47 protein-coding genes and 10 pseudogenes are annotated in these 53,514 nt (G+C 57.6%); 27 read left to right on the forward strand and 30 right to left on the reverse strand.

Annotation, left to right across the window (positions count from 1 at the left end; all coding sequences use genetic code 11):
- Positions 1-73: 73 nt before the first annotated feature.
- Positions 74-946 (forward strand): DNA-binding protein, encoded by an 873-nt coding sequence (locus tag ACRESJ_RS17865; protein WP_431759067.1) that lies wholly within the window; start codon positions 74-76, stop codon positions 944-946.
- Positions 947-984: 38 nt separating this feature from the next.
- Positions 985-1,086: pseudogene (locus ACRESJ_RS17870) on the forward strand (hypothetical protein); the annotation flags it as partial.
- A gap of 157 nt (positions 1,087-1,243) precedes the next feature.
- On the opposite strand, the gene ACRESJ_RS17875 reads toward ACRESJ_RS17870, so the two are convergent.
- The 3 genes and pseudogenes from ACRESJ_RS17875 to ACRESJ_RS17885 form a co-directional block, all read right to left on the reverse strand.
- On the reverse strand, positions 1,244-3,976 hold the full coding sequence (locus ACRESJ_RS17875) for an EAL domain-containing protein (protein ID WP_431759068.1): 2,733 nt from the start codon (positions 3,974-3,976) through the stop codon (positions 1,244-1,246).
- A 24-nt stretch (positions 3,977-4,000) separates the two neighbouring features.
- A complete protein-coding gene (locus ACRESJ_RS17880) occupies positions 4,001-5,077 on the reverse strand; it encodes a methyl-accepting chemotaxis protein (protein WP_431759113.1) in 1,077 nt (358 codons plus the stop codon).
- Positions 5,078-5,284: 207 nt separating this feature from the next.
- Positions 5,285-5,614 (reverse strand): annotated as a pseudogene (locus tag ACRESJ_RS17885) (PAS domain-containing protein); the annotation flags it as partial.
- Between the two features lie 539 nt (positions 5,615-6,153).
- Between ACRESJ_RS17885 and ACRESJ_RS17890 the strand changes: the two are divergent.
- A complete protein-coding gene (locus tag ACRESJ_RS17890; protein ID WP_431759069.1) occupies positions 6,154-7,710 on the forward strand; it encodes a methyl-accepting chemotaxis protein in 1,557 nt (518 codons plus the stop codon).
- A 180-nt stretch (positions 7,711-7,890) separates the two neighbouring features.
- On the opposite strand, the gene ACRESJ_RS17895 is transcribed toward ACRESJ_RS17890, so the two are convergent.
- The 4 genes from ACRESJ_RS17895 to ACRESJ_RS17910 all read right to left on the reverse strand — a co-directional run bounded on the left by ACRESJ_RS17895 (position 7,891) and on the right by ACRESJ_RS17910 (position 11,056).
- On the reverse strand, positions 7,891-8,994 hold the full coding sequence (locus tag ACRESJ_RS17895) for a GlxA family transcriptional regulator (RefSeq protein WP_431759070.1): 1,104 nt from the start codon (positions 8,992-8,994) through the stop codon (positions 7,891-7,893).
- A gap of 574 nt (positions 8,995-9,568) precedes the next feature.
- The gene (locus tag ACRESJ_RS17900; RefSeq protein WP_431759071.1) at positions 9,569-9,763 is read right to left on the reverse strand and encodes a hypothetical protein; all 195 of its coding nucleotides are present in this window, start codon (positions 9,761-9,763) and stop codon (positions 9,569-9,571) included.
- 246 nt (positions 9,764-10,009) lie between these two features.
- The gene (locus ACRESJ_RS17905) at positions 10,010-10,630 is read right to left on the reverse strand and encodes a histidine phosphatase family protein (RefSeq protein WP_431759072.1); all 621 of its coding nucleotides are present in this window, start codon (positions 10,628-10,630) and stop codon (positions 10,010-10,012) included.
- A gap of 144 nt (positions 10,631-10,774) precedes the next feature.
- Positions 10,775-11,056 carry a hypothetical protein gene (locus ACRESJ_RS17910; RefSeq protein WP_431759073.1) on the reverse strand — a complete coding sequence of 94 codons (282 nt, stop codon included), beginning with the start codon at positions 11,054-11,056 and terminating at the stop codon, positions 10,775-10,777.
- A 145-nt stretch (positions 11,057-11,201) separates the two neighbouring features.
- Between ACRESJ_RS17910 and ACRESJ_RS17915 the strand changes: the two genes are divergently transcribed.
- Positions 11,202-12,098 (forward strand): DNA-binding protein, encoded by an 897-nt coding sequence (locus ACRESJ_RS17915; protein ID WP_431759074.1) that lies wholly within the window; start codon positions 11,202-11,204, stop codon positions 12,096-12,098.
- 128 nt (positions 12,099-12,226) lie between these two features.
- Here ACRESJ_RS17915 and ACRESJ_RS17920 read toward each other — a convergent pair whose 3' ends face one another.
- The 3 genes from ACRESJ_RS17920 to tauA are packed head-to-tail and all read right to left on the reverse strand — an operon-like array spanning position 12,227 to position 14,995.
- Positions 12,227-13,096: an ABC transporter permease subunit gene (locus tag ACRESJ_RS17920; RefSeq protein WP_431759075.1), complete on the reverse strand. Its 870-nt coding sequence runs from the start codon at positions 13,094-13,096 to the stop codon at positions 12,227-12,229.
- Positions 13,093-13,932: a taurine ABC transporter ATP-binding protein gene (locus tag ACRESJ_RS17925; protein ID WP_431759076.1), complete on the reverse strand. Its 840-nt coding sequence runs from the start codon at positions 13,930-13,932 to the stop codon at positions 13,093-13,095. The genes ACRESJ_RS17920 and ACRESJ_RS17925 overlap by 4 nt, the downstream gene beginning before the upstream one ends.
- 46 nt (positions 13,933-13,978) lie before the next feature.
- Entirely contained in the window at positions 13,979-14,995 is a 1,017-nt protein-coding gene (gene tauA / locus ACRESJ_RS17930; protein WP_431759077.1) for a taurine ABC transporter substrate-binding protein, read from the reverse strand.
- A gap of 183 nt (positions 14,996-15,178) precedes the next feature.
- On the opposite strand from tauA, the gene ACRESJ_RS17935 reads away from it, so the two are divergent.
- Positions 15,179-16,672, forward strand: a complete 1,494-nt coding sequence (locus tag ACRESJ_RS17935) for a PLP-dependent aminotransferase family protein (RefSeq protein ID WP_431759078.1) — start codon at positions 15,179-15,181, stop codon at positions 16,670-16,672.
- Here the strand turns inward: ACRESJ_RS17935 and ACRESJ_RS17940 are convergent.
- Positions 16,669-17,979, reverse strand: a complete 1,311-nt coding sequence (locus tag ACRESJ_RS17940) for an aminotransferase class III-fold pyridoxal phosphate-dependent enzyme (protein WP_431759079.1) — start codon at positions 17,977-17,979, stop codon at positions 16,669-16,671. The genes ACRESJ_RS17935 and ACRESJ_RS17940 overlap by 4 nt on opposite strands.
- Before the next feature lie 208 nt (positions 17,980-18,187).
- Between ACRESJ_RS17940 and ACRESJ_RS17945 the strand changes: the two genes are divergently transcribed.
- Both ACRESJ_RS17945 and ACRESJ_RS17950 read left to right on the forward strand, forming a co-directional pair.
- Entirely contained in the window at positions 18,188-18,913 is a 726-nt protein-coding gene (locus ACRESJ_RS17945) for a sulfite exporter TauE/SafE family protein (protein ID WP_431759080.1), read from the forward strand.
- Between the two features lie 16 nt (positions 18,914-18,929).
- The gene (locus tag ACRESJ_RS17950) at positions 18,930-19,703 is read left to right on the forward strand and encodes an SDR family oxidoreductase (RefSeq protein ID WP_431759081.1); all 774 of its coding nucleotides are present in this window, start codon (positions 18,930-18,932) and stop codon (positions 19,701-19,703) included.
- 92 nt (positions 19,704-19,795) lie between these two features.
- Here ACRESJ_RS17950 and ACRESJ_RS17955 read toward each other — a convergent pair.
- Both ACRESJ_RS17955 and ACRESJ_RS17960 read right to left on the reverse strand, forming a co-directional pair.
- Positions 19,796-20,686 (reverse strand): annotated as a pseudogene (locus ACRESJ_RS17955) (polysaccharide deacetylase family protein); the annotation flags it as partial.
- Positions 20,686-21,556: pseudogene (locus tag ACRESJ_RS17960) on the reverse strand (GNAT family N-acetyltransferase). The pseudogenes ACRESJ_RS17960 and ACRESJ_RS17955, both read right to left, overlap by 1 nt.
- 431 nt (positions 21,557-21,987) lie before the next feature.
- On the opposite strand from ACRESJ_RS17960, the gene ACRESJ_RS17965 reads away from it, so the two are divergent.
- Positions 21,988-22,218, forward strand: a complete 231-nt coding sequence (locus tag ACRESJ_RS17965; protein WP_431759082.1) for a hypothetical protein — start codon at positions 21,988-21,990, stop codon at positions 22,216-22,218.
- 55 nt (positions 22,219-22,273) lie between these two features.
- Here ACRESJ_RS17965 and ACRESJ_RS17970 read toward each other — a convergent pair.
- Together ACRESJ_RS17970 and ACRESJ_RS17975 are read right to left on the reverse strand one after the other, a co-directional pair.
- Positions 22,274-23,152: pseudogene (locus tag ACRESJ_RS17970) on the reverse strand (transporter substrate-binding domain-containing protein).
- 49 nt (positions 23,153-23,201) lie between these two features.
- Entirely contained in the window at positions 23,202-24,122 is a 921-nt protein-coding gene (locus ACRESJ_RS17975) for a universal stress protein (protein WP_431759083.1), read from the reverse strand.
- Between the two features lie 261 nt (positions 24,123-24,383).
- Between ACRESJ_RS17975 and ACRESJ_RS17980 the strand changes: the two genes are divergently transcribed.
- The 3 genes from ACRESJ_RS17980 to ACRESJ_RS17990 all read left to right on the forward strand — a co-directional run bounded on the left by ACRESJ_RS17980 (position 24,384) and on the right by ACRESJ_RS17990 (position 26,791).
- Positions 24,384-25,457, forward strand: a complete 1,074-nt coding sequence (locus tag ACRESJ_RS17980; RefSeq protein WP_431759084.1) for an NAD(P)-dependent alcohol dehydrogenase — start codon at positions 24,384-24,386, stop codon at positions 25,455-25,457.
- Positions 25,458-25,497: 40 nt separating this feature from the next.
- Entirely contained in the window at positions 25,498-25,740 is a 243-nt protein-coding gene (locus ACRESJ_RS17985) for a hypothetical protein (protein WP_431759085.1), read from the forward strand.
- Between the two features lie 124 nt (positions 25,741-25,864).
- Positions 25,865-26,791, forward strand: coding sequence for a universal stress protein (locus tag ACRESJ_RS17990; protein WP_431759086.1), 927 nt, complete (start codon positions 25,865-25,867; stop codon positions 26,789-26,791).
- A 53-nt stretch (positions 26,792-26,844) separates the two neighbouring features.
- Here ACRESJ_RS17990 and ACRESJ_RS17995 read toward each other — a convergent pair.
- The 3 genes and pseudogenes from ACRESJ_RS17995 to ftsH form a co-directional block, all read right to left on the reverse strand.
- A pseudogene (locus tag ACRESJ_RS17995) lies at positions 26,845-27,369 on the reverse strand (N-acetyltransferase family protein).
- A gap of 27 nt (positions 27,370-27,396) precedes the next feature.
- Positions 27,397-27,822: a potassium channel family protein gene (locus ACRESJ_RS18000; protein WP_431759087.1), complete on the reverse strand. Its 426-nt coding sequence runs from the start codon at positions 27,820-27,822 to the stop codon at positions 27,397-27,399.
- Between the two features lie 27 nt (positions 27,823-27,849).
- Positions 27,850-29,670: an ATP-dependent zinc metalloprotease FtsH gene (gene ftsH / locus ACRESJ_RS18005; protein WP_431759088.1), complete on the reverse strand. Its 1,821-nt coding sequence runs from the start codon at positions 29,668-29,670 to the stop codon at positions 27,850-27,852.
- A 344-nt stretch (positions 29,671-30,014) separates the two neighbouring features.
- Here ftsH and ACRESJ_RS18010 point away from each other — a divergent pair.
- The 6 genes and pseudogenes from ACRESJ_RS18010 to ACRESJ_RS18035 all read left to right on the forward strand — a co-directional run.
- A pseudogene (locus tag ACRESJ_RS18010) lies at positions 30,015-30,158 on the forward strand (alanine-zipper protein); the annotation flags it as partial.
- A gap of 79 nt (positions 30,159-30,237) precedes the next feature.
- On the forward strand, positions 30,238-31,158 hold the full coding sequence (locus ACRESJ_RS18015; protein WP_431759089.1) for a universal stress protein: 921 nt from the start codon (positions 30,238-30,240) through the stop codon (positions 31,156-31,158).
- A gap of 78 nt (positions 31,159-31,236) precedes the next feature.
- Positions 31,237-32,643: an MBL fold metallo-hydrolase RNA specificity domain-containing protein gene (locus tag ACRESJ_RS18020; protein WP_431759090.1), complete on the forward strand. Its 1,407-nt coding sequence runs from the start codon at positions 31,237-31,239 to the stop codon at positions 32,641-32,643.
- Between the two features lie 283 nt (positions 32,644-32,926).
- Positions 32,927-33,814 (forward strand): universal stress protein, encoded by an 888-nt coding sequence (locus ACRESJ_RS18025; protein ID WP_431759091.1) that lies wholly within the window; start codon positions 32,927-32,929, stop codon positions 33,812-33,814.
- Between the two features lie 216 nt (positions 33,815-34,030).
- Complete coding sequence (locus tag ACRESJ_RS18030; protein WP_431759092.1) at positions 34,031-34,921, forward strand: universal stress protein; 891 nt, start codon at positions 34,031-34,033, stop codon at positions 34,919-34,921.
- 25 nt (positions 34,922-34,946) lie between these two features.
- Positions 34,947-35,078: pseudogene (locus ACRESJ_RS18035) on the forward strand (alpha/beta hydrolase); the annotation flags it as partial.
- Here the strand turns inward: ACRESJ_RS18035 and ACRESJ_RS18040 are convergent.
- Positions 35,060-36,424: an erythromycin esterase family protein gene (locus ACRESJ_RS18040; RefSeq protein WP_431759093.1), complete on the reverse strand. Its 1,365-nt coding sequence runs from the start codon at positions 36,422-36,424 to the stop codon at positions 35,060-35,062. The pseudogene ACRESJ_RS18035 and the gene ACRESJ_RS18040 overlap by 19 nt on opposite strands.
- 374 nt (positions 36,425-36,798) lie before the next feature.
- Between ACRESJ_RS18040 and ACRESJ_RS18045 the strand changes: the two genes are divergently transcribed.
- A complete protein-coding gene (locus ACRESJ_RS18045) occupies positions 36,799-37,227 on the forward strand; it encodes a c-type cytochrome (RefSeq protein WP_431759094.1) in 429 nt (142 codons plus the stop codon).
- 106 nt (positions 37,228-37,333) lie between these two features.
- On the opposite strand, the gene ACRESJ_RS18050 is transcribed toward ACRESJ_RS18045, so the two are convergent.
- The 3 genes from ACRESJ_RS18050 to ACRESJ_RS18060 all read right to left on the reverse strand — a co-directional run bounded on the left by ACRESJ_RS18050 (position 37,334) and on the right by ACRESJ_RS18060 (position 39,199).
- Complete coding sequence (locus ACRESJ_RS18050; protein WP_431759095.1) at positions 37,334-37,852, reverse strand: N-acetyltransferase family protein; 519 nt, start codon at positions 37,850-37,852, stop codon at positions 37,334-37,336.
- Between the two features lie 54 nt (positions 37,853-37,906).
- Entirely contained in the window at positions 37,907-38,554 is a 648-nt protein-coding gene (locus tag ACRESJ_RS18055; RefSeq protein ID WP_431759096.1) for a BON domain-containing protein, read from the reverse strand.
- Between the two features lie 102 nt (positions 38,555-38,656).
- Positions 38,657-39,199, reverse strand: coding sequence for an Hsp20/alpha crystallin family protein (locus ACRESJ_RS18060; protein WP_431759097.1), 543 nt, complete (start codon positions 39,197-39,199; stop codon positions 38,657-38,659).
- Between the two features lie 329 nt (positions 39,200-39,528).
- Here ACRESJ_RS18060 and ACRESJ_RS18065 point away from each other — a divergent pair, with 329 nt between their 5' ends.
- From ACRESJ_RS18065 to groL, 5 genes and pseudogenes are all read left to right on the forward strand, one after another.
- Positions 39,529-41,811, forward strand: coding sequence for a heavy metal translocating P-type ATPase (locus ACRESJ_RS18065; RefSeq protein WP_431759098.1), 2,283 nt, complete (start codon positions 39,529-39,531; stop codon positions 41,809-41,811).
- A 239-nt stretch (positions 41,812-42,050) separates the two neighbouring features.
- Complete coding sequence (locus tag ACRESJ_RS18070) at positions 42,051-42,512, forward strand: hypothetical protein (protein WP_431759099.1); 462 nt, start codon at positions 42,051-42,053, stop codon at positions 42,510-42,512.
- A 153-nt stretch (positions 42,513-42,665) separates the two neighbouring features.
- Entirely contained in the window at positions 42,666-43,124 is a 459-nt protein-coding gene (locus ACRESJ_RS18075; protein ID WP_431759100.1) for a hemerythrin domain-containing protein, read from the forward strand.
- A gap of 157 nt (positions 43,125-43,281) precedes the next feature.
- A pseudogene (locus ACRESJ_RS18080) lies at positions 43,282-43,486 on the forward strand (IS5/IS1182 family transposase); the annotation flags it as partial.
- An 84-nt stretch (positions 43,487-43,570) separates the two neighbouring features.
- Complete coding sequence (gene groL / locus ACRESJ_RS18085) at positions 43,571-45,187, forward strand: chaperonin GroEL (protein ID WP_431759101.1); 1,617 nt, start codon at positions 43,571-43,573, stop codon at positions 45,185-45,187.
- Positions 45,188-45,208: 21 nt separating this feature from the next.
- Here the strand turns inward: groL and ACRESJ_RS18090 are convergent, their stop codons facing one another.
- From ACRESJ_RS18090 to ACRESJ_RS18100, 3 genes are all read right to left on the reverse strand, one after another.
- The gene (locus tag ACRESJ_RS18090; RefSeq protein ID WP_431759102.1) at positions 45,209-46,261 is read right to left on the reverse strand and encodes a phosphotransferase; all 1,053 of its coding nucleotides are present in this window, start codon (positions 46,259-46,261) and stop codon (positions 45,209-45,211) included.
- 73 nt (positions 46,262-46,334) lie between these two features.
- Complete coding sequence (locus ACRESJ_RS18095; protein ID WP_431759103.1) at positions 46,335-47,315, reverse strand: ribose-phosphate diphosphokinase; 981 nt, start codon at positions 47,313-47,315, stop codon at positions 46,335-46,337.
- 116 nt (positions 47,316-47,431) lie between these two features.
- Positions 47,432-47,998 (reverse strand): phosphoribosyltransferase family protein, encoded by a 567-nt coding sequence (locus ACRESJ_RS18100; protein ID WP_431759104.1) that lies wholly within the window; start codon positions 47,996-47,998, stop codon positions 47,432-47,434.
- A 320-nt stretch (positions 47,999-48,318) separates the two neighbouring features.
- On the opposite strand from ACRESJ_RS18100, the gene ACRESJ_RS18105 reads away from it, so the two are divergent.
- Positions 48,319-49,212: a universal stress protein gene (locus ACRESJ_RS18105; RefSeq protein WP_431759105.1), complete on the forward strand. Its 894-nt coding sequence runs from the start codon at positions 48,319-48,321 to the stop codon at positions 49,210-49,212.
- 61 nt (positions 49,213-49,273) lie between these two features.
- On the forward strand, positions 49,274-49,978 hold the full coding sequence (locus ACRESJ_RS18110) for a phosphoribosyltransferase (protein WP_431759106.1): 705 nt from the start codon (positions 49,274-49,276) through the stop codon (positions 49,976-49,978).
- Positions 49,979-50,086: 108 nt separating this feature from the next.
- On the opposite strand, the gene ACRESJ_RS18115 is transcribed toward ACRESJ_RS18110, so the two are convergent.
- From ACRESJ_RS18115 to ACRESJ_RS18125, 3 genes and pseudogenes are all read right to left on the reverse strand, one after another.
- Complete coding sequence (locus tag ACRESJ_RS18115; RefSeq protein ID WP_431759107.1) at positions 50,087-50,506, reverse strand: DUF6691 family protein; 420 nt, start codon at positions 50,504-50,506, stop codon at positions 50,087-50,089.
- Position 50,507: 1 nt separating this feature from the next.
- Positions 50,508-50,942: a YeeE/YedE family protein gene (locus ACRESJ_RS18120; RefSeq protein ID WP_431759108.1), complete on the reverse strand. Its 435-nt coding sequence runs from the start codon at positions 50,940-50,942 to the stop codon at positions 50,508-50,510.
- Positions 50,943-51,101: 159 nt separating this feature from the next.
- Positions 51,102-51,269 (reverse strand): annotated as a pseudogene (locus tag ACRESJ_RS18125) (alcohol dehydrogenase); the annotation flags it as partial.
- Between ACRESJ_RS18125 and ACRESJ_RS18130 the strand changes: the two are divergent.
- Both ACRESJ_RS18130 and ACRESJ_RS18135 read left to right on the forward strand, forming a co-directional pair.
- Complete coding sequence (locus ACRESJ_RS18130) at positions 51,260-51,673, forward strand: enoyl-CoA hydratase-related protein (RefSeq protein ID WP_431759109.1); 414 nt, start codon at positions 51,260-51,262, stop codon at positions 51,671-51,673. The pseudogene ACRESJ_RS18125 and the gene ACRESJ_RS18130 overlap by 10 nt on opposite strands.
- Positions 51,674-51,822: 149 nt before the next feature.
- Positions 51,823-52,005, forward strand: coding sequence for a DUF1654 domain-containing protein (locus ACRESJ_RS18135; protein WP_431759110.1), 183 nt, complete (start codon positions 51,823-51,825; stop codon positions 52,003-52,005).
- Between the two features lie 592 nt (positions 52,006-52,597).
- Here ACRESJ_RS18135 and ACRESJ_RS18140 read toward each other — a convergent pair.
- Both ACRESJ_RS18140 and ACRESJ_RS18145 read right to left on the reverse strand, forming a co-directional pair.
- Positions 52,598-52,834 (reverse strand): hypothetical protein, encoded by a 237-nt coding sequence (locus tag ACRESJ_RS18140; RefSeq protein ID WP_431759111.1) that lies wholly within the window; start codon positions 52,832-52,834, stop codon positions 52,598-52,600.
- 261 nt (positions 52,835-53,095) lie between these two features.
- Positions 53,096-53,341, reverse strand: a complete 246-nt coding sequence (locus tag ACRESJ_RS18145; protein WP_431759112.1) for a hypothetical protein — start codon at positions 53,339-53,341, stop codon at positions 53,096-53,098.
- Positions 53,342-53,514: the final 173 nt, after the last annotated feature.

Below are 53,514 nucleotides of genomic sequence, written 5' to 3' on the forward strand. Positions count from 1 at the left end.
GATAATTCCATTATTTAGAAAATAACGTCGGATAATCTTTCCTTATCAGACCTAATATAGCGGAGGGCTGGGCATGGCGGTAGGCGTACCAGAAAATGAAGTGTTCGCCGCGGCAGATGCCGTATTGGCGCGCGGTGAACGACCGACGGTGGAACGCGTGCGCCTAGAGCTTGGTCGCGGTAGTCCGGCACGGGTGGGTGGGCTTCTGGATCAATGGTGGGCAAGACTGACTGAGCGGCTGAATGGCGAGACCCGCCTGCCGGCACTGCCGGGTGAGGTGGCGCAGGCGTTTACGGCGGTGTGGCAGCAGGCTATTCACTTGGCCCAAGGAGTGACCGAACAGGCATTGGATGAGCAACGGCTGGTTCTGGATGCCGAGCGTGAACGCATCGCTGAGGTCGAGGACCAGGCACGTCTGGATGCGGCACAGTTTCGCCAGCAGGCGGCGGAGGCGGTGGCCGGGCGTCAGTCGGTTGAATTACGCCTGGCCGATCTGGAGCTGCTGCTGGAGCAGCGTCAGCAACAGATCGAGGACCTGCAGCAACAGCGCGAAAGTCTTCTCCACCAGCACGGTGAAATCCAACAGCACAATCTGGCGTTACGGCAAGACTTACAGGCGACAAGACTCAAGGCCGAACAGGAGCGTGTGGCGTTGGAGGTGTATGTCCGCGGGGTGGAGGATCGCGCACACCGTGAGGTCGATCATGCGCGGGAGGAGGGCAAAGCCGCGATGGCCCAGCTCAAGGCAGCAAAACGGCAAAGTGACCAGATACAACGACGGTTGGAGTCCATTCAGACTGAGCTGAGTCAAACTCAGCAACGAGCGGCGGCGCAGCAGGGTCGAGCTGAAACTCTGGAACAGCAACTTACGCAGATTCGTCAGAGTCCTGCTCCTAAACGGAAAGCTCGTACACGAAAACCCGCGGTACCTAGTAACGCATCCTAAGTACGGTTGAGTCGGCATGAGTATTTCACTGGAGGTGCTACATCGGTGTCGATCTCTTCGAGGCCGGGGACAGTCTGGAATCTCTTCTTACTCGTGCCGATGATGCCCTTTATCAAGCCAAGCGCAGTGAACGCAACTAAGTGCATCAGTAATACGACCAATCCCAGAGGACTGATTAGCTCGCCAAAAAAGGTGAGCGTCGATGAAAAGATGGGAAGGCCGGACAGAGAAGGGGCCTTTGCCCAGAGAAAACACTGCGCTCCGCACCAGGCGGGCACGGATAACGATGGAACTGCCTTAATCTGCGAATCCGTTTTGACACTCACTTGTAATCGATGTGTTTGCTATTTCCTCGACTGCAATCATTACGCTTGGCTTGGTTAAAAACACAGAGCCTTCACTCTCGACTTTCACAGTATCGGTCGGTATTCGGTGCTTGAACTCTATCAGTGGCATTGGTCGGCCAAACAGGTATCCCTGGAAACTCCGGCAGCCGAGCTCCAGCAGAGCGCTGTATTGCTCATGAGTCTCCACCCCTTCGGCAATCACCTCTAGCTGCAGGCTATTGGCCAATGCGCAGATAGCTCTGATGATTGCAAGGCTGTTTGTATCGCCTGGCAGCTCGCGAACAAAGGACTGGTCGATCTTCAATTGATCTAGCGATAATTGCTGCAAGTAGGCTAGAGACGAGTAACCGGTGCCAAAGTCGTCGATTGAGAAACGAATGCCATGGGCTTTGAGTTCGCATATGCGAGCAACGGCACATGGCAAGTCGTCAAGGAGAAGCGTTTCGGTAAGCTCAAGTTTCAGCCTGTGTGGATCTGCGCCACTTTGCTCCAAAATCTGAAGTACTCGCTCGACAAAGTTTGGCTGATAGAGGAGCCGTGCACTTAGATTGACGGATAAACTGAGCGATGCCGTGGCCGATTGGTGGTGCCACAACGCTAGTTGATGGCAAGCCTTTCGCAGCATTTGCAAATCCAGCGTCTCAATCAAGCCGGCGAGCTCCGCCACTTCAACAAAGGCCGCTGGACTGAGCAGACCACGCTGAGGGTGTTGCCAGCGTGCCAATACTTCAGCGCCAACCAGGCAACCGTTGTCATCAAGCTGCGGTTGCAGGTAGGGGATGAACTCTTCAGACATCAGCCCCCGACGGATATCCTGTTCCAGATTTAGACGCTCGCTAATGGCCTCTTGCATGCGTGGATCGAAGAACCGTGCCGTATGCTTGCCCGCCGCTTTAGCCTCATACATCGACAAGTCCGCACGTTGCATGAGCTCATCTATTGAACAAGAACTGTCGTTGAACAGGGTCACGCCGATACTCGCACTGCTGCGCAGTTCCAGTCCGTCAATTTTGTAAGGTTCGGCCAGTGTCGCTAGCAGTAATGTGGTGACATGCTCGACCTGGATGGCGGCCTGTTCGGGTTGCTTGTTGAGATGCTCAAGGAGAACCACGAACTCATCGCCGCCAAGGCGTGCCACGGTGTCACTCACCCGCACTGCGCCGTTGAGTCGTGCAGCTGCCAGACACAAGACTTTGTCACCAATATGATGCCCGTGCAGATCGTTGATGTTCTTAAATCCGTCGAGGTCGAGAAACATCAGCGCTGCGCATTCGCCGCTACGCACGCAACCATCCAGCACGTGCTGCAAGCGATCGAGGAGAAGGCTCCGATTGGGCAGGTCGGTTAGTCCATCAAAAAAGGCAAGGCGCTGGATACGCTCCTCGGCTGCCTTGCGCTCGGAGGTATCGTCAATCGATGCGACGTAATTGATAACCTGGCCGTGGGTGTTTCTTACCGCGCTGATCGACAGCCATTCGGGGAAAATTTCTCCATTTTTACGCCGATTCCAAATTTCGCCTTGCCAGCGATCTCCCGCCTTTAGCTGTTGCCACATGTTTTGATAAAACGCCAGACTCTGGCGTCCAGAACTGAGCAGGCTGGTTCGTTGTCCAACAGCTTCCTCGCTGCTGTATCCGGTGATGGTGCTGAATGCCTGATTCACTCGCAGGATGCGGTTGAACTCGTCGGTGATAATCATGCCTTGCTGTGTTTCAAACGCGGCGGCTGCGATGCGCAATTCATGTTCGTCATCGACCCGCTGGGTTACATCGCGGGCGAGTACCACCACCGCCTGCTTGCCATTGAGTTGAATATCCAGACGCTGGGCATGACCCTCAAGTATCTTTATGCCATCTGCGCTCTGCCGAGTGTATTCGATGAGTTGCGGTCTATCGCTGGCCAAGGTCTGCCGTATGAACTCCATAAAACGCTCGGCTTCGCTTTGAGGCAATACATCGTGCACGCTTTGCCCAATACGTGCCGTCATGGCACCACTGTGCTTCTCTTTCTTGGAAGGGGTCACCTCAAGATAGAGTCCATCTTCATCCAGCACCAATAGAGTGTCAGGGATCGCCTCGGTGATTGCGCGCAGGCGCGACTCTCTAAGTTGCAGGGCGAGCTCTGTTCGTTTGCGTTGCTCGATCTCTTTGAGCATCAAACCCAGTACAACTGTCGCAACCGGCATGACCAGCAGCAAGGGAAAAGCTGTCTTTTCTAGGGTGGATGCTGCTTGTGCTGCGGGCAACAACAGCATATCCAAAACCTGCATTAACAGGCCTAAAAACCAAAGCTGCCAAGGGCCGATAGCGAGCTTGCCGTTTAAGGAGCAATGCCGGTAAAACAGGCCAAACAGTATGGATAGGCCGATCTCCGCCAGACCAAACGCCATACCGCTGCCACCCATCCATATTCGGTAGATACCCGCGATCAGACCGGCAACGCCAGCTACGAGTGGCCCGTTAAATAGTGCGGCCATACTCAGAACTACGCTGCGGCCATCGAAGAATATTCCGGGCTCTGGCGAGATGGGATTCAGCATGCCAATCACGCAAATAGCGCCGAATAGCAGCCCCAAAACCAATTGTATGGCTGTGCTGTGCTTGTCCCAGCGGCGCGTAATGAACGCGTGCAGCCAGCACAAAGCCAAAAGCAATGTTGCTCCATTGATTAGGCTGATAATCAAGACGACCCTCTCCCTTAGGTTTGGTTACCTGTTGAAACGTTCAACCAGGGCTCGCAAACCACGGGAAGTAGTTTCAAGCTCACTCCCACGAGCGACTGCTGCGTTAGCATTTTTAGCTGTTCTATCAACTGTTCCTGCAACGTTGTTGATCTGCCGAGCAATATCTTCGGCAACATGCGCCTGTTCTTCCGACGCGGCGGCCATTTGTTGACTCATGCCACTGATGCGTTCAACCGCCTCGCGAATACCTTGAAGGGCACCTTGCGCTTCTATGACCTGTTGCACGCCGTGATCTGCCTCGCGGATACCGAGTCTGGCAATGCTTACCGCCTCATCGGCACCCTTTTTAAGGGTTTCAATAACACTTTGAATTTGTTGGGTGGACACGCGGGTTTTACTGGCCAAAGCCCGAACTTCATCAGCGACTACAGCAAAACCTCGGCCCTGTTCACCAGCCCTGGCCGCTTCAATTGCCGCATTAAGGGCCAGCAAGTTGGTTTGATCCGCAATAGATTGGATCACACCAGCAGCAGTCATGATTTGCTGCGTTTCATTAGCGAGGTTGTCCACCGCAGTGCTGATGTTCGTTACCGTGCTAGCCAGAAGCTGAATCGCCTCTCTGGTGGTGCTGGCGACTTTGTCGCCTTGTTCGGCAAGTTCATTCGCCGTTTGCGCTTCAGTTGCGGTTTGGTGAACATGCCCGGCCACCTCACTGATGGACGCCGCCATTTCAGTCATGGCCGCTGCAGTCATGTCCGTTTCGGCCCGCTGCTCCAGTAAGGCATGCTCGGTTTGGTTAGAGAGCAAGGAGGAATGTGCAGCGGCTTCAGTCACCTGGTTGGCCAGATCGCTCAGCCGAGTTAAGGCTGTTTTAAGGCGCGCATCTTCGCTGATCAGTACCATTTCCAGTTGCGCTGAAGGGCCGTATGTATCGCTGTAGGTGAGGGCGCTGATCGGGTCGCTGAACGCATCGGGAGCGCTTTTTATAATTCGATTGAGTTGCTTAACCTCGCGCGTATAAGTCCACAATCCAATGGCCACAAAGAGCACAGCAATTATTGTTTGCGCCAGCAGATTCGGCAGCGTGTTAACCACTCCGATAGCGGTCAGTGCCGCAATTACCGGGAAAATCAGTCGGCCCATAAAAGCGGCATAGTGGCGCCTTTTCGGTACGGCCTTTTTGCCGGCACGAAGCCGCGGATACAGTGTTTGAGCACGCTCAATCTGTTCGCGAGTCGGCTTGACCCTTACGGACTCGTAGCCTATCAGATGGCCATTTTCGAGAATGGGAGTGACGTACGCGTTGACCCAATAATAGTCGCCGTTCTTACAACGATTTTTTACGACGCCCATCCAGCTTTTACCAGCCTTCAGGTAGCTCCACATCATCCCGAAAACGGCAGGTGGCATGTCAGGGTGGCGTACCAAATTGTGCGGACTACCGACCAGTTCCTCACGGGAGTAGCCGCTAATTTTCGTGAACTCATCATTACAGTAGGTGATTTTACCGCTGGAATCAGTAGCTGATATCAAGCGCTGCTGGGCAGGAAAAATTTGCTCAACAGTCGTAATCGTTTGGGGTGCACGCAAGGTTAACGCTCTACAAAAAGGCATACGATATGGCCATTGTGCCATCATTTTTGCTATTGTCGTATTTTTTGTGCGGTTATTGAACTGAATTGAACATTGCCGTGTTCAATTGCGTGGTTTCGACGGTATTAATCTGGAATGCACATCTACTGCAGCTTGCATGAGGGTTGGGGTATTTGGCATGGCAGGGAAATCGAGGAGGGGTAATGGGCCTCAATAAACCAGAGCGAGATCTAAGGCTAGACTTCTGGGTGTCGCCTCAGTGGCTCTATAGGCGAGTGTACACATTATCGCGATAAGCCTTGCTAGCTCAGGGACTGTAGTAGGCAAAATTGTTGAGGTTTAGCGGATAGCTGCGATTCTCCCGATCACTTTTGCCCGGCATGGTAGATCACCGCAGCCGGCAGCAACTGACCTATTTCTATCGTTCGGGGTGTGGGCATGCAATTGGGGTGTACGGCTCTGTCTATTAGTTAACCGTCAAAGTGTAGTCAAAGTGGCGTAGGTTTGGGGTGTAGGCATATCCCATCAAATGGGCATGTGATTTTCTGCCCGCTAGTAAACATCATTAATTGCTTGGAGCATGTATGTTCGATTGGATCAGCAATATCCGTGTAGGCACGAAACTCGGTTTTGGCTTCGGCCTAGTATTGGCGCTAACTTCTCTGCTCGCTCTCACTGGCTGGATAGCGATCAATAGCCTTGATGAGAGGGGCCTCAAAATAGAGAGCATTGCTCGCGTCGCCGAGATGACCAAAGACTTGCGAGTTCATCGTTTGCAGATGGAGCTCAACCCCAAGGGCGATGGCGCCCAGTTGATCCTCCAGACGCTTGAGAAATTAACTAAGCATTTGAGCATTGCGCGTGCCCATCTGACCGCGCCCAGCGATTTGGCTTTGATTGACCAGCAAATAGCTGCGGTCAAGGTATACCGCGATGCCCTTGGCGCCTTAAGCCAGGCGGGAGCCGATCAGGCTTCGGTGTTCGCCCGAATGGGCGCGCAAGGTGACATCCTGCTGAATACCACCCAGCAGTTGATAGCGTCGCAATCCGCCAAGCGAGATGCCGATTCGTCTTTTGCCAAAACCCTGCTTGCTAGTATCGCCGCGCTGGCATTGCTGCTCGGCGCCGTTGCGGCCTGGATCATTACCCGGCAAATCGTCGCACCGTTGCAGCATGTCCTTAAGGACGTTGATCGTATTGCCTCTGGCGATTTGAGCCAGGATTTGGAAATCAATCGCCGCGATGAGCTGGGGAGTTTGCAGAGAAGCCTGCAACAAATGACCACCAGCTTGCGCGGACTCATCGGCGGGATTGGCGCTAGCGTTATCCAGATTGCTAGCGCTGCCGAAGAGTTGTCAGCCGTCACCGAGCAGACCAGTGCTGGTGTGAACAGCCAAAAAGTTGAAACCGATCAAGTTGCTACAGCCATGAACGAAATGACCGCCACCGTGCAAGAGGTGGCGCGTAATGCTGAAGAGGCCTCGGACGCTGCGGCTGCAGCAGATCAGCAAGCTCGGGAGGGGGACAAAGTTGTAGGCGAGGCGGTGGCTCAAATCGAACGCCTAGCCATCGAAGTGAGCAACTCCACCGTGGCCATGAGTAATCTCAGAGAGGAAAGCAACAAAATCGGCGGCGTACTCGATGTTATTAAGTCGGTCGCACAACAAACTAACCTGCTAGCTCTCAATGCCGCCATTGAGGCAGCACGAGCGGGTGAAGCTGGAAGGGGGTTTGCGGTAGTTGCCGATGAAGTTCGCAGCCTGGCGCAGCGTACGCAGCAATCTACGGAGGAAATTGAAAAGCTGATCTCCAGCTTGCAAGGCGGCACTCAAGAAGTATCCGACGTTATGGAGGTCAGTCGTATATTGACTGATAGCAGTGTCGAATTAACTCGTCGCGCCGGAACATCTCTGGAAAATATTACCCGCACGGTGTCTACGATCCAGTTGATGAATCAGCAGATTGCCTCGGCCGCTGAGCAGCAGAGCGCAGTGGCTGAAGAGATCAACCGCAGCGTGCTGAACGTGCGCGATATCTCAGAACAAACCGCTGGCGCTAGTGATGAGACAGCCGCCTCAAGTATCGAGTTGGCGCGCTTAGGTCATGAACTTGATGGTTTGGTTAACCGCTTTCGACTATAGGGTTTGGCGTCGCGACCGTCCGCTGTGGATCGGTCGCTGCCCATGGCGAGCGTCGGCAATTGGCTGTCTCTGGCCAAGTTGATTTCGGAAGTGAGGTTGACCGAGTTAGCAGGCAAAGGCCATGCACTGCAGATGGAGAGTGGTGGCTAGCTTCAACTGGAGATCAGCGTGATAGAAATCCTAAAGACGAACGCTGGCAAAGGTTGATTCATCGCGTGCCTCGTTGAGCGTTGTTAACGCTCTGGACAACGGTGACAGCGCCAGGGATTGTGGCAACGGAATCATTGCCACGTGTTTCGCGGTGTTGGAGCTAAGGCGCTCGTCACGTGGCGGAATGCCGTAGTATTCGCGGTAGCACTTGGAAAAGTGTGGCGTGGATATGAAGCCACAGATAGATGCTACTTCGATGATCGACATCGGCGTTTGTTTGAGCATTTGCCGTGCGCGAACCAGGCGCAGTTTCAAGTAGTAGCGCGATGGCGAGCAGTGCAGATGTTTCTGGAATAGCCGCTCCAGCTGGCGACGCGAAACCGAGACATACACCGCCAATTCATCCAGGTCGATCGGTTCCTCGAGGTTGGCTTCCATCAACGTGACAATTTCCTGCAGCTTCGGCTGGTTGGTACCGAGCATGTGCTTGAGTGGCACTCGCTGATGATCTTGTTCGTTGCGGATTCGCTCGTAGACGAACATTTCCGAGATCGCCGCTGACAGTTCACGGCCATGATCGCGACTGATCAGGTGCAGCATCATATCCATCGGCGCGGTGCCGCCGGAGCTAGTGAAACGGTTGCGGTCGAGGGTGAACAGCCGGGTGCTCAAGTTCACTCGCGGGAAGGCTTCCTGCATCGCGGTCAGACATTCCCAGTGCACGCTGCAATCGAAACCGTCGAGCAAGCCGGCGATAGCCAATGCCCAACTGCCAGTGCACACCGCACCGAGGCGCTTGGATTGGCGGGCCTGGATCTGTAGCCAAGACACGTGTTCGCGGGTGACGGTGTGCTGAATGCCAATACCACCACAGACAATCACGGTGTCCAGGGGCGGAGCTTTGTGCATGGCCGCATCCGGGGTGATCTGCAGACCATCGCTAGCCCAGACATGACCGCCGTCAACACTTAAGATACTCCAGCGATATAGCTCACGGCCGGACAGCTGATTGGCCATGCGTAGCGGTTCGACCGCCGAGGCCAGGGAAATCAGTGTGAATTTATCTAACAGCAGAAAACCGATGGATTGTGCCGTGTGATGCTGGGATTGGCCCTCGGAGCCGTACGACATCATTGCTGTATCTCCTCACACAAAGCAGGTGTCGGCCTCAGGCGCAGGCTCTTTTTTATTTCTTGTCTGGCATATGGAGCGAGAGTGTTAATGATTTGTCAAAATTCCAAGTTTAATGGACTTCCTATGAGTTCAAAAAACTGAGCCAAGGACGTTTATTATAGGTAGTCACGGGGGTGGATACTCACAAACGCCAGGACGTGACTTAGCTCTTTTGTTCATAAACAGCGATTAATTCAGACTGATAGCGTTCCTGGATAGCCAAGCGTGCGCCAGGGCCGTGGTGCAGTAAGCTGATCTTCAACATCAGACCATGCGCAAGGAAGGACGATGGGTCAGTGTTTTATTTGGATGGGAATGATACTGATTGCTGCTTTGAGGGCAAGTGGTGGGTTCTGATTGATCATGAAAAGTAGGGAAGGGAGCAGGTCTGCGTTCGACATAGTGGTACTTTCTAGCGAAGCCCGGATTGAGATTTTCACTCGCGTATCAACAATGGATATCTTCGCTTTCAAGATGAAACTCCTGGGCTAAAAGGTAAATGACAGTAGATCAGCCTCCATAGATCGGATCTGTGTCAAACATCCAAATGCAGTGCTAGGCAGTTCACTAAGTCTAGTGGGGTTTGGCTGTCGATCACCTTGTAGATCAGGTCACGCTTAGAGCGAGGTAATTTCTTGACCACGCTCTTTGCCGAAGCCCTAATGGCTTCGTCTGTTCCATGAATTCGTGCTGCGAGGAGCAGTACTAGCGTGGCATCAGTCAGATTCATAACAAAACCCTAGCAGACATACCCGCAGTGTACCGGTTCTTTGCTTTAAGCAGCTCTAATTGATACGGTCTTGGCCGCATTCGCCAACATAAAGGGATGGAGGCGAAAATAGAAGCCCTGGAGCCGCGAACCTCCGGGGCTTTGTTTTTCTACCAGGTAACGACGCAGATGATCAGTAAGGCGGCTACCCCTGAAGTTATCTTGTGCAGAAATCGTCGACAAATCTCTCTTTGCCAGCTGGGTTGATCAGGCCGTCAACTGTCCATCTGCCGTCGTTGTACTGTTGTACTTGAGCTGATAACACCAGCAATTTCTAAACGGTTCCCGCACGTCAGTGGCACGATACTCACGCATCAAGTCGGGTGAAGCAGACTGTTCCCGATGCTTGATAAGCCATGCGGTAGCCCTGATGAATTGCCCATGACTGAAGACCAGTATTTCTTGGGCATCATGATCAGCAAGCTTGGCCAGCATCGCATCTGCGCGCTCAAGCAGATGACTGAACGACTCAGCACCTGGGCCATCCGTAATCGCCGCCTCACCATTTTTCCAGTAACTTTCTGCATAGGGTTTTCGGTCGGCTTGCGTAGTGCCCGCGAAGCGATTTGGGCTCAAGTACGTAAACTCTTCGACCGCCCAATGTTGGTACGAAACGTGAGGAAAGCGCTCTGCTGTTGGCAGTGCCGTTGCAATGGCGCGTTCGAATGAAGAGGAGATGATTAAGTCGGGGGCAGACGCAATGGAGTCAGCCACAGCCCGAGCTTGACGATGACCTTCCTCAGTCAGTGGTATGGAGTCTGGAGCTGTAGTGGCGAGTCCCACATTTGCGGCGCTTTCAGCGTGCCGAATCAACCTGACGTGTTTCATCGTGGGAGAATCGACTTCATAGAGAGCCCGTCGCCGACATTCAACGTCAACTGATCAAGGAGCTCATCAACGATTCGAATGGCGCTGTCCCCATCCCAATGTTTAATAGTTACTTTCACAGATTCCCCCTCTGACATTGGTTCTTCACAGGTCTGGATAGTCGTCGAGCTTCAAGCTGGGTTTGCCCCCTGTCGTCTGGTCGTGCATCGGTTTGTGCATCACGCCTGCAGCAGCATCTGCGCGCATTTGATCAAGCTCTTTTTCAAAAGCCTTGTCCTGTACCGTCGGCTTGCTTGTGTAGGGTTTACGCTCCGGCTCGTGCTGTGCGGCATAGGTCGTTACCGCTTCTGGGTCGACTCGAAGCTTTTCTTGTACTTGGGACTCGAGCATCGCTCGAAGCGCGTCCTTGTCCGGTCTGTTTAGCATTGTTGATTCCTTTAGAAGACGAGGCACCTGGCATCAACTGAGCGAGGCCGGGTAATGGAAATAAAATCGGCGTGTTTGAAATATGGGCTGAAGTGCGGTCACTGAGATGCAGGACTCGCGGAGCGCATAATCAATTTCTTCCAACATGGAGAAAGTGTCAAATCGAGCGCATGCCATAACTGAATATTCAGACTGCAGGTTTGCCGCGGCGGACGCGGTGTTGGCGCGCGGCGAGCGCCCAACGGTGGAGCGCGTGCGCCTGGAGCTTGGTCACGGCAGTCCGGCGCGAGTGGGTGGGCTGCTGGATAAATGGTGGGCAAGGCTAACTGAGCGGCTGAACGGCGAGACCCGCCTGCCTGCATTGCCAGGTGAGGTGGCGCAGGCGTTTGTCGCGGTGTGGCAGCAGGCGATTCACCTGGCGCAGGGCGTCGCTGAACAAGGGTTGGTGGAACAACGCAAAATATTGATCGCAGAACGCGAGCGGGTCGCCGAAATCGAGGATCAGGCGCGTCAGGACGCGGCGCAGTACCGTCAGCAGGCGGCAGAGGCCCTAGCCGGGCGCCAGGCAGCGGAGTTGCGTCTGGCAGACCTGGAGCTGCTGCTGTCCCAGCGCCAGACCCAGATCGAGGACCTGCAGCAGCAGCGTGAGAGCCTGGTGCACGAGCGCCGCGAAGCCCATCTGCAGAACCAGGCACTGCAGCAGGAGCTACACGCGTTGCGGCTTAAGGCCGAGCAGGAGCGCGTCGCGCAGGAGAGCTACGTGCGCGGGGTCGAGGATCGCGCGCACCGTGAGGTCGACCGCGCGCGGGAGGAGGGCAAGGCGATGACGATCCAACTCAAGGCGGCCGGCCGGCAAGTGGAGCAGTTGCAACGCAGAATCGAGTCGGTCCAGACCGAGTCCAATCAAATCCAGCAACGCGTCGCGGCGCAGCAGGCCCGTGCCGATACCCTGGAGCAGCAACTGATCCAGATGCGCGAAGCACCACCCGCCAAGCGCAAGGCGCGTGTACGCAAAACGCCCGCAGCGCAGGGCTCAAGCTGAGCGTTGCCGTACCGTTTGCACCCTTGTCGAAAGACGCCATGGGATTTGAGCACACTTGCACCTGACGTCCACCGAGCACATGGCGGCCTGTATCTGGGCCCACCATGCGCCCGAACTGATCGCGGGTCTCAGGCCTTGCCTTTCCACGGCACCAGGCGCCGTTCCAGCCAGCGCATGCCCAGGTCGAACAGCAGGGCCATGGCGCCGATCACCAGGATGCCCATGATCACCACATCGGTGGCCATGAACTTGGAGGCGGTCAGCACCATGAAGCCCAGGCCCGCGGTGGCCGCGACCATTTCGGCCGCCACCAGTGTGGTCCAGCCGAAACCGATGGCGATGCGCATGCCGGTCAGTACCTCCGGCAACGCCGCCGGCATGATCACGTGACGCAGCACCTGGCCGCGACTGGCGCCCATGGAGTAGGCGGCATGGATCTGCTCGATGGCCACCGACTTGACCCCGGCGCGGGCGCTGAGGGCCAACGGGGCGAACATCGCCAGGTAGATCAGCAGCACCTTGGAACCTTCGCCGATGCCCATCCAGATCACCACCAATGGCAGATACGCCAGGGGTGGCAAAGGCCGGTAGAACTCCACCAACGGGTCGAATATCCCTCGGGCCACACGGTTCACGCCCATCATGATCCCCACCGGGATCGCCGTGAGTACCGCCAGGACGAACGCGCCGAAGACACGCAGCGCACTCCATGCGACGTGATTGAGCAAGGTCGCGTCGGCGAAACCCTCTTGGGCCACGTCCAGCAATTGCGCCCATACGGCCTGGGGCGAAGGCAGGAACAGCGGCTTGACCCAACCGGAATTGGTCGCGATGTACCAGAGGGCAAACGCCAGCGTCACAGTGACCAGGCTCAAGACCAGGCTCGAACCATTGCCCGGTGCACCATACTGTTCGCCCGGTCGCGCCGGGGCGGCACGCCGCAGTTCGTTGAGAGCACGCAGCACGGCGTTGCGTTGTTTCTCGTCCAACAGGCTCATGCGGCCTCCTCATCACCGTGGATAATGCTCAGCACCTGCTCGCGCAGGGCAATGAAATCGGCACTGGACTTCACCGTCCGCGCGTCCTGGCCGGCGAGAAAGCGCCGGCCGAAATCGATCGGGAACTGGTGAGTGATGCGACCCGGGCGCGGCGACATGATGATCAGCCGCGTGGCCATGAACAGGGCTTCCTCGACGTCATGGGTGATGAAGAACATCATCTTCTGGGTCCGTTGCCAGATCTGCAGGATCAACTCCTGCAAGCGTTCGCGGGTCAGTGCATCCAGTGCGCCGAGCGGTTCATCCAGCAACAGCATCTGCGGATCATTGGTCAGTGCCCGAGCGATCCCTACCCGTTGTTGCATGCCGCCGGACAGCTGATACACCGCGTGGCCGGCGAAATCTTCCAGTCCCGTGAGCTGCAGGAAGTGCCCTGCGCGCTCTTCACGTTCAGCCCTGGCCACGCCGCGCAGCTTCAGGCCAAAGGCGACGTTGTCGAGCACATTCAACCAGGGCAGCAACGCATGTTTCTGGAACACCACGCCGCGTTCGGGCCCAGGCCCCGTGACCTGGTCGCGCAGTTGTGCCACCGCTGAGGTCTGTTGTGGCACCTGGCCGTGGAAATCGCCCAGGGTAATCAGCCCGCTACTGGGCTGGATGAAACCGGCCATCAGGTTGAGCAGGGTGGTCTTGCCGCAACCCGATGCTCCCAGGGCGACAACGAAATCGCCGCTGGCGATGTCCAGGTTGACCCCGGCCAGGGCTGTCACGCGCTGGCCCTTTTGCTGACCGGGGTAGTGCACCGACACGTCATGGATTTTCAGGCTCAGGCCCATGGCTTTTTCCTCGTGGTTGGGTGACTGGCGCCGCCCGTTGCTGGGGTTACTGGGCAGCCTGGACGAAGCCCGGGTTGATGGCGACGCTGTAATCGGGCAGCAACGCCGGGATTTTCTTCTGCTCTTTCAAGAAGGCAGCGGTGGCCGCCAACGCCTTGGCCGCGCCACCCTCTTTGCCGGCGCCGAGCCAGTTGGCGCTGGCCTGTTCGTTGGCCAGCGGGAACTGGTAGAGGGCCAGCACCGGGGGCACTTCGTCCGGCTTGGCACCGGACTGACGCGCCACGTTGATCACTTGCGGCGAATCGGCGGTCCAGCTGCCGGGGGCCTTCACGTAGTCGGCGGTGCTGGCCTGCAACACTTTGGTCAAGGCGAGCATGCCGGCGCTGTGTTCGGCGGCGAACTTGCGGTCGACCACGATGCCGTCGAAGGTGGCCTTGCCCCATTGGGTCAATTGCCCGGACGTCAGCAACACCTGGCCGCTTTGCTTGAGGCGACCCAATGCCGGATCCCAGATGAACGCCGCATCGATGTCGCCGCGCTCCCAGGCGGCCGGGATGTCCGAAGGCTGCAGGTTGATGACCTTGACCTTGCCGCTGAGGCCGAATTGTTCCAAGGCGAACAGGGCATGAAAGTGCGTGGTGGAAACGAATGGCACGGCCAGGGTTTTACCCGCCAGGTCCTGGGGCGCGACGATGCCGCTGCCATTGCGCACCACCAGGGCTTCGGCGTCATTGATGTTGTCGAGGATCCAGAACAACTGGGCATCCACGCCACGGCTCACGGCGGCGGCAATCGGACTGCTGCCGGCCACGCCAATCTGCACATCGCCGGAGGCCATGGCCAGCATCACGTCGCCACCGCTGTCGAAATTACGCCATTGGATATCCCAGCCAGTGGCCTTCTCGAACTGCTGCTGGGCAATGGCGTTTTTCCACGGCGCGAACATGCTTTGCACACCGATCGTCACCGTCTGCGCCTGGGCCGTGGTGGCAAGGCTCAGGGTCAGCGCGGCGGCGGGCAACAGCAGGGAGCGTCGGATCCATCGGTACAAGGGCTTGAGCATGGTGTGGCTCCTAAGGGGAAAGGCATTGTTTTTGGCACGCCTCGATCTTAGGGCCGGCCCGTTGCTTGCTTTAGATCCAGTTGCGCCGGGCTTTGGTGCCAGCCATCCCGCCAGGCCCTGATGGGCAAGGCGTGCAGTGCATCGGGTGCGCCATCGGGGTGCGTCATGAAGGGAGTGGGAACCATGTTGGAGCGTTATTTTCGTCCGTTCGAATCCGGGCGCGGGTTGCAGGAACAACTGCGCGAGAGCTTGCTCAATGCCATTCTCGATGGCGCGTTGGCGCCCAGTGACGCCATGCCGTCATCGCGCAAGCTGTGCCAGTTGCTCAAGGTGTCGCGCAACACGGTGGTACTGGTCTACGAACAACTGGTGCAGGACGGCTACCTCACACCCTCGGACCGGCGCGGCTATTTCATCAATGAAAAATTCCTGCGCCAGCAGCTAAACGTCAGCCTGCGCCCCAAATCCCCGGCACTTTTCGAACGGCCCGATCATGCGCCGGACTGGGAGCATCGGTTGCAAACCCGATCGGCGCAGATGCGTGCCATCGTCAAGCCGCGCAACTGGCGCGAGTACCGTTATCCGTTCATCTACGGGCAGATCGAGGACGATGAGCAGACCACTGCGCGCTGGCGCGATTGCGCACGGATCGCCGCCAGCGGCGCGCACATGCGCAGTTGGGTCGACGACCAGGTGATGCTCGACGATCCCTTGCTGGTGGAGCAGATCATCCAGCGGGTATTGCCCAAGCGTGGCATTCAGGCGCGACCGGAACAGCTGCTGGTGACCATAGGCACACAGAATTCGCTGTACATGATCGCGCGCCTGCTGGGTCGCCCAGGTCTTGCGATGGGGCTGGAAGAGCCCGGTTATGTCGATGCGCGGAACATTTTCAGCCTCAGCGGGTGCACGCTGCGCCCCTTGCGCATCGATCGCCAGGGGCTGGTGGTGGATGAGCAACTGCGCGGTTGCGAAATGCTCTTTTGCACGCCCAGCCACCAGTCGCCGACCGGGGTGACCATGCCGCTGTACCGACGCTTGGAACTGTTGGCCAGTGCCCGCGAGCATGACTTCCTGATCATTGAAGACGACTACGAAAGCGAGCAGAACTTCCTGGGCAGCAACCATCCGGCGCTCAAGAGCTATGACGACAGTGGCCGGGTGATTTACCTGGGCAGCCTGACCAAGAGCCTGTTGCCGGGGGTGCGTCTGGGCTTCATTGCCGCCGATGCCGAGCTGATCCACGAGTTGCGCGCCCTGCGACGCTACATGTACCGCCATCCACCGTCGAACAACCAGCGCATTCTGGCGCTGTTCCTGGCCATGGGGCATTACGACGCCCACGCCCGCCGCCTGCGTGACCGGCTGGCGCGCAAATGGCGGGTGATCAGCCGCGCACTGGCCGAACATTTACCCGAGTGTCACGCCAGTGGCATGGCCGGTGGTTCATCGATCTGGGTCAGCGGGCCACCCGCGGTGGACGCCTGGGCGTTGCAGCGCAGGGTTGCCCGCCACGGCGTGTTGATCGAGCCTGGGGATATTCATTTTCTTGGGGAGGGGCGCACGGGCTGTTACTTCCGCCTGGGTTTCGGCGCGATCGCCGAGGCGTTGATCGAGCCCGGTATCGCAGCGCTGGGCAAGGCCTGGCGCGAGTTGCGCCAGGCCGAACCGGCCTAGAGGTTTTCCTGGGCGAGGGTGCCCTTGAGCACGTCGAACATCGCGTCCACGTCGCTGCGACTGGCCACCAGCGCCGGGGCGAAGATGATTGCGTCGCCCGTGGTTTTCACGTGCAGGCCGGCGTCGTACAGCGCCCGTTGTACCTGCGCGCCCTTGACGCCGGGCGCGGCTCCCGGGGTCAGCTGGATGCCGCTGAGCAGGCCGTAGCCGCGCAAGTCACTGACCTGGGGCAGCCCACGCAGTCCGCTCAGTGATTCCATGAAATAGGGCGCCAATTGTCGACCGCGACCGAACAGGTCTTCATCACGGTAGATGTCCAGTGATGCCAGGGCGGCGGCGCACGCGGCCGGGTGGCCGGAGTAGGTGTAGCCGTGGAACAGCTCCGGCCCCTGGCCCTGGCTGGCACCGACCACGGTGTCGTAGATCGACTCGTCGACGGCCACTGCGCCCATGGGGATGGCGCCGTTGGTCAAGGCCTTGGCCATGGTGATGATGTCCGGCTTGACCGAAAAACTCTGCGCGGCAAAGGCCTCGCCGGTACGACCGAAGCCGGTGATTACTTCGTCGAACACCAGCAGGATGCCGTGGCGGTCGCAGATGTCGCGCAGGCGCTTGAGGTAGCCCGCCGGCGGCACATAGACACCGATGGAACCGGCGATGGGCTCGACAAAGCATGCCGCGATGCTGTCCGCACCGTGGGTGGCGATGATGCGCTCGAGGTCGCTGGCCAGGTCCGCGCCCTGGGTCGGTTCGCCCAATTGATAGCGTTGTTCTTCCTGCCAGGTGTGGCGCATGTGACTGACGTGGGGCAGGCCGCCGGTGGCGAACGCCTGGCGGTTGCGCATCATGCCCGACAGGGCCACACCACCGAAATTGACCCCGTGGTAGGCCCATTCACGCGACACGAAACGGGTGCGCTGGGCTTGGCCACGGGCGCGGTGGTAGGCCAGGGCGATCTTCATGGCGCTGTCGACCGACTCGGAACCCGAGTTGGTGAAGAACAGCTTGTTCAAGCCTGCCGGCAGCAGTTCGCTAAGGCGCCCGGCCAGCTCGAAGGACAAGGGGGAGGCGCGCTGGAAATGCGGGGTGAAATCCAGGGTCAGCAGTTGCTTGCACACCGCCTCGGCGATTTCGGTGCGGCCATGCCCGGCCGCGCAGCAGAACAGCCCCGAGCTGCCGTCGAGCAGTTCGCGACCTTCGGCTGTCCAGTAGCGCACACCCTCGGCGCGGACGAACAGTTGCGGGGCACGCTGGAACTCCCGGTTGTCGGTGAAGGGCATCCATTGATGGTTGAGGTTCGTTGCCATGGGGTTACTCCTGAGGGCGGGCACGGATCGGCCAGTTGCCCCGCAGCCTAGCCATGCAGTCGTGGCCTGCTTAGATCCAGTTGGGCATTTCGATGGAGCCAGAACCCCAGGCACTGGACCCATAGAAAAGCCCATCTGGCTCTAAAGCGTGGACCGCTGCCTGACTAGAGTGGCGCCACTGTCAAAGGAGCGCGCCATGAGCCCGGAATTGAATTGGACCTTGAGTGCCCTGTGCGTGCTGGTCGCTGCCGTTGTGCGCGGCCTCACCGGATTCGGCTTCGCGGCCATCGCGGTCGTCGGCCTGGCGATGCTCGGCTCCTTGCGCGATGCCGTGCCCCTGGTGTTGTGCCTGGAGGTGGCGTCCAGCCTGATGCTGCTGCGCGACGCCTGGGCCCAGGCCGATTACCCGTTACTCAGGCGGATCCTGGTCGCGGCGGCGGTTGGCGTGCCCTGCGGCATCTGGCTGCTGACCGGGCTCGACAGCGATTGGTTGAGTCTGGGGGTGTATGGGCTGGTGGCCACGCTGGCATTGCTGGGCCTGGCGCGGGTGGCGCCGCCCATGGGCCGCGGGCCTTGGGCGGCCTGGCTGGTGGGCGGCAGCAGCGGGGCGTTAATCGCCGCGTTTTCCATCGGCGGGCCACTGGTGGTCGCCTGGCTCAGCCACTGCGGGCTGCGCGCCCGGACGCTGCGAGCCACCTTGATCATGTTCTTTTTTGCCGTGGACCTGGCGGCCCTGGCCGGGCTGGTTATGGCCCACGCCATCGGCCGCCGGGTCCCGTACCAGGCCCTGACCCTGCTTTTGCCCCTGATGTGCGGGCTCTGGATGGGACAACGGTTGTTCCTGCACATTCGCGCCGAACACGCGGCGCGACTCACCCAATGGCTGTTGCTGGCGTTGGCGGGCTCCGGCCTGCTGGGTCGGTCGTGGTCCTGACCCCTGGAGTTTGATCATGCAACCTACTGTGTTTATCACCGGCGCCACCTCAGGTTTCGGCGAAGCCTGCGCCCGGCGTTTCGCCCAGGCCGGCTGGTCGATGGTGCTCACCGGCCGGCGCGAAGACCGCCTGTTGCGCCTGGCCGAAGAGTTGGGCAATCAGAGCGACGTGTTGCCCCTGGTCCTGGACGTGCGCGACCGCGAGGCCATGCAAACGGCGATCGACCAGTTGCCGGAGCGCTTTACGACCTTGCGCGGCCTGATCAACAACGCAGGTCTCGCCCTGAGCACCGAAGCCGCCCAGGCCTGCTCGCTGGATGACTGGGATACCATGGTCGACACCAACATCAAGGGCCTCCTTTACAGCACCCGGCTGTTGCTGCCGCGATTGATCGCGCAGGGTGCCGGGGCAAGCATCGTCAACCTCGGGTCCATCGCCGGTAACTGGCCATACCCCGGCAGCCACGTCTATGGCGCGACCAAGGCCTTCGTGCGGCAGTTTTCGTTGAACCTGCGCTGCGACCTGCAAGGCACAGGCGTGCGGGTCACCAACCTGGAACCGGGCTTGTGCGAAAGCGAATTTTCCCTGGTGCGTTTTGCCGGCGACACCGACAAGTACAACGCGGTGTACGCCAACGCCCAGCCGCTGCAACCTGCGGACATCGCCGAGACGATCTTCTGGCTGATGAACCAGCCGGCACATATCAACATCAACAGCCTGGAGGTGATGCCCGTGACCCAGGCCTGGAACAACTTTGCGATTGAGCGTGGGGCGATGCCCCGCCTGTAAGGGCAATGCTCGCTCGCGATCCGCTGTGGGGCCAGCCTGCTGGCGATGGGCGTCAACGATAACGCTGGGCACCTGACACCGGCCCCCCCCCAAGCGGGGAATTGAGCCATCCAGTGCCTGGCAATCTCCTCGCGCCGGCAAATCCACACCGCGTCATGGCCTTGCACGTAATCGAGAAAGCGCGCCAGCGCCAACGCACGAGCAGGATGACCACTGATCCGCCCATGCGGGCCGACGCTCATCAGCTTCGGGTGTTGCGCGCCTTCTTGCCACAGCAGGTCGAAAGCATCCTTGAGCAGCTGGAAAAAATCTTCGCCGCAGGCGAAACCGTTGGGCAGCAGATAGCGGGCGTCATTGTTGACCAGTGTGTAAGGGATCACCAGGTGCGCGGGCGAGCCTGGGAGCCAATAGGGCAGATCGTCGTTGTAGGCGTCCGAGCTATAGAGAAACCCGCCTTCCTCACGCAACAGGCGGCGGGTGTTCTGGCTGACCCTGCCTGTGTACCAACCCACGGGGCGTTTACCGCAGACCTGCTCGATCACCTCGACGGTGAGACGGATATGGTGCCACTCCTGGTCTTCAGGCATGTCGCGATAGTCCAGCCAGCGATGGCCATGCCCGGCAATTTCATGCCCGGCAGCGCAAAGCGCATGGCCAATCGCCGGGGTGAGTTCCAGTGCGCGGCCGACGGCGAAAGCGGTCAGCGGCAGATTGCGGGCGCTGAACAGCTGCAGAATGCGCCACACACCCGCGCGCGATCCGTATTCGTACATGCCCTCGACGCTCAAGTCCGCTTCCCCCACACGCGGCACACGGCCTGGTAGCTCGTGAAGCCAGGCCTCCGACTGGGCATCGCCATTGAGAATGCAGGACTCCGCGCCTTCTTCGATGTTGAGGACGAACTGGACCGCGACACGTGCCTCACCGGGCCATCGCGGGTGAGGTGGGCGGCCACCGTAACCGGTGAGGTCTCGAGCGGACATCAGCCCAGCTCGAAGGTCGTGACGCCGAACACACGTTCGTGCGCGATCGCGGGAGGAGGGCCGAGTTACATGCGTGCGCAGCCGAAAACCTCGACCATGCCCTGTTGGTGCACCAGCGCCATCGCGCCAGGGTTATTCTCCGGGGCATCGAGAAACAACGGAGCACCCTGGGCAAAATCCGCCAAGCGTGCGTATAGAGCATTGGCTGCCAGGGCATCATCGGCGAACAAGGGGCCGATCTTGTAGCCTTCAAGGCAGCGCCTTGCTACGCCATAGCCGCTTAGCCTGCCATCGCGTCGGCACCCCACCGCAAGTGCGTCGGCTTGGGCTATCCACCCCCTCAGAAAGGTGGCGCGCGGGGCGGGAAACAGGTGCGGTCGTAATCGACAACCTGATCGAACGGGAAGGTGGCCAACGGGACGACGTCCTGGTCGTCTGCCTGCGAGATCGCCGGCCGTTTGGCGCTATCGGCACGAAATCGCATGTTGCGATGGGAGAAGACGAAACCACCCTTGGCTTAGTAGTCCTGCATCGCGAAGACACCGTCCATGCCGATGCTCGCGCCCGGGCGCAGGCGGGCGAGGAGTCGCTCGCGGCGTGCGTGCCAGAGGGTGTTGCCCAGACCTTGACCGCGATACTCAGGCCGCACGATGAAAAACCCCATGAAACCGAATTCGCCATGGTAGGAGGTGAAGGCACCGCCGCCGATCAATTCGCCACCCAGGGACGCTGCGATGAAGGCAGCAGGGTCCCCGCCCAGAACAGCTCGGCATCGTGAATGCCGGGATTCCAACCCTCATGGGCCGCCCAATCGACAAGCTCGTCCAGTTCGGGACGGGTCATGTTGCGTATGACCAGCTGGTTCGACACCGGGAATTTCTCCTCAGTCGTTAATCGAGCGTGTGGTACAGCTCCACTTTTAACCCTTTCGGTATAGCTTCAACCCGAGTATTGATCCAGGTTGTCACAACTCCCGCCAGTCAATCACTGCCGCTCGGAAGTCCGTCCAACCACCTCTCAAATTATTCCCCAGCACTCTATTGATTGTCAGAAAACGTACTAGCAAATGGCCTTGATTGTCGTCGGGCAGCTACTAGCCTCGACATCAGATTCGTTGCCGCGGCAAATGGAGTTCAAGCGGTTGCAACAAGTACGCGGACGTGGACTGCCCCATCGATGTGACCGAAGCCATCAACGGTGGAACGGTCGGACAGGACGATCGCAAGGATCGGATGAAGGAGACGCAAAAAGTCTGAATCTGAACAACCTGCGCACAACCCCATGAGGACGGGAGGGCGCAAATGAGTAGCCGAAGCATTGCTGAGATGTTGCGATTTGATCCGGCGTTTGCGTCGTTGCGCGACGGCCTTTCGGTCGCTCAGCAGATTGGCAACACACTTTGGGTGGCTAACGACGAAATCACGAACCTGGAACGCCTGGCAATCCAGGACACTGCGCCTGGCAACGTGGTGATGTGCGATGAGTACGAATCGCGTGAACGGTACGAATATTCCCCAGGCGGCTGCCCGTGAGCGAAAGAGCAGTGTGTCGTACATGCCTCGTCGGCTCGGTCACGCGTGCCAAAGATCACTGTAAGGATGCTGCCGGGGGCACAGTGTAGAGCTTGAACAGCATTCGGGAAGTATCGCTAACGCTGCCTAAATGTTTGTTGTATGCCTGTTCAATCTCACCCGTGCGATACATTTCGCTTAGCGCGCTATCGACCAGCAGTCGGAAGTTTTCATCGTCTCGATCGACCATCATTGAAGTCGTTGAATACTCAAAAATACGGTCGAGTAGTACAAGATTCCCGGTGGCATATTTGTCGGCGAGTTCATGTTTAAGCTTCGTGCGTTCGGCGAAAAAAAACATCCGCCTTGCCATCGGCAATACGCTTGAGGCCCGCCGCCGTGTCTTGCACTGTGACGAGTGTGGCGACCCCTCCCAGGGATCGCATTTGCTGATTAATCCATTGCTCGGTAACGCCGCCAGCGATTGTGACGTAAGTCAAATTGGACAGTGCGCGATTGACCTCTGTGCGCCAGGTCGGGCCGGTTTTGGCGACGTCACCTTTCAGCACCCTGAGCAGTGCGTTGGGTGCATTCTTGGCAACCACGGCTGCCAGGCCAGTGTTGCCGGCGTTAGAGTGCAGAGAATGTCGACTTTTCCAGTACTGACGGCGCTGACTTCGTCACCCAACTGAACAGACGGATAACGAACTTGCAAGGAGGGCACATTCAACTCTGTTTTTATTGTGTTGAAGATTTTCTCGCAAAGATCGATCGCATATCCGCTGGCCTTGTCACCCGCCTGGGTACTAAACGGAGCAAAGTCAGGTACATACCCCAGAACCACAGAATGACTGTTGCGCACCCGTTCAAGAGTATCGGCTCCTACGACCGCGGGTAACAGGGAACGCAGGCAGGCAAGAAGCAGGTTGGCGGCTTGGGTCGGTTGAACGCTCATATTTCATTCTCCCGTCATGTATTTCTTTTGGCAGGCAATTATCCATCGTTCAAATGACTTCTGGTGAAACCACCCACACGCTGCATGACATCTTGTACAGCAGGTGCTCCACGGTGCTACCGACCAACCGTGACAAGGCGCCGTGACCTACACGGCCCATGACAATGACATCTGTGTCATAAGCCCCTGCATAGCTGCAAAGCACCCTGGCCGGGTTACCCATGATCATATGCTGGCGCTCCGATGGGATTCCATTACGTTCGCAAAGCACACGGAACGCGTCAGCTTGAGCGTCGAACAGGGTCTTGGCTTTGCTGGAAGAAAAAAAAGCCGACCCGTTACTGAAGCCAAATTCATCGGCACTGATGGATGAGAGGTCATGGGCGTAGATCACGTCGAGCTCGGCGTTGCAGGTGGCGGCCAGTTTTGACGCCTCACGTAGAATCCTGTCGTTAAAACCCTCATATTGGTCACCACGATGAAAAGGGTCGACGGCAGCGACGATTTTTCGCGGCAATGCGTGGTGCATATGACTGACAAAATGCAGCGGCACCGGACATTCGCGCAGCAAATGGATATCCAGAGTGGTAAACATCAGACGTGACAGCAGCGATTCGTGTTCCAGCGCCTTGATCAATACCGCCATCGGCTGTTCTTTGAGATGAATGAGGATTTCCTGCAACGGGCGCTCCACCCATACCACTTCCGTGGTGACGTGAACCCCGATCTTGCGCATCGGTCTGGCCTGGTCTTCAAGCCATTGACGATGGCGCTCGATATAACCCAGTCGCATCTGTTCCAGCGCTTGTTCGTTGACCATTCCAGCGGTCGCCAGCCCTTCGAGATAATCGAACGCCACGATGTGCAGTGCCGCATCCGAGGCCTTGGCCAGTGCAGCAGCCCGGTCGAAGGCTGGGCTGTTTTCCATCAACGGCGAGACGACCAGCATGAAACGTGATTGATCAGACATGACAAATCTCCGGAAGGTAATCGCGCAATGGCTTACCCAAATGGCTTCAGTGGTGGGCAGCGAAGCCTGGTGCTTATCCTGCTGAAGACCAGAGCGACAGGTTTGATCTTTGTCAAATGGAGTGGGGAAGGACGATGTCGCCCGATGTGTGGTCGCCCCAGTCTCGTCCGGTGACCGATTTGTTGACCATTATCAATCTTTCCTCGCTCGCCCCGGCGCAGTCTTTGGGTTCGTACGGGAGACGGTAGAGGAGGGAACACCATGGCAACCATGAAGGCGGCTGTTTTCGTTGAACGGAACCGGATCGTGCTGGAAGAAAAACCCATCCCTGAAGTCGGGCCGCAGGATGCATTGATCCGTATCACCACCACGACCATTTGCGGAACCGATGTGCACATCTTGCGCGGTGAATACCCAGTGGCCAAGGGCCTGACCGTAGGCCACGAGCCGGTGGGCATCATTGAGCGCCTAGGTTCCCAAGTGCGCGGCTTTGTCGAAGGACAGCGGGTGATCGCCGGTGCCATCACGCCCAGCGGGCAAAGTTATGCCTGTTTGTGTGGTTGCGCGTCGCAGGATGGACCAGACTCGCGCCATGGTTTTCGCGCTATTGGGGGCTGGAAGTTCGGCAACATCATCGACGGCTGCCAGGCCGAGTACGTGCTGGTACCGGATGCCATTGCCAATTTGTGCCCGATTCCCGACGGGCTCTGTGACGAGCAGGTGTTGATGTGCCCTGACATCATGTCCACCGGCTTTTCCGGGGCGGAACGGGGCGAAGTGACCATCGGCGATACGGTTGCCGTGTTTGCCCTTGGGCCAATAGGCCTCTGTGCGGTGGCGGGTGCACGCCTTAAAGGCGCGACGACAATCATTGGCGTCGATGCCGTGGCTGAGCGGATGGACGTCGCGCGACGGCTGGGCGCGACCCATATCGTCAACTTCAAGGACGGTAACGTGGTTGAGCAGATCATGGCCCTGACCGATGGTCGGGGAGTCGATGTGTCCATCGAGGCACTGGGGACCCAAGGGACTTTCGAGTCCGCGCTGCGTGTGCTGCGTCCGGGCGGTCGACTGTCCAGCCTTGGCGTTTACTCCAGCGATCTGCGTATTCCACTCGATGCCTTTGCGGCAGGATTGGGAGACTACAGCATCGTCACCACCCTGTGCCCCGGCGGCAAGGAGCGCATGCGCCGCCTGATGGCGGTGGTGCACAGCGGTGGCGTGGACCTGTCACCACTGGTGACACATCGTTTCAAACTCGATGATATCGAGGCGGCCTATGAGTTGTTTGCCCACCAACGGGACGGTGTGATGAAGGTCGCAATTACGCCGTGAGGGTGTCCGGCTTTATTATCGAAGTAGTACGGAGGTATCTATGATCATTGATATCACGGAGAAACCGGCAAGCCATTGCTGGGTCGTGTGCATGGATGCCTTGGAGGTGAACTTCAATAGTCTGGACGGAGCGCGGGCTTTCGTTGACCAACTCAAGGCGCGTATCGAAGCACCGCATGCCTGGCCGATTTCCCCTTCCCCGGCAGCCACTACCAGTCTGATGCCTGACCGTCGAGCGGCCTGTCCCAAGGGCGAACAGGCTCGGGCCGATCTCGTCGAATAACCCTTTGGTGGCGTGGGTCAGTGGTGGGCGACGGTTCGCCGCTTACGTGATTCCGGGCCAGACAGAGATCAATCAATCTATGGCCTGACTGCTGGATTTAAATCGCCGTGTGCCGAGGTGTTCCATGTCGCAGACTCAACGTTTACTCTTGATCGCTCCCCCTGTCATGACCCGTACTCCGGCATTCGACCGGGCCGCGGCGCTGGCGCTGGCGATGCATTTGCCGTTGCATATCGTAGCGTTCGATTATTCACAGGCCTTGGCGGTAGTTGGGTTGATCGCACCTGAACAATTCAGTCTGGCCCGGGATGGCTATCTACGAACCCATCAGCAATGGCTCGTCGATCAGGCCGGATTGATGAGCAAGCATGGCGTGGAGGTTACAAGCGAGGTGGTGTGGGTACAGGATCCTTATGAAGAGATCCTGCACTTTATCAACGAGATGCCGCTGGCCCTGATCATTAAGGACGCCCAGGAAGAGTCAGCGCTCAAGCGCGTGTTTTATACGCCGTTGGATTGGCAGCTGCTGCGTGATTGTCCGGTGCCGGTGCATCTGGTGACCACCACCCTATATCCCCGCCCCCGTAACGTACTGGCCATTATTGATGTGTTGCGCGACGAGGAACACGGCCGGATGCTCAACGACCAGATTATCGACGCAGCAGCGAAATTGGCCGCTGTCTGCGATGCCTGTCTTGAACTGCTGCATGTGTATGACTGGACGGCTGTATACGTTCAGGACATGGGTTTTGGCGCATTGCCGTTGGCCACCTCAATACATGAAATGTCGGGAACGACTCAGCATGAGGCGTTTGACGCCATTGCTGAACGCCACGGCGTGCCGGCAGAGCGTCGTCACTTTATCGAGGGTGCACCCGTGCCGTGTATTTGTAAGTTTGTCTCGGACCACAGCACCGATGTCATTGTCATGGGCACGGCACAGCACAAAGGCTTGAGCAAACTTCTAGGCACCACGGCCGAGCAACTCTTGCAGCGGGCGCCGTGCAGTGTGCTGGCGGTCAAGCTGGTGCCAATGCCGCAATCCTCCTGAGGGCGGGATCGCCCCGTAATGGTCCGTTAGCCGAAACATCGCGGGGCGATTATTTACAGGTAAAGACGATGGATGACCTGATGGATGTCGTCGGGATCATTGTACGTCTCGAAACCCAACACCTTGGCCAAGTCACGCATTGGCGCATTGCTGGCGGCGTCCACCGAATACATCTGGCGAAAGCCGTTTCGTCGGGCGGTTTTGATCAAATGTTTCATCAGCAATGTGCCCAGGCCCAGGTGCGTCCATTCATCGGCGACCGTGACGGCACATTCACATTGATGTTCGGTGGCCGCGTAGCGGCCGATACCGATCTCGACCAGTTGACCGTTGTCGTGGGCCAGGGCGACAAAGGCGACGCGCTGTTCGTTGTCGGTGTCCATCAACTGGTCGAGCATCGCAGCGCCGGGTTCGTTGATCTGCGAGAGAAAGCGCATGTGTCGGGATTCGGGAGACAGGCGCTTGATAAAGGCATATTCACGATCGCGATCCTTTTGCGCCAACGGCCTGATCAGCACGTGGCGGCCATCCTTGAGCGCTTCGATTCAGTATTGGCCGTGGACTGAGGCGGCGACCATTGAGTGCTATATGTAGCGGAAAAAGGATTACTTGCGCTTCCAGTACTTCTGCATTTCAAGAAACAGAAAGGATGCGGTCCACGTGATGAGCACCAACCCGGTCAGGGCCTGCAAACCGGTCAAATATTTGAGGTTGCCCACCGGTGAAATATCGCCGAAGCCGATCGTCGTGTAGGTTGTGAAGGAAAAGTAAACGCAGTCCATCAGCGAACCGTCGAAGTTGCCCGCCAGGCCGCCCCATTTGCCGGAGTGCAGCATCAGATAATAAACTAGTGCAAAGAACCAGACCTCTATCGCGTGGGCCAGCAAGGCGCCAAATACCCCGACGACAATTCTGAAGCGGCTCCACAGCTTGAGCTGGGGCAGCCAATCGTTCAAGCGCAACAGACATTCGTAATGGATCACTACGACGATGATGACCACCAGCGTATTAATCAGTGCGACTGCCAGCATGGCCAGACTCCATTTTTTACGGGGTGTTCAAGAAGAATCGGGGGCACGCTGTATAGGTATGAGCGCTGGAAAGTCTTCGGGTGACAAGGTTTCCTTTTCAAGCAACAGATGTGCACCGGCGTCCAGATCGGCTCGACGTCTTTCAAGCAAAGCCTTGGCTCGTCCATAGGCTTCATCGAGCAGGGCACGAATACCCAGGTCGACTTCCCTGGCAGTCTGTTGCGAATAGTCTTTCTCACCCAGTGCCGGCATGCGTTCCCCCAGGTACGTCGTGCTTTGTCGCTCCAGTACGGACTGACCGAGTTCGGCGCTCATGCCAAACCGGGTGATCAATTGCCGGGCGATATCCGTTGCGTGGGCCAAGTCATCAGCGGCTCCAGTGGAAATCTGCCCATAGGCGAGGAATTCGGCAGCGCGCCCGGCCATCAGGACGACAATCCGGTCCTTGAGCATCTGGTAACTGATCAGGAAGTGATCTTCGGTTGGACGTTGCAGGGTATAGCCCAGCGAGCCAATGGCCCGGGGCACGATAGACACTTTGTGCACCGGATCCATGCCCGGAAGACTGCTGGCAGCCAGGGCATGCCCCATCTCATGATACGCCACCACCTGGCGCTCCTTAGGGCGCAGCACACTGCTCTTGCGTTCAATCCCGGCAACGATGCGCTCTACAGCGATCGTGAAATCGTCGAGGTTGACCGCTTCCGCTCCACGACGGGTGGCGACGATGGCGGCCTCGTTGACCAGGTTGGCCAGGTCAGCACCGGTAAAGCCTGTGGTGAGGTCGGCGATATGCTCGGCATTGATGGCGGGGTCCACAGTGATTTTTTGCAGATGGACCTTGAGGATCGCCTGGCGCCCTTTTCGGTCAGGGCGGTCGATCAGCACTTGCCGATCAATCCGGCCGGCACGAAGAAGCGCCGGATCGAGAATCTCTGGCCGGTTGGTCGCGGCAAGCAGTACAACACCCTCACGGGGATCGAATCCGTCCAGCTCCGACAGTAACTGATTGAGGGTCTGCTCTTTTTCGTCATTGCCGCCAAACGCACCGACGCCGCGCATTTTGCCCAGTGCATCCAGTTCGTCGATGAAAATGATGCAAGGTGCCGCTTGCCGCGCCTGTTCAAACAGATCATGCACGCGGGCGGCTCCTACCCCCACGAACATTTCAACGAACTCGGATCCGGATATCGAGAAAAAAGGCACGCCGGCCTCACCGGCGATGGCTTTAGCCACTAGAGTCTTGCCGGTTCCCGGTGGACCGACCAACAACGTGCCTTTGGGAATGTGCGCCCCCAAGCGTGAGTATTTGGCTTTGTCCTTGAGAAAATAGACGATCTCCACCAGCTCGGCTTTGGCCTCATCGATGCCCGCCACATCGGCAAAGGTCACTCCAGTCTCGCGCGGTACAAATACCTTGGCCCGGGACTTACCGATGCTCATCAACCCTGCGGCACCTTGTTTTTCCGCCAGCCCGCGAAACAGGAAATGCCAGATCACCACGATCAGGACAAAAGGGAGCAGCAAGCCCAGCAGGCCATTAAGCAGCGTGTTTTCGTTGACCCCGGAGAATCCGACACCTGAGCGACCAAGATCCGCCGCCAGCACCGGATCCACTCGAACCGTGGAAAACTGGTTGTGCCCATTGATGGGCTCTTGCAGTTTGCCGCTGATCTGATCTTTCTCGACCCGTAAATCGCTGACCTTCTGTTCATTGAGCAATTGCACAAATTGACTGTACGGAATGCTTTGCACGACATTACGTTCGAAAAACAGTATTTGAACCACGGACAGTATGGCAAACGCGATCGCGAAGTAAGACAGGTTCCATTGGTGATTTGTTTTCATGGACGTGGCTCTGAGTCGTGGCACCGACCACGGGCAAACGATGATTGTCGGTCAGTATTTTTCTACGCCTGAGCGCAGGAAAGTCGTTGAGGTAAATCAATAATGTCCCGATGAGCGCACAAGGGTCGTATTGCCACCGTTTTCGTTGATAAAAATCAGTGTTCCTGCCGTATAGCCCCTGATACTTGAACGACTGCATTTCCAGTTACCATCGCGCCGAGGGGAAGATCATGAACAGGAGCTTGTCCGTTGCATTGCTGGGCATTTTGCTGGCGCTGACTGCCGGTTGCAGTCATAAACACGCCCAGGAAATCGACGCACGACTGTAGTCTGCCGAAAATAATGTCGCCACGGCACGGCTCAGGGCCGATGAGGCGTTCATAAAAGCAGAGCTGGCAGCGGCAGCGGCCGCCGCACAGGCGCAAAGCACAGCCGCTGAAGCAAATGAACGCGTCAGGCGGATGCTTGAGAAGGCAAATCGCAAATGACAAGCGATGGCCTGAAGTGCCCCGACAGTTAACAAAATTTTGCAGTCAGAAACGTAACCGTTTCAGGGAGAGGCACGTGATGCTCAAACTCAAACGCATTCTTTTGATAGCCCCTAACGAAATGACTCTTACCCCGGCATTTGAGCGCGCGTATGCACTGGCTTTTGCAACCGGTGCGTATCTGCATATTGTCGCGTTCGATTATGTTCCGGCACTGGCGGTGGCGGGTCTGCTTGACCATGATGCGATGGCCCAGGCGCGGGAAGGGTATCTGCAAGTACATCGGCAGTGGCTGGAGCAGCAAGCCCGCTTCAAACGGTACATCGGCATGCAGGTGACCACTGAAGTGGTTTGGGCCAGATCAAGCCTGACGCACGTGCTTGAGTGCGTGAACGACTTTCGTCCAGATCTGGTGATCAAGGATACTCATTATGTGCCGGCACTCGACCGGGCCTTTCATCGACCTTTGGACTGGCACTTGCTGCGCGAGTGTCCAGCGCACTTGCACCTGGTAACCACTGCCGCACACCCCAAACCATTAAAAATTCTTGCGGCGATTGACCTGTCCCATCTGGAAGAACTGACTCACGGATTGAATGATCGAATACTCGATCTGGCCTCTACGCTGGCGGCTAGCTTCGGTGCAGCTCTGCACGTGCTCAATGTCAGTCGTTGGTCAGTGATGAATGATGCGTCGATAAGTGTGCCGACAGGTAGTCTGGATGACAGTTTGAGGGACGCGATTCAGGATGCCCAGCAGGAGGCCTTTGAGGTGCTGGCCGAGCGCTATTGCATCAAGAATACTCGTCGACATTCACTGACAGGCACCCCCCACAAGGTGATCGGTCTTTTTGCTCAACAGAATGCTTTTGACATGGTGGTGTTGGGTACGATTTATCCTCATGGGAATAATTGGTTTATCGGTAGCACCGTCGAGAGTGTATTGAACCGGGCACCGTGCAGCCTGATGATCGTCAAGCCATTGTCCCCACCCGATTAAAAGGGAACTGTCGAGCTTGCAGTTGATAAAAGTCAACTGGCCATGAACCAAAAGGAGCGATCAATAGCGCTCCCCTGAATGTTCAAGGAAACAGCCATGCGAATCACATTTCTGGGTGCCGCGGGTACGGTCACGGGCAGCAAGTACCTGCTGGAACATCGTAACCAACATGTGCTGATCGACTGCGGTCTGTTCCAGGGCTACAAACAACTGCGATTACACAACCGGGACCCGTTCCAGCTCCCGGTTTGCGACCTGGCTGCGATTGTGTTGACCCATGCCCACCTCGATCACAGCGGTTATCTGCCCGTACTGGTGCGCAATGGTTATCGCGGCCCGGTTTACGCCACGCCCGCGACCTGTGAGCTGGTTAAAATTCTGCTGTTGGACAGCGGCCGCTTGCAGGAAGAGGAGGCTGAGTTCGCCAATCGGCATGGTTTTTCAAAACATAGCCCGGCGCTACCGCTTTACACTGAGCAAGATGCCGAGCAGGCACTAAAACTGTTGCGGCCGGTGGAGTTGCACCACAAGGTTCAAATTGTCGCGGACATGACCATCGAGCTTCGATGTGCCGGGCATATCCTGGGGGCGGCAACGGTGCAAGTGAGCGTCAATGGCATAAGCTTGGTGTTTTCCGGGGATTTGGGGCGTCCTGACGATCCTTTGATGTTCGCTCCGCAAGCCGTCGAGCAGGCGGACTACCTGCTGGTGGAGTCGACTTACGGCGACCGTATCCATCCAGTCGAGTCGCCGCAGGAGCAATTGGCCGATGTCATCAATCGTACCGCTTTGCGCCGAGGCATTACGCTGGTGCCATCATTCGCGGTAGGACGTGCCCAATTGCTGATGTATCACCTCTATCAGTTGAAACGCCAAAGAGCGATTCCTGATATTCCAATCTACCTCAACAGCCCGATGGCCACCGACGTCACGGGTCTATATCAGCGATTTCGCAGCGAACACAGATTATCCTTGGAGGACTGCGAGGGTATGTGCCATGTGGCGCAATTTATCCGCTCTGTCCAGGAATCGAGAGAGCTTGATCAACAACGCACCCCTGCGGTGATTATCGCCGCCAGCGGCATGGCGACCGGAGGGCGGGTTGTCCATCACCTCAAGGCGCTGGCCCCCAATCCGGTTAATACGCTGTTGATGCCGGGGTTTCAGGCCGGTGGCACGCGAGGAGCACAAATTGTTGCGGGCTCTCGATCCGTTCGTATCCATGGCAAGGATGTGCCGATAAATGCCGAGGTAGTGCCGATGCAATCCCTTTCGGCGCACGCTGACGCCGATGAAATCATGCAGTGGTTGCGTGGATTCAAGCGACCACCCAAGCACACATTTGTGGTGCATGGCGAGCCAAACGCATCGGATGCGCTGCGCCGTCGTATCAGCCTGGAACTTGGGTGGTCGGTTTCGGTGCCGGAGTATCGCGATAGCGTCGACCTCACCCCAATCGGTTTCCCTGAAAGGTCACTGCGCTGACAAAAAGTAAGATCATGTATCGTTCAGCCGCCCGTGAGAAAGCACTCAGTGGCGCCACACAGCTGGCGGACGCCGTGCGCGTGACTAGTCGATGGCATCTTGGCGCAGTGCGCCGTTGGCCAGTGAAAAACAGCGCGTAGCTGCACGCAGAAAAAGGCCATGTGAAGAAGGGCAGTCCCGCCCCATTTGATATTTATCAACGCCAGCAATATTGCGATGGAGCAATCTGAACCCACTCGGGTGCTGAATCCGACATTCAACCCTCCCTGTCTGGAGCCCAGTCATGAGCCAGTATCGACGGTTATTGCTCATCATCCATCTGGGCTTGAGCCATTCTCCGGCAATCAACCATGCGGCGGCGTTGGCCCGGGCCAGCGGTGCGCGGTTGCATATCGCCGCACTGGTTCCATCGTTGAAACTGTTGTCGCTGCTCGAAACTGGAGACCGTGAAAATATACGGGGGCGTTACCTGCAGGACCATCACGATTGGCTGAAGGATCAGGAAAAACTACTGCGCCGCAGTGGGGGCGACGTGACCACAGAGGTGGCCTGGGCTGATGCCATGGGGCAAGACATTCTGGATTACGTCGCACAACTGCAGCCCGACCTGTTGATCAAGGAAATTCAACATGAATCGGCGTTCAAGCGCGCGCTTTTTACCCCGCTGGATTGGCGCTTGCTGCGTCAGTGTCAGGTACCGGTTTATCTGATGGGCGGGTCCGGTAACGCCTTGCCCCGCAAGGTGGTGGCGGCCGTTGACGCGTCTGCTGGCGAGTCGGAACACAGCGAACTCAATGATCGCATCATCCAACAGGCCTCCAGCCTGGCCATACAGTGTGACGCCGAGTTGCACCTGCTCTATGCCCACGACATTTCAGAGGACTATCTGGAAGAGTTGAGCGATAGCTTGAAACTGTCAGTGCTGAGCAAAGGGGTGCGCAAAGAGTTGGAAAAGTCGTTTCTGGCAATTGCCAGCCAATACGGTGTTCCCGCCGACCGCCGTCATTTCGTTTTGGGTCACCCCGTCACGGCACTCAGTGAATTTGCCAGCGAACATCATGTGGATGTGATTGTGATGGGTAGAGCCCAGTACCACGGCTTGGAGCACCCTTTGGGCAGTACGACCGAACATATCCTGTATCAGGTGCCCTGCAGTGTACTGGCGGTCTAGAGCGGTCCACTCATGTTCGCCTGTGCAGGACTTGCTCCAGGGGCCGGTAGATGCAGGGGCATGAGCGGTGTTGCGCGCTCACTTGATATAAATCAACGCCAGGGCGGCATCAACGGGGGAGCCTGAACTGGAACCGCGGGTGTCTGCTTACGAGAACACACCAACCGTTCCCGTAGCGGGTAACTGTAGGCGCAAAGCCCTATCTGGAGTCAGATCATGAGCCAATATCGACGGTTATTACTGATCATCAACCCGGCCCTGCGCTATTCACAGGCCATCAACCACGCGGCGGCCTTGGCCAAGGCCAGTGGGGCGAGTTTGCATATTGCTGCCTTAATCGCGTCGTGGAAACTGTTGTCGCTGCTCGAAGAGGGCGACCGGGAAAAGGCTCGCGAGTGCTTCTTGCAGGACCATCGCGATTGGTTGAAGGACCAGGCGAAAAACCTGTGTGGCAGGGGAATCGACGTAACGACGGAGGTGGCCTGGGCCGATGACATACAGCGAGACATTCTTGATCACGTGGTGGAAATGCAGCCTGACTTGTTAGTCAAACAAGTGCAGCATGAATCAGCGCTCAAGCGTGCGTTCTTCACTCCACTGGACTGGCGCTTGCTGCGCCATTGCCCGATCCCGGTTTATCTGGTCGGTGAGGGCGGGCTTGCCTTGCCGCGCAAGGTGGTGGCAGCCGTTGACGCTTCGAACACGCAGCCAAAGGGGAGCGAGCTCAATGAGCGGATCATCAAGCAGGCGTCTGATCTGGCCTTGCAGTGCCAGGCCGAATTGCATTTGCTGTTCGCCTGCGACATTTCGACCGCCTACTTGGGCGACATGGGGGGCGGTGGCTTGACGCTTGCGGACCTTGGCAGTCAGTTGCGCGAGGAACTGGAAAAATCGTTCCTCGACCTGGCTGATCAATATGGTGTGCCCGCTGACCGCTGGCATTTCATTGAGGGGCACCCAGTTTCGGTGCTGAGTGAGTTCGCCCATGCGCACAGTGTGGATGTGATCGTGATGGGACGAATCCAGTCTCATGGTCTGGACAAGCTTCTGGGCAGCACGACCGAACACATCCTGTATCAGGTGCCTTGCAGTATTTTGGCGGTCTAAAACAAACGGGCCCTGGTATACAAGCGCCACGCACCTCTTCGAAGAACCCGGAACCCTCGAGGAAGTCGCCAGGCTCGCTGGCGACTGGTACGAAAAGTACCTGCATGTCCGCAACTTTGACGGGGTATGCACTGATCTTCACACGCCAAACGGATAGGTTTCGTCTTCCGGCTCCAATGCCTGACTTTTTGGCAAGGGCAACGCGCTGACGGGTTTCGTTTGCTCAATCCAGATCATGGCGTCGAATTGTTCCGCCAGCATCGCTTCGAAGTAGTGACTGCGTCGCTCGCTTTCGGGGTGGTAAATCACACCGATAGCCCTTTCCAGCAAAGAGGTGGACAGGGCCCCACGCAACTCTTTTCGTTGAGGGTTTCGCCAGTCGATCAGGGCCGCGGGGACGCCGGCCTTGAGAAATTGATGTTCCCAGCTGTCCGGATGGGAAGGCGGGATGTCCTTGATAAGCATGTCGCCGTCCCAGTCATCCGCCGCAGTCACCTGACCACGGTCGGTGCTCATTCCGATCAGTACGACATCGCGCCCAAAGGCACTGCGGCACAGTTGGCCGATATTGAATTGACCCTTCCAGCCCATTTCCGTGGCGGATGCATTGCCGATGTGGGAGTTATGTGCCCAGACCACGGCTTTGGCTTGTGGTCCCCGGTGTTCAAGCAGTGCGCGTAATGTATCGAACATGTGCCGGTCACGCAGGTTCCATGACGTCATCGACCCTCGATAAATCGCCCGGTAGTACTGTTCCGCCGCCATCACTACCCGAGCGTTCTGCGTTGCATTGAAGAACGCTTCGTCAACGCGGATAAGCCCGCCCAATTGTTCAGCCAGCATGGCATTGAGCTGCTCGATCACAGGCTGTTCACAGGGCATGACACCTCCACGCTCGACGAAGTGGCCGTACAGCGCCGGATCATCCTGCCATGGTGTCAAACAGCCGTAGCGCCTTCGGGCTTCCTGGGCCAGATGCGGGTCGACCCGGTCCAGATAAGCCAACACTTCATGAATGGAGTTACGCAAACTGTAGACATCCAGGCCGCGGAACTCGATGCGCCGGTCAGGCGCCTGTAGGTGGTTGTGCTGGTGCAGCCAGTGGGCGAATGCCTTCACCTCACTGTTGCGCCACATCCAGGTCGGGAAACGACTGAAGATGTGTCGCTTCCACGCGGTGTGCGCAATCCCACGGACGTACTGGTCGACATGACCGGCGTCCGGCCAGTCTGCTTCGACTGCCACGATATTGAACCCGTGTCGCTCGATCAGTCGTTGGGTGATGGCTGTCCGAATTCGATAGAAGTCCCGGGTTCCATGGCTCGCCTCTCCTATCATCACGACACGCGCATCTGCGTAGCGATCGAACATTTCGACAAATGCGGGGTGGTCCGGTTCCGGCAGTGGCTCAGCGTATTGACGTAGCAGGGGGGCTATGTCAACCGAGGGAGTATGACGATGATGCCCGTAGAGTTTTTCCAGCAATTTGTGCGTTGAGTTCATGAGCGTCATTCTCCCCGGGTAGGTTGCTGCCTGTTTGACCATTCCTACACCGCGATGCCGCCGATTGATTGAGGTTTATCAATAAAGCGGTAATCCCCCCGAGGGAAGATAGTTATCAGATGGGCCCCGGGGCAAAGGTCATGAACGTATTGGGCGTACAGAGTACTGACAGCCGATCATCTATTGTACTTGGCATGTGCATTGCCACGATCATAGGTTGTACACGTACAAGCGAGGAGGCAGCGCACACTACGTCCCCCCTGGCTGCTATTGAAATGGCGGACAGCGTTTGCTCGCTGTGCCATGGGCTGACGGGGGAGTCTGTCTCACCGGTTTTTCCAAAGTAGGCCGGTCAGCAAAAAGAGTACTTGAAGTTGCAGTTGAACGACTTCAAGAAGCACGCGCGCAGTGATGAAATCGGAACGCGGTACATGTGGGGATTTACCCATTTGACACAGACCCAGATCACCGAACTGGCCGATTATTTTTCCAGTCAGAGCGCCATGAAGGCCGAGGCTGATCAACCTGATTTGCGCGGTGAATTGATCTTTCGCGAAGGCTTGCCGCAGGCAGGCGTCCCTCAATGCAGCGCGTGCCACGGTGCAGATGGCCGGGGCAATGGACAGATACCAAAAGTGGCGGGGCAGCACGCACGCTACATGGTCCATCAGATCAAGGTTCTCCAGCAGACCGAGCAACGCCCCCGCAACGCCCCGATGAAACAACTACCCAGGCATTCTCTGTCTGATGCAGATGCCGAATCTGTCTCTCGTTACATGGCGACACTCGGGGCAAAGGAGTAAACGCTTCTGCAGTATTCATGATCAGGCGGATGGGCCGTCGTGGCGACAGGTTTCCAGGCACCGCTCTAATCTATATCAAGGACAAACTGTCGTTTACCGGGCATTTTTACAAATATAGGCAGTGAATGACCTGATGGGGATCGAACGGATCTTCATGCGCTTCAAAACCCAGGGATCTGGCCAGATCGCGCACGGATGCATTGCTGGAGGGGGCGACAGAATACATCAGGTGAACATTGTTTTTACGGGCAGCGTCGATCAAGTGCTCCATCAATAGCGTTCCTACGCCCAGATGTTTCCAATGATCGGCGACGGCTAACATGCATTCGAATTTATGTTCACCGGTGGCCACATAACGACTGACGCCGATCTCGACCAATTGGCCATTGTCGTGAACCATTGCAATATAGGCGATGCCCTTGCCGGGTTCGCGGTACTGTGTAAGGAAGCGCATGTACCGGGACTTTGGAGCCAAATGCCGGATGAAGGTGTATTCGCGCTCACGATCCTTTTGCGCCAGGTGCCGGATCAACACAGGCCGGCCATTCCTGAGTGTGTCTATCCAATAGTGCCCATCAGCGTTTGAACAGGCCTCCCGTCCACCGGGCTTCTTTACAGTGAGCATCAGGGGGTTCCTCCATCCGGCTGGTCATCGAGACATCACCGAGCAATGACTCACTCAGGCAATCAACAAGTGATCCTCCACCTTGGACACGCGCGGCACCGACCAGGCGGCACGCTCCGCGATCTGACGCTCGCGCCAAAAATGCACTTTGCCTTCAAGCTTCACAACACCGCCTGCAACCTTGATACGTATCCCTTTCGCGTCGACTTCGGCATTGCGTTTGAGGGCTTCTTCGATGCGATGCTGGATATCGGTGACGTCTATGCGAGGGCGGAGGGTGAGGCGATTGTTTACGCCGACTACGCCGGACAATTTGCGTACAGCTCGCTCGGCGATTTCTTTCTGATATTGCCAGTCCACTTGGCCTTCCAGGGTGATCCATCCATTTTGCACAATGATTTTGATATCGCCTTCGGGCGTATCAGAACTCCAGGAGAGGATATTCAAGGCGCGGTTGGCGATGGTGTCGTCCGCCGTGCCCGCGCCCTTTTCCAGTCTTACCTGGATTTCTTCGGCCACGGCGCGCACGCCTTTGATGGCTTTGACTGCACGTTCGGCGCTGACTTTCTGACCGTAATTTTTAACATGACCGGTAAGTGTGACGACGCCGTTTTCCACGCTCACGCCGATGTGGGCGGCGTCAATGTCGGGCTGAAATTCAAGCTCTTCCAAAATGGCTTTACGTAAGTTCAAGTCGCTCATGATTGCATCCCGGGTTTGAAGTACTGTAGTACAAGGGCCGAGGTTAAAAGACCAAATAAGACCCCCGGCCGGTTTCCCGGCAGGGGGCAGGTACGCCAACGGTCAATCCGCCTTGATCGGCACGACTTTGTCCGCCTTCATGGCTTCGGGCTTTTTCGGCAGAGAAATGTTCAGCACGCCTTTGCTGAAGCTCGCTTCGATCTTCTCGACATCGACGCCTTTGGGCAGGTTGAACACCCGTTCAAAGGAACCATAGTGACGCTCGCTAAGGTAATAGCCCTTTCTTTTTTCTTCCTTGTCCTCTTTCTTTTCTCCCTTGATGATCAGATTGCCGTTGGACAGTTTGAGCTCGATGTTCTTTTGATCCATGCCGGGGAGTTCGGCGGTGATTTCGAAGCTCTTGTCTTTTTCGGTGATGTCCACGGCAGGCAAGCCATGGCCGATGAGTTCGCGCCGCCAGAAGGGTTCGACATCAAATAGCCCACGGCTGAAGGGCGATAACCCTGAACCGCGATTGAACTCGTCGAACAGGTGATCGACCTGTTGCCGCAGTTTTTCCAGGGGCCGCCAAAGGTCTGAGGTGGTTGGATGCCGGCTTGATTTGTCTTCGGTCTGGATCGGCATTTTTTTCACGGAATTGCTCATTTTTCACGACTCCTCTTGGGTATAGGGCAGGCTGCAAACATCCCGTGCACGAGTCCACCCTGAAAAAAACAGCCAGGCGCTGACCTTTTCAAAGCCAGCTTCAGTTATCCAATGCGATGGTGCGAACGCTGACCCTTATTTCTACGGCAATACCCAACGGTCGCTTGATTTAAATCAGAAAGAGGGCAAACACCCTTATTGCCCAGCCGTCACCTCGGTGCTGGTCAAAAACGGACACGATAGACGATCGAGTCCTAAGCTTTGACTCAATGGGCGACGGGTGTTTTCGCTACGAGAAACGTGACACGTCCTTTGAGGAACTCACCGCCATGTACAGTAAATGGCAGGACCCCGCGCTGCTCCTGCTCAGCGCCCTGACGCTACTGGCGGGGGGCGTTGCGTACTTTGCGCAAAGACCGGAATGGGCGTCGATGTGCTGGGCCGCAGGAAGTATGGTCATGGCCTTGGTTCTGCTGGTCGAGATCGTCAGGCGTCTGGCCCGGCGCGAGGCAGGTGTAGACATGATCGCGTTGCTGTCGATCACCGCCGCCCTGGCTTTTACGCAGACACTGGTGGCAGCGGTGATTGCCTTGATGCTCGCAAGCGGACGTACCCTGGAGTTTTATACCAGCCAACGCGCCGAGCGTGAGCTTCGTGCCCTTATCGATCGGGCGCCACGTTTTGCCTGGTTGCAGGAAGAGGGTGGGTTGCGCGAGATCCCCGTGGAACAGATCCAGCCAAATCAAACATTGCTGGTGCGCCTGGGGGAGGTTGTACCGGTCGACGGGCGCCTACTGAGTCCCACCGCCGAACTGGATGAATCGGCACTCAGCGGCGAATCGTTGCCCGTCACCCGTCGAGAAGGAGAGCAACTGCTCAGCGGCGTCTCCAATGTCGGTGCAGTCCTTCTGCTGACCGCCACGCGAACGGCTGCGCAAAGCACCTATGCCGGGATCGTTCGGCTGGCCGAGGAGGCGCGACGTTCACGCGCGCCTTTCGTACGTTTGGCCGACCGTTATGCATTGTTCTTCATCCCGTTAACCTTGCTGATCGCCGCGGCGGCCTGGAAGCTCAGTGGTGATCCTTTGCGAGCGCTGGCAGTACTGGTGGTGGCCACGCCGTGCCCATTGATTCTGGCGGTGCCGATTTCCATCATGTCAGGCATTTCGAGGGCGGCGCGGCGCGGGATACTGATCAAGGATGGCGCGACGCTGGAGGCGTTGGCCGGCATCAAGCAGGTGTTTCTTGACAAGACCGGAACGCTGACCAGCGGCCATGCACGTCTACAGTCAATTGAGGTCAATGGACTGGCCGACCCCCAGCGGTTGCTCTGCCTGGCCGCTTCGCTGGCCCAGGCCTCGACGCACCCCATCTCCCGGGCCATAGTCGAGGCGGCGAATCAGCGCCAGTTGCTCCTCAGCGTTCCCCAGCAGGTAGAAGAGACACCGGGTGCTGGCCTGTGTGGGGTGGTCGATGGCAGGCAGGTGCGTTTAGGTACGTTGTCTTTTGCTCAGGCAAGCGCACCTGCGTCGCAGTGGGCCGCAGCCATGTTGCGCCACATGGATTACCTGGCGTGCAGTGGCAGCTTTATTGAAGTGGATCGAGCGCTTGCTGGCTTGTTGGTGTTCTCGGACAACGTGCGTCGCGAAACACCACAAACGCTGCGCAGACTACGGAACAGGGGCATAGAGAGGATCGTCATGCTTACTGGGGACCGCTTGGAGACCGCCGAGATGGTTGCGCTGTCCGCCGGGATTGACGAGCTGCGTGCAGGATTGATCCCCGAGGATAAAGTTCGAGCGGTGCAGGAAGGCTGTTTGCGCGCAAGTACCTTGATGGTCGGCGATGGCATCAATGATGCTCCCGCGTTAGCGGCGGCCAACGTCGGCGTGGCAATGGGGGCTAGCGGTGCCACGGCGTCAGCGCAAGCGGCGGGCGTTGTGCTGCTGGTGGATCGTCTTGATCGTCTGGTGGAGGCGCTGGACATTGCCCGAGGAACCCGCCACATCGCGCGCCAGGGTGTGCTGGTCGGCATGGGTATGTCGTTGCTGGCCATGGTGGTGGCGGCCCTCGGTTACCTGCCACCCCTCATCGGCGCCATCGTGCAAGAGGGCATCGATGTGGTGATCATCATTAACGCCTTGCGTGCATTGGGGCCGCTGCGGGAGGTGAGCCAACAAAGGCTTGCTGCGCAACAGATTGATCACCTGCAGGATGAGCACAAGCAACTCTCTTCAGTGCTCAGCGATCTGCACCAAATGGCCAATGATTTTTCCCTGCGTCCAATGGCGCAAGCACAGACTGATTTACAGAAACTGGTCATCAAGCTGCAATCATCGCTGGCACGCCATGAACGTGAAGATGAAAACACACTCTATCCGCAGCTGACGCGAAGCCTGTCAGGCGAGGACCCCATGTCGGCCATGAGCCATGCTCACCGGGAGATTTTTCGCCTCATCCATCTGCTGGCGCGCATGAGCAGTGACTTCAGTGTCGCTCCTGAAACGGCTTCAGCGGATGAGATACAGCATCAGTTGATACGGCTCGATATCCTCGTGCGACTGCACTTTGATCAGGAAGAGGAGCTGTTTCGGTATCTGGATTGGCGCTAAACGGGTGCGTTCAGCACGACGCTAGCGCTTCTGGCAACCACCGGGGTCAGTGGAACGAAATAGCCACTGATTGCACCGCCGGGTGCAAGGCTGCCCGTTGGTGCACGTTTGCCAAGCGAGCCATTTCATTCTGGTGACGTACGAGGAGCACACTTGTTGCAAACTGGTTGATTTAAGTCAAACCGCATCCTGTTATTGGCTCCATGCTTCTATTACACAGGGGGGGGCGGGTGCTTGTCATGAACATCAACAAGCTGGTTGGGGTTAACGTGGTGCGAGGTTGGTGGCGGGGTAGAGGTGCAACAGTTGGAAACCTGCGTCTGTCGGGCAAAAAAACCTGGAAACGTGAAGCAATCTTCTTCTTGTTGATCTCGCTGACGTTGACGGTGTGTTATTTCACGGCATATTACTTTGCCTCTCATGCGTTGAAGGAGTTGGTAAATGCGTGCTCCACGCGCTTCGAGGTCGAGCTTGAGAATGCCGACATAGAACCTCCCATAAAAGCCTTGCCCCGCTCCCTATGCGAATGTATGGCACATGCGCTCCTCGACAAAAACGGAACTGTGCGACTTGCGTTGGTCGACATCCGTATGTTGGAACCGCAGGATCTTCAGCCTGTTACGGACGAGGACGGGGAAGTCTGTATCAACGTTCTCTGGGAGCCTAACGCCGAGTTGGCCAAGCGCCTGACTCTTGAGTAACAGAAGTAAATCTGTAACTAAAAATGTAAATGCACGGAAAGATTTTTTGGCTGGATTAAAGGGCTGGAGTTTATATGTCAGGCTGTTGTCAAAAAGCGGTGATTGATTATCACCCCCCCCTATGATGGTTCGGTGAATGAGTGAGGGTGTCAAATGAACGTCTTGTTAAATGAGCTTCATGCCTATCATCATGAGGTGGCTGGAAAAATTAATCGCATCAAAGCATTGCTGAAGAAGCTAAAGTATGAAAGTGCAAGCGGCGATGACTGCAAGCTCTTGTTTAAGATGCTGGAGTCCTTGCATGGTGAAACCGAGCAACACCACCATGAAAATGAAGAGCTTATCCGGCGGGCGTTGCTAACAACTGAGGCGCCGATCCATCCACGGGTAAAGGATATCGAGCGCGATCATGAGGCATTTGGGCGCATTGCAGGACAACTCAAGATGTTGGAGGACTCAACTCAGGAAACGAGCGCAATCGTTGCCGCCGTCGATAACTTCATCATGAAGTACTACAATCATATGGAGGCAGAGGAGAATATTTTCTTCCCGATGGCAGATAAGTGGCTTTCAGACATCCAATGGAACGAAATAAAGTGTCACTGGCATTAATCGGAGCCATTACTTTCTACCTTCAAAAATGGTGCTGCTGTATAGCGGTCTAACTCACACAGTAACGATGTGGAGTTGAATTCCAGCAAGGGACGGTCGTTGATCATATAAATCTAGGCTCTGTACGAATTCCCGAGCAACCCAATCGCCACCCAAGGGGGCATTCGATCGGATGCTCTAACGCTTGCACCTGAACTTGAATGAGCAAGGCTTGATCCATTTGCAAACCTGGAGAACGACTCAACCGCTGTACGTGCAACCCGGGCCTCATCTGGCGCCGGAAAAAAGGGGCTGACGAGCCTGCCGATCACACTCCAGGCCGCAGTTGCGGTGGCCCGACAATCAAAGACGCTAACTTTTGTTGATAAATCTCAACATGGCAAGGACGACTCCATATAAGCATTCCTCAATGCGTTTGTTATACAAATGGGGAGGAGTACACTCAGATGGCCCACAGTAAAATTGACTTTCGTGCTGCCGCCCGCGAGAAAATCCTCAGTGGCGCCACGCAGTTGGCGGACGCTGTGCGTGTGACGCTGGGCCCGAAATCAAAATCGGTGTTGATCCAGAATAAATGGGGCAATCCCACGGTCTGCAACGACGGCGTGACGATTGCCAAGCGCGTTGACCTGCAAGATCCTGAGGAAAACCTGGGCGCGCAAATGCTGCGCCAGGCCGCCGAACGTACTGGCGACGCGGTAGGGGATGGCACCAGTACCTCGACGGTGCTGGCCCACGCCATCCTCGCCGATGGCATTCGCAATGTCGTCGCGGGTGCGAGCGCGATCGACATCAAGCGTGGCCTGGATCGCGGGTTGTCGTTGGTGGTGGAATCACTCGTCGCTCAGGCGCGACCCGTCAGTACGCCCAAGGAAAAAGCCCAGGTCGCCACGCTGTCGGCGCATAACGATGCCGTCATCGGGCAGTTGGTGGCGGACGCGTTGGAAAAGGTCGGCGTTGAAGGCGTCGTCAGCGTCGAGGAGTCCAAGACCACTGAAACGGTGGTTGAGGTGATGGAAGGGATGCGCTTTGACCGCGGTTATGTCTCGCCGTACTTCGTCACCGACCCCGAGAAAATGCAGGTCGAACTCGATGACGCCTACTTGCTGCTCTGTGACCACAAGATTGGCGCACTCAAGGACCTGCTGCCCTTGCTCGAGCTTGTTGCCAAGAATGGTCAACCCCTGGTCTTGATCGCAGATGACATCGAAGGCGAGGCGTTGACCACACTGGTGGTCAACCAGATTCGCGGCGTCCTGCGAGCGGTGGCCATCAAGGCGCCGGGCTTTGGTGATCGGCGCAAGGAAATGCTTCAGGACATGGCGGTGCTGACAGGGGCAACGGTGGTTTCCAACGATTTGGGCATCACTCTGGAACAGGTGGAACTGGGCCAGTTGGGGCGGGCGCACCGCGTCGTGGTGCAAAAGGACAGCACGGCGTTGATTGGTGGAGCAGGTACGCGGGAGGCGATTGAGGCGCGGTTGCAACAGATTCGCACGCAGATGGAGCACACCAGCAACGAATACGACCGGGAAAAACTCCAGGAACGACTGGCCAGGCTGTCTGGTGGGGTAGCGGTGATCCGCGTCGGCGCGCCTTCCGAAGCGGAAATGAAGGCACGCAAGGATGCGCTAGATGACGCCATCTCGGCGACTCGCGCGGCCATTGCCGAAGGCACTGTGCCTGGTGGCGGGCTTGCCTTGCTCAAGGCGGCCCCCCTTATCGCGGCCGAAGAAGCACGTTGCGAGGGCGACTTCAGAACCGGTCTGCAAGTGCTTCGCCGGGCCCTGGAAGCCCCGGCCAGGCTCATCGCGGAAAACTCGGCGGTGGACGCCGGCGTGGTGGTTGCGCGCATGCTCACAGAACCCGGCAATGTCGGTTTCGATGCGTCCGCCAACTGTTACGTGGACATGTACGAAGCGGGCATCATCGATCCGACCAAGGTGGTGCGCATTGCCCTCGAAAATGCCGTATCGGTGGCCAGCATTCTGTTGCTGACCGAGGCGACCATCACTGATATCCCGGAGAAGGAATCACCCGCCCAGCCGCCTTTTCCTGAATGAGGAGGCCGCCTAGCGGCGCACTCAGGTTGAGGCGGCTATATCGGTCAACTCCAGGTGATGGAGGATCGGATTTTCACCGTGCAGGTAGCCGAGCGCCTGCTGCATCAGCAAGTTGGCTTTTTGTCTTTTCTCATGGCGCATGGCCGGGTCGGCATGACGTTGCGCTGCACCGGCGAAGGAGAAACAGCGGGTGGCAGCGCGCAGGGAAAGGAAAAACGCCAAGGGTTCGCAGTCTTCCTTCCAGGTACAGTGCTTGATGTAAGTGGTCAGTAGACATGCACCGAGCCTGTTGAGGCCGTGGTGTTGCAGGTCCATCAGCACGAATGCCAGATCGTACAGCACGTCAATGCAGGTGAGCCGTTCGCTGAACTCGATGCCGTCGAACAGTGTCGGCTGCTCGTCGAGCAGACAGATATTGGCCAGGCGCATATCGCCATGGCAGCGGCGTACGCGGCCCTGACGGCGTCGCTCTTCCAGGCAGGCAGTCAAGGACACCAGCAGCTTCCTGGAGGCGTGGGCAATCGAGGTGACTTTCGCGCTGTCGAGAACAGCACTGTAGCGCGACATTTCCCGGTAGTTTTTCTCGATCTCTTCAGACAGGTCCGGCATGCGCCCGAAAGACGGAGTGATCTGGGCGCAGGCATGAAAGCGGGCGATCTCGATGCCTAACCGTTGCATCATCGGTTCGCTCAGATGGCCTTGGGCGGCCATGCAGTCAAACAGGTTTTCCTGAGCGAAGCGGCGCATCACCACCAGCCAGTCCACCGCGGGTCCCTGGCCGTCGAGCACCAATTGACCATCGGCCTGGCGATTGATCGAGCACAGGCGTAAATACAGTGTCGGCGCTGTTCGCCGGTTGAGCCACAATTCTGCCCGGCAGGCTTTTTTCCGACTTTGCAGGCTGAGGAAATCCAGCTCGGCAAACGCCACTGCGCGCTTGAGTTTGTAGGCACGGTCGGCATGCAGGAAAATCACCGAACCATGGGTCTCGATTCGCTCCACAGGCTGGTTGGACGCATCGTAGGTGGATGGTCGGGAGAGAAAGGCTATCACTTCGTCTTGCTCGTTGCTCATTCCAGCCTCCTCATCTTCAAACCGTCCTGGGGCTGTTCAACGATGGGTAACATGCCTATCCCGATCCTGTCGATTATCGATGCCCTGGGTCAGAGTGATCAAATGCGCCATTTTCCGCCAGGCAGGTGGCGATCAGGGCCGTGCTGTCGAGCACCTGCAGGTGGCGCGAGACACAGTCAGGCGACAGGCGAAACGGCGGCACGGTGTCTGTGATCGCGATGTGTTCGAAGATCGGTAGGTCGAACAGTTGACTGCCGGCGGTGAACAAGCCATGGGTGGCGGCTGCGAACAAGCGCGTTGCGCCAGCCTCCTGGCAGGCAAGGCCGGCATGCTTGAGCGTTGCCCCGGTGCTGATCAGATCATCGAGCACGATGGCTGTCTTGCCGCTCACATCGCCCATCAAGAGGGTGCCCGTCAGCGTAGTATGGGCGCGGTGTTTTTCCATCAGGGCGCTACTGACCGATCGTCCCAGCAGCCGCTGCAGGGCTTGGCGAAACTGCTCGGCCCGCTTGCTGCCACCTGAGTCCGGGGAGACCGCCACCACTTCGGCGTCACCGACCTGCGCGGCGAAATGCCGGGCAAACAGTTCGGCGCATTGCAGGTTCCACGCCGGCATGCGGAACGCATTGTCGAACGCCGCCGGATTATGGACCTCCAGGGTGATCAGGCGATCGACGCCGCTGGCTTCAAAAAAAGCGGCCACGTAGCGCGTGATGGTCGGGTCCTGGGGCTCGCTGCGCCGATCCTTGCGCCCGTAGCAGAGGTAGGGTGCCACCACCTGCACCTGACAGGCACCGGCATCCTTCAGTGCACTGCAGAAAAACAGCAGGCGACATAGCTTGTCGTTGGCGCTCTGCCGACCATCCCCATGCAAGCCATAGAACACGACGACTTCGCGGCCGTGTACCAGATCCAGCGGGCGGCACTTGTGCTCGCCGTCTTCATAGTCTCGTTCTTCATGCTGCGCCAGTGAGCAACCCAGCCGCTGGGCGACGCGCGCAGCGTAAAGCTCGCTACCTTGCAAGGCAAAAAGTAGTGGGGGCAGGGTGCGCATGCCAACCTCCTCCGAGGCGATTGGCAAGACCTATCATTTCGATGGCCTTTGCCAGCCGCACGTTTGTCGTATCGTCGTCGAACCCGGGTAACCCGCGAGCGCCCGACGCCGTGCCGTCAACGGGCGGCGCCGTGGCGCACCACCTCCAGGCAAAAGTCCGGTTCGAAGGGCGGCACATTGCACTCGACAATGTCAGAGGCGGCAACTTGCAGGTGCACGCCGACAATGTCGGCCCGGATCGGCTGCTGGCAGATGTGCCGGTCGACCAATACGGCCGTGTAGACCCGACGAGCTCCCAGTTGTGCCAGATAGGCGCAGGTACGCAGCAGCGAATGGCCTTCGAACAATACATCATCAACGACCAGCAAGGTGGTGTTGGCGAGGTCCAGTTTGGTCAGAAGCGGGTTTTCGGTCAATTGTGTGAAGGCATGCAGCACTTGCAGGTCGTCGGCGTAGCGCTTGACCTCAAGTGGATAAAGAGGGAGTTCCGGTTCGCCGGTCTGGCGCGCAATGTACTCGCGCAATCGTTGGGCCAGGGGCTCCCCCCGGCGCTTGATACCAATCAGGGCAGCGTGCGTCGGTGGCAGCAGGCTGGCGGCCCGGCGCGCCATCGTCTGCAACACGTCATCGAGTTCATTGCGCTCATAAAGGCGCAACCGCTGACTTGCCAATAGGATCGTCATTGCCTTCTCCTGTCTGCGAACCCTGGAGCACGTGCGTTTTCGGTCAATGTAGCCCGGTTGGCCCTGGCGCGATTGATATTGATCAATTGCGATCAAATCAAAAGTCCGTCTTTTCTGCCTTCGACTACCTGTCTGGTGGCGCGCTTGGGCGCAGCGACTTTGGGTGGGTCGCCTGCTGGCGCAGGCACTTGATATAAATCAACGCCATGGCCGCCTCCACGGAGGATTCTGAATCTACAACAGGTGCCTGGTCCACCGGCGAGCACTGCGGTTCAGGGTGGCGGGCAGCGACAAACAAGCGAGCTTCGTGGAGTCCGATCATGAGCCAGTACCAACGGTTATTGCTGATCATCAACCCGGCCCTACGCCAGTCCGAAGCCATGGATCATGCCGCCGCGCTGGCCAAGGCCAGCGGTGCAAGCCTGCACATCGCCGCCATGATCCCATCCTGGAAGCTCTTGTCGCTACTCGAAGAAGGCGATCGGGAAGCGGCTCGCGAAGAGTATCTGCAAGACCAGCGCAACTGGCTCAAATACCACGCCGATCATCTGCGCAACAGGGGGCTTGAAGTGACCGCCGAGGCGAAATGGGCCGACGACTTGCAGCAAGACATTCTCGATTACGTCGCAGAAATGCAGCCCGACCTGTTGATCAAGCAGGTGCAACGCGAACCGGCACTCAAGCGCGGTTTCTTTACCTCGCTGGACTGGCGTCTGTTACGCCATTGCCCGATACCAGTGTACCTGCCTGGTGAAGGTGATCATCCTTTGCCGCGCAAGGTTGTGGCAGCGGTTGATGTTTCCAATTCCCTGATACAGGACAACGAGCTCAATGACCGGATCATCCAGCAGGCGTCCAGCCTGGCAATCCAGTGTCAGGCCGAGTTGCACCTGGTCTATGCCTGCGACGCTTCTGCGCTGTTCCTGGGCGATATGGGCGGCGGAGGCTTCACGCTTGCGGACCTCTACAGTCATTTGCGCCAGCGCCATGAAAAATCGTTCCTCGACTTGTCAGGCCGATATGGCGTGCCGGCTGACCGGCGACATTTCATCGAGGGGCATCCTGTGGCCGTGCTGCATGCGTTCGCCGATGAGCGAGAGATGGACGTGATTGTGATGGGCAGGGTCCAGTCCCATGGTCTGGTGGACAAACTGTTGGGCAGCACCACCGAACATACTCTGTACCAGGTGACGTGCAGCATCCTGGTCGTTTAGCGCGGGCAAGCCAGGACCGCAGGTTACGAAACGCCATTCGTCAGCGTCCCAGGAGGTTGCCGTGAAACACAGTCCCTCATTACAAACCACCTTACCCAACCGCGCCGAAGCCGGCCGCCGCCTGGTGGAACCCCTGCTCAAATACGCCAACCGGCCTGAGGTGATCATCCTGGCATTGCCGCGTGGCGGTGTCCCGGTGGCTTATGAAGTCGCCACCGCCCTGAGTGTGCGCCTGGACCTGATGCTGGTGCGCAAGCTCGGTGCTCCTTCGCACCCGGAATACGCCTTAGGCGCCATTGCCAGTGGCGGTGTACAAGTCCTCAATGACGACGCGCTGCGTGCGCACCCGATCGATCGAGCCAGTTTCGAGGCGGTGCTCGCCCGGGAGACGCAGGAGCTGGCGCGACGTGAAAAGGCGTATCGGGGAAACCGCTCGCCACCGCAACTCAAGGGCCAGGTGGTGATCCTGATCGACGACGGCCTGGCCACAGGTTCTTCGATGATGGCTGCAATCCATACGGTGCGGATGCAGGCGCCGGAGCGTATCGTCGTCGCGGTACCGGTTGCTCCCCGGGACACGGTCAAGGATTTATCCATGCAAGTGGACGAAGTGATCTGCCCGCTCATTCCTGAGTGGGTGATGTCGATCGGCTACTGGTACCTGGATTTTTCCCAGACCTCGGACGAAGAAGTCATCGATCTCATGCAGCGGGCCTGGGAGCGGGAAATGTCGAGCGCCTCCCATACGGAACATCGCGATGTTTGAGACTCTGTTCCGATCCCTGGACCTGCCGAGCGTGCATTGTCCGCCGATTTGTGTTTGCCGGCGAACGCGCGCGCCCTGGTTATCTTCGTACGCGGCAGAGTCCTTTGATCAATGCGTGTGTCGGCTTTCCAAAGCAGAGAACACATACATACCGCTCAACATGGCCAATACGAATATGATGATTTTCCAGTGACCCACCAGCACAATTGCAACGGCTGGACCAGGGCAGATTCCCGCCAAGCCCCAACCAATGCCGAACAACAAGCTGCCGCCAATCAAGCGGGCGTCCAGCTCCCGCTTCACAGGCAACTGCATAGGTGCACCCAGTAAGGATTGCTTGCGCTTGAGCGCCCAGTTGAGGGGCAAGACCGCCACCGCGATGGCGCCTACCATTACCATCGCAAGTGATGGGTCCCAGGCCCCGGCCACATCAAGAAAAGCCAAGACCTTGGCAGGGTTCGCCATACCTCCCAGGAGTAGACCCAAACCGAAGATCAACCCGGCCAAAAATGCGCTTAACTTGATCATATCAAGCTCCTAAAACATGACGACTGACATACACAGTTGCAAAGCCAGCGCTCATGAAGCACACCGTTGCAGCAATGGAACGCGGCGACAAACGGGAAATCCCGCATACGCCGTGGCCACTGGTGCAGCCTGAACCGTAACGGGTTCCCAAGCCGACGAGCAGGCCCGCAATGATCAGGGTCGGCCACCCGGCTGTGATCTCTATGTCCGGTAAAACGCTTACCGCGCCCCACAACACAGGGGCCAGCAAAAGCCCCAAAAGAAACAACGCTTTCTCGCTCCAGCCTTCGCTATTGAGCTTCATCACGCTTCCCAATAAGCCGCTGATGCCGGCGATGCGACCATTAGCCAAAACGAACAGGCTGGCCGCCAGCCCGATCAAGGCGCCTGCGCCCAATGAAGCCCAAGGTGTGAAATTGATCAAATCAACGCTCATTTAGCATCTCCTGCACAGAAGTGCTGTTAAAGGACATAGGTCACTGACCGCGCACCGACTGCTTATTTATCTTAAACGGTCATCCGAACGGACGCCGCCCCTTGAGGGTGCCGATTAATGGTGTGGTTTCGTGGGGCGAGGGCAGGGGATGAACGAGCCCCGGGGCAGCCGCGCTTGGGGTAACTCGCCATCCACCAATCGGAGATCAGTACGGCACACGCCGCAGGCCAGAACTTTGATCAACAGTTGCTGTGAGCCAGGCGCAGGAATGGGACGCTCTTCAAGTTGTAACGACTGGCCGGGGCGATGCAGAACCCATGGCCGCAGAAGGGACGCGTTTACTATTGGCCTACAACCGTGTCGCTGCTTCCCCGGATTGCGGTGGCACTTATTTCCTGCCAAGGCGCATTGGTACCGGCCCAGCGATGCAGCTAATGGTGGGCAGTGGGGAGCTTGCTGTTGAGGCAGCCCTCACTATGAATCTAGTGGACTGGTGTGTGTCTGCTGCTGAGCTGGAGAGCAGCCTAGAAAAAGTTATCGACGATATACTCTCTGGGCCGGGGCTGGCATTTGGGCGCTTCAAAGCACTGATTCGTGGAGAACCATGCGAGCTTCAGGCGCATCTGGAAAGGGAGCGTGCGGCTTTCTGTGCGGCAACCAAGAGTGAGGATTTTCGGGAGGGCGTAACCGCCTTTCTGGAACGACGCGCTGCGAAGTTCGCAGGTCGTTGACTGCTTTGTTACTTACTTCCGTGTGTCGGTCCATAGTGTTGCGGCGAACATGTGTCTGAGCACGGCAATTTATGCCCGTTAGCTAAGCGCGAACGTAACCATGTGCTCGCGCAGCTCTCTATATGTTGCCACTGATGCGGAATTGACCCGTGGATGCGGACGGCGATCAAGAATGGGAGGAGGTGATGGGGCTGTTGTCTGAAACTGACGGGATCGACATGACTTTCAACGACGACGCATCTGTGACACTGAGGTGGGAACCCCTGGCCGATGAAGATCGCGTGGTTGAAGTGGAGAATGCGTTTGCCGAGGAAGAGCCTGCACCTTTCTGATGGGCGTAAAAAAGCCCGCCAAGGGGAGGGCGGGCTATAAAGCTGGTCATGAAACCTGCTCAAGGGGTGCGGTCATGCAGTCGTCGACCGCTGACGTCTACCTGTTGGCCAATGGCAAATTCTTGGCGCGGGGAGCGCACGGTTTGCTCTTCTCCGGCGCTATTTCGCACCTTGTATGCGCGCTCTTCCAGACCGCTTGCCTTTTGCACCTCACTTCCGGCAAAAAAGCCAATCCCTGCCCCCACTAGTGCGCCTAATGGGCCGCCTGCCGCGCCACCAACCAATACGCCTGTGCCAACTCCGAATGAGGCCCCGGCAGTGGTATCCATGCTGTCCACCATGGAGGGAGCAGATGTACTCATGCCCGCTCGACTGGTGTTCGGATAAGCCTAGCACCAGGCAGCAAAAAGCCCGCACGGGGCGGGCACTCTGTGATGGGGCTGATCCTTCAGCTGGCTGGAGTGTAGAGCGACGTGTGCTTGAATTGATACCGATAAAAGTCACTGTGTCGGCGGCGGCTATGGGGTATCTGTAAGCGACACGCCAGAACCAAAAAGCCCGCGCTTGGGGGGCTCATGGGTCGGGTCATGCATCAGACTGTCGGATCGCTGTCATCTTCTGCGGGGAGCCTGTCGACAACCTCGGACATGAGGTCGGCAATGATGCTTCCGTTTTCCTCGACCACACGTAGGTAGCTCAGGATAGTTTCGGAGGTCCTTGTGTCGCCGTTTCGTTCGATCCATATGCGGACCTCTTCTGCGACAGAACCAAGGGCCATAACGCTTTGGTTGAGGCGGTAGAGCAGGGCGGTGGTCGGGACGGCTGGCATGGCGCTTCCTCTCGCTGTAAGGGAAAGCGTAGCAGGCAGAAAAAAGCCCACACGAGGCGGGCAATAGGGTGATGTAAGGAGTACTGCGTCAGCAGTAATGCCAGTGTAGATCGGAATAAGGAGAGCGCCAGGCAGAATGAAAAAGCCCGCACGGGGCGGGCTGTTTTTCACACACTGGTCGCTTATCCTTCAGCTGAATTCAGCGTAGATGGCGCCTTTCGAAATGCAAGTCGCAATCGAAAAGCCCAGCACCGTACGGACTCAGTCTTCCGGGTCAATCTCTTCTTCAGGCTTCCCTCTGGCGATCAAGTCGACCAACAGTTCGGCTATGGCGTCACTGTTGTTGGATAGCACCTCCAAGTGCTCATTGATGCGATCGGATGTATCTGAGGAGCCGCGCTGATCGATCCAAATTCCTATTTCCTCGATAGCGGCGCCCAAGGCGTTGATGTTCTGATTCAGGTGGTTGAGCAGGGCTGGAGTCGGGTTTTCGGGACGTTCGGCCATATCGGTTCCTCTCTCGGATGAGGAGAGCGTAGCACTGGTCAAAAAAATGGTTCTTCACGGAATCCCGGGAAACACAGAAACAAGAACGCCGATTTGATTGATGATGTTCGTGCGAGCAAACACATCTAACAAACCGGCGTTCTTATGCGCGATATTAATACTTTCCTTCCTTT

Origin of the sequence: Pseudomonas sp., assembly GCF_050739655.1 — a bacterium.
In the GTDB taxonomy this organism is placed as follows: Bacteria; Pseudomonadota; Gammaproteobacteria; order Pseudomonadales; family Pseudomonadaceae; genus Aquipseudomonas.

Coding starts and splice junctions, on each gene's coding strand:
- ACRESJ_RS18040 (WP_431759093.1), bottom strand. CDS start 36,424: ATGAACTCAACGCACAAATTGCTGGAAAAACTCTACGGGCATCATCGT.
- ACRESJ_RS17915 (WP_431759074.1), top strand. CDS start 11,202: ATGGAGAAAGTGTCAAATCGAGCGCATGCCATAACTGAATATTCAGAC.
- ACRESJ_RS17975 (WP_431759083.1), bottom strand. CDS start 24,122: ATGTCTGATCAATCACGTTTCATGCTGGTCGTCTCGCCGTTGATGGAA.
- ACRESJ_RS17865 (WP_431759067.1), top strand. CDS start 74: ATGGCGGTAGGCGTACCAGAAAATGAAGTGTTCGCCGCGGCAGATGCC.
- ACRESJ_RS18090 (WP_431759102.1), bottom strand. CDS start 46,261: ATGAGCAACGAGCAAGACGAAGTGATAGCCTTTCTCTCCCGACCATCC.
- ACRESJ_RS17910 (WP_431759073.1), bottom strand. CDS start 11,056: ATGCTAAACAGACCGGACAAGGACGCGCTTCGAGCGATGCTCGAGTCC.
- ACRESJ_RS17980 (WP_431759084.1), top strand. CDS start 24,384: ATGGCAACCATGAAGGCGGCTGTTTTCGTTGAACGGAACCGGATCGTG.
- ACRESJ_RS17920 (WP_431759075.1), bottom strand. CDS start 13,096: ATGAGCCTGTTGGACGAGAAACAACGCAACGCCGTGCTGCGTGCTCTC.
- ACRESJ_RS17965 (WP_431759082.1), top strand. CDS start 21,988: ATGAGTAGCCGAAGCATTGCTGAGATGTTGCGATTTGATCCGGCGTTT.
- ACRESJ_RS17985 (WP_431759085.1), top strand. CDS start 25,498: ATGATCATTGATATCACGGAGAAACCGGCAAGCCATTGCTGGGTCGTG.
- ACRESJ_RS18065 (WP_431759098.1), top strand. CDS start 39,529: ATGTACAGTAAATGGCAGGACCCCGCGCTGCTCCTGCTCAGCGCCCTG.
- ACRESJ_RS17990 (WP_431759086.1), top strand. CDS start 25,865: ATGTCGCAGACTCAACGTTTACTCTTGATCGCTCCCCCTGTCATGACC.
- tauA (WP_431759077.1), bottom strand. CDS start 14,995: ATGCTCAAGCCCTTGTACCGATGGATCCGACGCTCCCTGCTGTTGCCC.
- ftsH (WP_431759088.1), bottom strand. CDS start 29,670: ATGAAAACAAATCACCAATGGAACCTGTCTTACTTCGCGATCGCGTTT.
- ACRESJ_RS18000 (WP_431759087.1), bottom strand. CDS start 27,822: ATGCTGGCAGTCGCACTGATTAATACGCTGGTGGTCATCATCGTCGTA.
- ACRESJ_RS17950 (WP_431759081.1), top strand. CDS start 18,930: ATGCAACCTACTGTGTTTATCACCGGCGCCACCTCAGGTTTCGGCGAA.
- ACRESJ_RS18020 (WP_431759090.1), top strand. CDS start 31,237: ATGTTCAAGGAAACAGCCATGCGAATCACATTTCTGGGTGCCGCGGGT.
- ACRESJ_RS18025 (WP_431759091.1), top strand. CDS start 32,927: ATGAGCCAGTATCGACGGTTATTGCTCATCATCCATCTGGGCTTGAGC.
- groL (WP_431759101.1), top strand. CDS start 43,571: ATGGCCCACAGTAAAATTGACTTTCGTGCTGCCGCCCGCGAGAAAATC.
- ACRESJ_RS17895 (WP_431759070.1), bottom strand. CDS start 8,994: ATGATGTCGTACGGCTCCGAGGGCCAATCCCAGCATCACACGGCACAA.
- ACRESJ_RS18030 (WP_431759092.1), top strand. CDS start 34,031: ATGAGCCAATATCGACGGTTATTACTGATCATCAACCCGGCCCTGCGC.
- ACRESJ_RS18050 (WP_431759095.1), bottom strand. CDS start 37,852: ATGCTCACTGTAAAGAAGCCCGGTGGACGGGAGGCCTGTTCAAACGCT.
- ACRESJ_RS17905 (WP_431759072.1), bottom strand. CDS start 10,630: ATGAAACACGTCAGGTTGATTCGGCACGCTGAAAGCGCCGCAAATGTG.
- ACRESJ_RS17900 (WP_431759071.1), bottom strand. CDS start 9,763: ATGAATCTGACTGATGCCACGCTAGTACTGCTCCTCGCAGCACGAATT.
- ACRESJ_RS18015 (WP_431759089.1), top strand. CDS start 30,238: ATGCTCAAACTCAAACGCATTCTTTTGATAGCCCCTAACGAAATGACT.
- ACRESJ_RS18145 (WP_431759112.1), bottom strand. CDS start 53,341: ATGGCCGAACGTCCCGAAAACCCGACTCCAGCCCTGCTCAACCACCTG.
- ACRESJ_RS17925 (WP_431759076.1), bottom strand. CDS start 13,932: ATGGGCCTGAGCCTGAAAATCCATGACGTGTCGGTGCACTACCCCGGT.
- ACRESJ_RS18070 (WP_431759099.1), top strand. CDS start 42,051: ATGAACATCAACAAGCTGGTTGGGGTTAACGTGGTGCGAGGTTGGTGG.
- ACRESJ_RS18140 (WP_431759111.1), bottom strand. CDS start 52,834: ATGCCAGCCGTCCCGACCACCGCCCTGCTCTACCGCCTCAACCAAAGC.
- ACRESJ_RS18130 (WP_431759109.1), top strand. CDS start 51,260: ATGGCCGCAGAAGGGACGCGTTTACTATTGGCCTACAACCGTGTCGCT.
- ACRESJ_RS18105 (WP_431759105.1), top strand. CDS start 48,319: ATGAGCCAGTACCAACGGTTATTGCTGATCATCAACCCGGCCCTACGC.
- ACRESJ_RS18055 (WP_431759096.1), bottom strand. CDS start 38,554: ATGAGCGACTTGAACTTACGTAAAGCCATTTTGGAAGAGCTTGAATTT.
- ACRESJ_RS17890 (WP_431759069.1), top strand. CDS start 6,154: ATGTTCGATTGGATCAGCAATATCCGTGTAGGCACGAAACTCGGTTTT.
- ACRESJ_RS18100 (WP_431759104.1), bottom strand. CDS start 47,998: ATGACGATCCTATTGGCAAGTCAGCGGTTGCGCCTTTATGAGCGCAAT.
- ACRESJ_RS18120 (WP_431759108.1), bottom strand. CDS start 50,942: ATGAGCGTTGATTTGATCAATTTCACACCTTGGGCTTCATTGGGCGCA.
- ACRESJ_RS18095 (WP_431759103.1), bottom strand. CDS start 47,315: ATGCGCACCCTGCCCCCACTACTTTTTGCCTTGCAAGGTAGCGAGCTT.
- ACRESJ_RS17940 (WP_431759079.1), bottom strand. CDS start 17,979: ATGGCAACGAACCTCAACCATCAATGGATGCCCTTCACCGACAACCGG.
- ACRESJ_RS18115 (WP_431759107.1), bottom strand. CDS start 50,506: ATGATCAAGTTAAGCGCATTTTTGGCCGGGTTGATCTTCGGTTTGGGT.
- ACRESJ_RS18060 (WP_431759097.1), bottom strand. CDS start 39,199: ATGAGCAATTCCGTGAAAAAAATGCCGATCCAGACCGAAGACAAATCA.
- ACRESJ_RS17935 (WP_431759078.1), top strand. CDS start 15,179: ATGTTGGAGCGTTATTTTCGTCCGTTCGAATCCGGGCGCGGGTTGCAG.
- ACRESJ_RS18075 (WP_431759100.1), top strand. CDS start 42,666: ATGAACGTCTTGTTAAATGAGCTTCATGCCTATCATCATGAGGTGGCT.